Source organism: Paenarthrobacter sp. NPDC056912 (genome assembly GCF_042786555.1).
Taxonomy (GTDB): domain Bacteria; phylum Actinomycetota; class Actinomycetes; order Actinomycetales; family Micrococcaceae; genus Arthrobacter.
Map to the genome: position 1 here is coordinate 57,672 of NZ_JBHUCD010000015.1, position 49,452 is coordinate 107,123.

The following is a 49,452-nucleotide window of genomic DNA, read 5'->3' on the forward strand; positions in this document are numbered from 1 at the left end:
CGATCTGTGCGCCCGGGATCTTCTTGAGGGCACGCAACGAGTTCCTGACCTTCATGGTGTTTCTCCTTCTCTGGTGGGTTACTGGTGGCCTGAGGTTCATAGTGCGTCGCTGAGTTCCAGCGGGTCATGCCAGGTGGCGAAGTCCACGTCCATTTCGGCGTCACTGAGTTGGCAGCCTTCCAGCAATTCCTGGATCTCCCGGGGATCGATGTCCTCGGAACGCCCGGTGATGGCCAGGACCGTCCCGCGGTCGCCGTGGTCGGGATGCCAATCCAGGACGGAGTCGACGTCGGCGGCCCCTCCCCGGAGGTGGGTTCCGGTTGCGGAGTCGGCCAGCCAGGATCCGGTGCTTTCCAGCCAGACCCTGGGTCCGATTCCCTGGACGGCGATCCGCGTCTTCGCCGCAGATGCGATCCACAGGCGCCCCCGCAGCCAGTGCGTGCCGGACGCCAATCTGGGCAAAGCTTCACGGAAACGGCCTGGATGCAGGGGCCGCCCCGCCTTGTGCAGCACGGTCCGGAAGGACCCCGGGGCCTCGTTCAAAGGCAAACGCACGACGCCGGGCCGGCTGCGGGCCGCTGCCTCGGCGTCGTCGAAGCAGCCCGGCCTGAAGTCGTCAGCCGCACCAACAGCGGCCGCATGGGGTGCCAGCTGGCCAAGCAGTTCGGCGCCAATCAACCACTCCGCAGACCCCTCGCGGTGATCTCCGGTCAGCTCGGCGCCCAATCCGGGATGCAGCATGACGGTATCCACCTGGCCGAATTCGCCAATCAGGAACTCGCCGCTGGTGCGGTCATCCTGGGGCATGGAGGTAAAGCCTGATTCGAACAGGGTGTGGCGATCCCACATGTGGTCATCCAGGTCAGCGGGATCCAGGGCCAGCACAGCGTTGTCGATGACCACCGGGCGGCTCAGTCCACGCCGAAGCTCCGCGACTGCCATCCCCGCAGCCACGCCGGGCGGCAGGCCCAGGACAGCGTGGTCGAAACCGCAGGCAGCGAGGCGCTCCACGGTGGGAACCACATCCAGGCGAACGGTGCAGCTGAGGCAGCCGTGTTCCAGGACTGTTGTTTCGCGTTCGAACAACCGCCCTCCCCGGTAGACGCGGCGCAGCACCAAGGACCCGTCCAGAAGGCCATGCAGGACCACCACAGAGTTCGGGTGGGTGCTGCCCAGCCTTGCGGCTGCCGCTTCACGGCATTGACTGTCCAGGGAACTGACGACTGTAAGATGCATGGGATGATTCTAAATGCAAACCATTCTCATTAGCAAATGAAGGGTGGCTTCATCGTTGGTCACTCGCAATCAGAGGCGGCCCGGCTGCACTAGACTTATGCCGACCGCTGGCGGCCCCGCAGCGGGGCCGTGCCCGGCAGAAACACAACGAGGGGACTACGTGCAGATTGAGTTTGCGCCATCCAGGCAATCGACACTGGGTGTGGAGTGGGAGTTGGCGCTGGTCAATGCACGGACCGGCGAGCTGGTCTCGGTAGCGAACGATGTCCTCAAAGGCGTCGCCGCGAACCACCCCGACCTCAACGAAGACGATGAACATCCCCACATCAAACGCGAACTCCTCCTCAACACCGTTGAACTCGTCACTGGAATCTGCGAGACCGTCAAGGACGCCAAAGAGGACCTGAGCCGTTCCCTCGCTGCTGTCCGTGAAGTCACCGACCCCATGGGGGTGGAAGTATTCTGCGCGGGCAGCCACCCGTTCAGCCCTCCCCTGCTCCAGCCCGTGACGGACAAGGAACGCTACGCCAAGCTGATTGAGCGCACCCAATGGTGGGGACGCCAAATGGTGATCTACGGCGTCCACGTCCATGTGGGCATCGACCGCCGGGACAAAGTCCTTCCGATCCTTGACGGCCTGGTCAACTACTTCCCGCACTTTCAGGCGCTGTCCGCCTCCAGCCCGTTCTGGGCAGGGGAGGAAACCGGCTACGCGTCCCAGCGCGCCCTCATGTTCCAGCAGCTGCCCACCGCAGGGCTTCCCTTCCAGTTCGAAACATGGGAAGCGTACGAGTCCTACGTCCAGGACATGTTCACCACCGGCGTCATCGACTCCACGTCCGAAATCCGCTGGGATATCCGGCCGGTGTCCAACCTGGGCACCATCGAGATGCGCATCTGCGACGGCTTGGCCACGTTGGAAGAAGTCGGAGCCATTGCTGCCCTGACCCAGTGCCTGGTGGATGAGTTCTCCTCCATCCTCGATGCCGGCGGCACCATCCCCACCATGCCGCCCTGGCATGTGCAGGAGAACAAATGGCGCGCCGCCCGCTACGGCATGGAAGCCATCATCATCCTCGACGCCGATGGCAACGAGCAGCTGGTCACCGAGCACCTCGCGGAGACTGTGGCGCGTCTGGAGCCGGTGGCAGCCAGGCTCGGCTGCACCGAAGAATTGGCGGACGTCCTGAAGATCATCGAACGCGGGGCCAGCTACCAGCGTCAACGCCGCGTGGCCGCTGAGCACGACGGCGACCTGCAGGCCGTGGTGATGGACCTCGTGCAGCAGATGCGCAAAGGTCCCGACGCCTAAGTCGGCACGGAAACCCGCCTAGGCGGGCACCGACACCGTGGTGACCGGCATGGACGAATCCGGCGCGAACCCGATTCCGCTGGGACTGATCCCGGCCATGATGAGTTGGGCTCCCAAGGCAGCAACCATGGCACCGTTGTCCGTGCAGAGGTCCAGTGGCGGAACGTGAAGCTTGATACCGGCCGATGCACACCGCTGGCCCGTCAATTCGCGCAGCCGTGAGTTGGCGGCGACGCCACCGCCCAGAAGCACCTCTGTGATCCCGTTTTCCTTGCAGGCCAGCACGGCCTTGGAACTGATGACATCCACCACGGCCTCCTGGAACGCTGCGGCAATGTCGGCCACGGGTACCTCTTCGCCGCGCGCCTCGAACTGCTCCACGCATCTGGCTACGGCTGTCTTCAACCCGCTGAAGGACCAGTCATAGCGGTGCGGGCCCTTCTCCTCGGCAGTTCCCATGTACTTGGGCTGGGTGAGTCCGCGCGGGAAACGAATGGACTTCGGATTACCCTGCCGCGCAAGTTTGTCGATGGCCGGGCCACCGGGGTAGCCAAGGCCCAGGATGCGGGCAACTTTGTCGTACGCCTCGCCTGCGGCGTCGTCGATGGTTGAGCCAAGGAGTTCGACGTCGTCCGTGATGCTCCGGATTCGCAGGATTTCCGTGTGGCCGCCCGATACCAACAAAGCTCCGAGATTCTCCGGCAACTTCCCGGCACCCAAGCCGGCGGCAGCAACGGCGTCGGGCCTTCCATCCAGCAGCCCCACACCAACATGCGCCACCAAGTGGTTGATCGCATAAAGCGGCTTGCCCGTGGCAACCGCCAGTGCCTTCGCGGCACAGACGCCCACCATAAGCGCACCGGCAAGGCCCGGGCCCGAAGTCACTGCGATGGCGTCAATGTCCTCCAGGGTCACGCCGGCCTCATGGAGCGACTCCTGGAGTGTTGGCACAAAAGCGTCCAAGTGGGCCCGCGAGGCGATCTCGGGAATCACGCCGCCAAAGCGGACATGCTCATCCATGGAGGAGGACACCGTGTTGGTGAGCAACGTGGTTCCCCGAACGATTCCCACACCTGTCTCGTCGCAGGACGACTCGATGCCCAGCACCAGCGGCTGCTTCGGCTGTACTTGGTTCGGTCCGCTCACGCTGTTGTTCCTTCGTGGGAGTGTGGATTGTTCAATGGCAGCCGCATGATCAAGGCGTCGGTGCCGTCACGGTAATAGCGGGGACGGACGTGGATCTGTTCGAATCCGAAGCGTAAGTACAGCTGCTGGGCCCGGGGGTTGTCCGCCCGGACCTCCAACAGGACGTCCGCGGCACGGCGTCGCCGCGCTTCGTCAATCAGTTCGGTCAGGACGGCGGAACCGATTCCCTTGCCCTCGAATTCAGGCACGACGGCGATCGTCTGTACGTCCGCGATCGGCTCGATACACATCAGGCCCGCATAAGCGACGATTTCGCCGGCAACTTCAGCCACGACGTAGCGCCGGGTTTCAGGCTGTGCGAGCTCATCGAAGAACATCTGCAGGGGCCAGGCGTCCACGGGGAACAACCGACGCTCCAATGCTTCCACCACCGGGACGTCAGCCTCGGTCATGTCGCGCAGGGAAACCCCCGCAAGTTCCAGCTTCGGGGAGAGCTTCACGGTTTCGTTCCCATCAGAGTGCACGCTTCCTGGGCCCGGGCACTTGAGCGTCCGATTCCCGCAAGTACAGGGGTGTGGAGTCCAGCAGTTCCCGCCCTGCAGTGAGGCGGGCAAGGGCAAACTGGCCCAGGGACGCGGCGTCGGGTTGAGTCCGGGCAAAGTCCTCATCGGCGCGAAGAACGTCCGCATAGAGGCCCGCACCCGCACCGAAAACCGGAAGGTCCGGCAGGCCCGAGGCGAAACCAACGTGGGGGCCGTCCGCGAGTTCCGGAAGTTGTCCGTCCGCCAACGTATACCGAGCCCAGTAAACCTCCTTGCGGCGGGCGTCCGTGGCCACGAGGAACTCAGGAACCGCCGCCGTGGATTCTGCTACCTCAAGGGCAATGGCGTCCAGGCTCATCAGCCCGTACAGGGGCTTGTTCCAGACGAAAGCCAAGGTCCGCGCCGTAGCGATCCCGGAGCGGAGGCCAGTGAAGGGACCCGGCCCCACGCCGGTCACGATCGCATCGACGTCGGCTCCGGTGACGCCCGCCCCGGCCAGGAGCTTCTCAATTCCCGGGGCAAGGACCTCAGCATGGCTGCGGGTGTCCTCGGTGGCAAATGAGTCCAGCACACCCTCTATCGCGACATCGGAAATCAGTGCCGCGCTGGCAACGGCGGAGGTATCTATGGCCAGGATCAGCATCAGTTGCCTCCCTCTGAGGACGTAGTGGTTTCCAAGAGCCGCGGAGCCTCGGCCCAGCGAGGACCGAAGCCACGGAAGACAATGGTGCGCGGCTCGTCGTCGTCATCGGTATCGAAGTCGAGGACACCCGTCCCGGTTGCGGGCAGTGCGCCTCCGCCACCAACGGACCTGTGCAGTTCGACTTCCAGACGACTGTCCGAAAGATGCTCCACGCGGTCCCGTCCCCACTCCACCACTGTGACCGCGGTGTCCATGGTGTTCTCAAGGTCGATGTCGTCGATCTCGGCGGCCGATTCCAACCGGTAGGCGTCCACATGGACCAGGTCAGGACCACCCGGCCTGGGACCGTCCTGCAGGTTGGGGTGGATCCGCACCAGGACAAACGTGGGTGAGATGATGCCGGTGCGCACGCCCAGGCCCTCCCCGAGCCCCTGGGTGAATGTCGTCTTGCCCGCACCCAATTCGCCGGTCAGGACCAGGAGGTCCCCTGCCTCAAGCACCCCGCCGACTGCTGCTGCGAGCGCGTGCGTCTGCTCCGCCGTCGTGACCGTCAGAGTGCGCTCCCACTGTGGTTCGCTCACAGCGCTGCCGTGTGGGCCACCGTGTGGACCTCGCCCTGAACGGGCCGTTCGTTGACATAGCTCCGGGGCACGCGGGGGCTGATGCGGGTGACGATTTCGTAGTTGTTGGTGCCCGCTGCGGCAGCCCAGTCATCGGCCGTGGGTCCGTTGTCCGCTCCGTTGCCGAACAAGACGGCTTCGGCCCCCTTGAACGCGCTTGCCTCGTCCGGTGTCAATGGTCCGAGGTCGATGACCATCTGGTCCATCGCGATCCTGCCCACCACCGGGTAAGTGACGCCGTTGACCCGGACCGGGCCTCCTGTTCCGATCCGTGGGACGCCGTCCGCGTAGCCCAAAGGCACCAGGCCCAGCGTACTTTCCCCGCTGGTCACATAGTTGAGTCCGTAAGAGACGCCTTGGCCTTCCGGTACCTTTTTGCAGTTGGACAGGAGCGTGCGGACTGTCATGGCCGGATGGAGGCCGAGTTCCGCGGACGTGGCGCCTTCAAAGGGCGACAAACCGTAGACCCCCAGGCCCACGCGGACCAGGTCGAAGTGCGAATCAGGCCGGGACAATGTGGCCGGGGTGTTGGCAATGTGCCGCACCTCGGTGTCCACGCCTGCGTCTTCAGCCATGGCGATTGCCTCACGGAAAACGGCGAGTTGTTGGTCCGTTTCCGGACGGTGCGGCTCATCGGCCACCGCGAGGTGGGAAAAAATGCCCACGACTCGCAGAAGGCCCTGGTCCTGGTATTCCATGGCTTGGCCCACCAGCTGATCCCAGTCCGCGATGGTGCAGCCGTTACGGCCAAGGCCTGTGTCCACCTTCAGGTGCACCCGGGCGGGGCGCTCCTGTTCGCGGGCGGCAGCGACCACGGCGTCCAGTTCCCAGCCCGAAATTCCGACGTCGATGCCGGCGGCGACTGCCGCCTGGAAGTTGCTCTCACGGGTGTGCAGCCATGCCAGCAGCGGGGCGTCGACACCCGCGGCGCGCAAGGCGAGTGCCTCGGAAATGTGCGCCACACCGAGCCAGGCGGCTCCGGCGTCGAGGGCTGCACGGGCCACCTGCACGGCGCCGTGGCCGTAGGCGTCGGCCTTCACGACCGCCATGACGGCAGCCGGGGACGCGATCGCGACGAACTGACGAACGTTGTGCCGAACGGCTTCGAGGTCAACCACGGCGGAACGTTCAAGAACCGCCGACCTTGCTATGGAGTCCTTGGACCCGATCCCGATATCTGCAGCTGCTTCGTAAGTCACCCTAGAGATTCTAGTGCCGTCGGTGAAGTCGGGTTAATTGCGGACGGACCGGGGCCGCCCATGGATATTGTGCGCACGGCTATTGCGCGTCCGACAAATGCGCGATGGTTGCCCGGGCCCGGCGTTGTGCTTCGGCAGGGATGTCCTTCACGATTGGTTCAAGGAAGGCGAAGCGCCGCAACCACTGGCTTGATTGGCGCTCCTTCCGCGCATTCGCCCGCTGCCACCAGTCGGCGATGTCACCCCAGCCCGGGGCGGCCAGTGAGCCACCGACTTCCTGGACGGCCAGCGAGGCGCACAGGTTCGCAAACCGAAGCCGGTCCCCCAACCTCCACCCCGCCAGGCTGCCCACGATGAAGGCTGCACCAAAGCAGTCACCGGCGCCGGTGGGATCGTAGGCGGACACTGGCAGGGAGGGCACCCACTCTTCCTCTCCCGTTTCCGAATCCACGGCTACGGCGCCCTGGGCACCAAGTGTCACCACGGCCACGGGAACACGGTCTGCCAGCGCATACAGGGCAGCCCACGGATCAGCCTTGCCGGTGAACGCCATGGCTTCGGGGGCGTTGGGCAGGAAAGCATGGAAATTCTCCAACTGGTTCAGCCGGCGTTCGGACCACTCACCGCTGGGATCCCAACCAACCACGCCGAAAAGTTTGGTGCCCGCCGCCTTGGCCGCGAGCATCCAGGGCTCCAGTTCCTCGCCCAGGTCCGCGACGGCGGCGAGGGCCCGGGGTGGCTGCCCGATCAGCTCGGAGGAACTGATCGGGGCGGGGTGCCCGTGGGTCACCATGGAACGGTCCTGATTGACGCACATGGACACCGTGACCGGTGAGTGCCAGCCCGGCACCCTTCGGGACAGGGAGAGGTCCACGTGCTCCTGGCTCTCCAGGATCTGCCAGTTGTAGTCGCCGTAGCCATCGTCCCCGAAGGTTGCGGCGAGGTTGGTCCGCAAGCCGAGCCGGGCTGCAGCGATCGCCTGGTTGGCCACTCCCCCCGGGCAGCTGCCCATTCCCTCGCTCCAGACTTCAGTACCGGGTTCGGGCGAGTGCGGCAGGCCTGTGAAGATAATGTCCTGGAAAACCGTTCCAGTTAGAAGCAAGTCGCAGTGGTTGTTCCCGTCCGTCCGGAGGGCAGCAAGGGGATCAAATCGTCGCTGGGGCATAGCGTCCATGCACGGCACACTACGCTGCACCCTCGGGGCTGCATAGACTCACACCATGCGGCTCATGATCGCCGGAGGCGGCGGATTCCGGGTTCCCCTTGTGTACCGGGCTTTATGCTCGGGCCCCTTCGCCGGGCTGGTGGGCGAAGTCGTCCTCTACGACGTCGATGCCTTTCGCCTGGCCGCCATTGAGGCTGTGCTTCGGGACATGCCCGGAACGCACAGCCCACGTCCCGTCGTGGTGGTTTCCACCGACCTGGGCCAAGCACTCAGAGGAACCGACATGGTCTTCGCTGCAATCCGTCCGGGCGGGACAGCCGGACGGGTAGCGGACGAGCGCGTCGCCCTTGAGCTTGGACTGCTGGGCCAGGAAACCACTGGCGCCGGCGGGATCTCCTACGCGTTGCGTTCCATCCCCCGCATGCTGGAGCTTGCCGAGGCCATGCGGATCCATTGCCCGGATGCCTGGCTCATCAATTTCACGAACCCTGCAGGTATGGTCACCGAGGCCCTGGCGCCTCTCCTGGGCCGCCGGGTGATCGGCATCTGCGATTCCGCAGGCGGCCTGGTGCACCGGGCGGCCCGCGCTGCCGGGGCGCCACTGGAGGAAGGAAAGCTCGACGGCGTGGGCTACTTCGGGTTGAACCACCTCGGCTGGCTCTACCGGCTGGCTCCCGAAGGCCCCGATCTGTTGCCCAAGCTCCTCTCCGATCACGCAGCACTGGAAACCATCGAAGAGGGACGGCTGTTCGGCCAGCACACCCTGCAGTTGCTGGGCTGCCTGCCCAACGAATACTTGTATTACTACTACCAAACCGACCACGCCACGGCAGCCATCCGGAGCCAGCGGGAAACCCGTGGCGCCACCATCCACGGCCAGCAAAGCTCGCTCTACCCGTCACTGGCCAAAGCCCATGATGCCTACAGGCTTTGGGACTCAGCCCGCCGTTCACGGGAAGAAGGCTATCTGGCCGAGGCACGCAAACACGGTGAACAGCGGGATGAAGACGACCTCGCCGGCGGCGGATATGAGCGGGTGGCTCTCTCCGTCATGCGGGCCCTGTCAGGCGGCGGGACAGCCCGGTTGATCCTGAACGTGCCCAACGCACCCGTGGCGGGATCCACTTCCGACGCAGTCACCGACGCGGAAGTGGCGGTTCCCGGGCTGCCGGCGGACGCCGTCGTCGAAGTTCCTTGCGAGGTAACGCCCGACGGCGCGCTGCCGCTTGCCCAGGAACGGCCCGGCGGGCAGTTTCTCACTTTGATGCAGCACATCAAGGAAGTGGAGCGGCTGACGATACGAGCTGTCCGCGACGGCGAGCGCGGGGCGGCCCTCCAAGCGTTCGCGGCGCATCCCCTGGTGGGTTCGGCGCCATTGGCAGCTCAACTGCTTGAGGGGTACGAGAAAGCCTTCCCGGACTTGGCGCAGCTCTGGACCTGATAGCCGGTCCAAACGTCCGGTCCACCACATGCGGGCCGACGTACCAGCGCCCACGCCAGCGGCCATGGAGTCCGGGCATGCAGGAGTAGTGTTTTCCGCAGGGCAAAGATGGTTTTGCTGTGGGAGTACAGGAGGAAATGCGGTGCCGTTGATTCGTCGGGTGGCGTTCCTGTCCCTGCACACCTCCCCCATGGAACAGCCCGGCGCCGGGGACGCTGGCGGAATGAACGTCTATGTTCGGGCGCTGGCCATGGCCCTGGCGGATTCCGGCGTCGAGGTGGAGATCTTCACGCGTTCCACCAAAGCCGGCCAGCCCGCCGTCGAGCACCCTGGTCCCGGCGTCTGCGTTCACAACGTCATGGCGGGACCGCGCCGCAAGCTGCCCAAGGAAGAACTACCGGCACTCCTGCACCAGATGGTGGAGGAAATCGACAGGATCCGCCAACGCCAACTCCACGGCCGCTACGACGCCATCCATTCGCACTACTGGGTATCCGGGGTGGCCGGGCTGGAACTGTCCGGGCTTTGGGGCGTTCCGCTGATACACACCATGCACACCATGGCCAAGGTCAAGAACCTCGTGCTCCAGTCCGGCGAACGGCCCGAACCCCGTCGCCGCGAAGACGGCGAGCAACGGATCGTCGATGGTGCCGAGCGCTTGGTGGCCAATACCCCTGCCGAGGCAGAGGAACTCGTTTCCCACTATGGAGCCGATATCGACCGCATCGATGTCGCGCCGCCCGGAGTGGACTTGAAAGTCTTCACACCCTCGTTCAGGAGGAAGTCGCGTGCCCAGCGCGATGTGCGGCCGGACAGCTTCCATATTCTGTTCGCCGGCAGGATCCAGCGGCTCAAAGGCCCGCAGGTCTTCGTCCAAGCCGCCGGGATCCTGCGGAAGCGCCGGCCGGACATCGATCTGGAGATGACCATCCTGGGATCACTCAGCGGGGCCAAGGACTTCAACCTGCAGCACATCATCGAAGACGCAGGACTGGACGACGTCGTCACCCACCGGCCGCCAGTGGTTGCACCTGAGCTGGCTGGTTGGTTCCGCTCCGCCGACGTCGTCGTGATGCCATCCTTCAGCGAGTCGTTCGGCTTGGTGGCTTTGGAAGCACAGGCGTGCGGTACTCCCGTAGTGGCAACGAATGTGGGTGGTCTTTCCCGCGCCATTTCCGATGGACGGACGGGCATCCTGGTGGACGGCCATAACCCCTCGGACTGGGCGGATGCCCTTGAAGATCTGTACGACGACGTCCAGACGCGCGAAGACATGGGCCGACTTGCGGCAACCCACGCCGAGTCCTTCGGATGGCAGCGTACGGCTGCGATCACCTTGGAAAGCTACCGTGAAGCCGTCGGTGGCCTGTTGGTCCCCCGGCGCTGAGCCCTTCCACGCTTCCCGTCGCGTGCCTGATAGATTGTCGCGCACAGCGTAAGCACGCCAGAAGCGCAAACACTGAGCCGAAGGACAACGATGTCTGAAAACAAGGTCCAGACCGATCTTGAAATCGCCCACAACGCCACCATCCTGCCCATCGAGGAGATCGCCCGGCGGGCCGGCATCACAGCTGATGCGCTGGAGCTGTACGGGCCGTACAAAGCCAAGATCAACCCGGCCAAGCTCGTGCTCCCCGACGCCAAGCCCGCAGGCAAGGTGGTCCTCGTCTCCGCCATGTCCCCCACACCCGCCGGGGAGGGCAAGTCCACCACCACAGTGGGACTTGCAGACTCCCTCGCCCGCGCCGGACACAAAGTGATGATCGCCCTCCGCGAGCCCTCCTTGGGGCCCATCCTCGGCATGAAGGGCGGTGCAACGGGAGGCGGCTACTCCCAGGTGCTGCCCATGGACGACATCAACCTGCACTTCACGGGGGACTTCCATGCCGTGACGTCGGCCAACAACGCCCTCATGGCCTTGGTCGACAACCATATTTTTCAAGGCAACCAGCTGGGTATTGATCCGCGCCGGATGACCTTCAAGCGCGTACTGGACATGAATGACCGTTCACTGCGGGAAGTGGTCATCGGACTCGGCGGCCCCGCGCAAGGCGTGCCCCGGCAGGACGGATTCGACATCACCGTTGCCTCCGAAATCATGGCGGTCTTCTGTCTCGCCAGCGATCTTACGGACCTCCGCTCCCGGTTGGGCAGGATCACCTTCGGGTACACCTACGATCGCGTGCCAGTCACTGTTGCTGACCTCGGCGTTGAGGGTGCACTCACCCTGCTGCTCAAGGACGCCATCAAGCCGAACCTTGTCCAGACCATCGCAGGTACTCCCGCGCTGGTCCACGGCGGTCCGTTCGCGAACATTGCCCACGGATGCAATTCGCTGATCGCCACCAGGACAGCCATGCAGCTGGCAGACATCGTGGTCACCGAGGCGGGTTTCGGAGCGGACCTGGGTGCCGAAAAGTACATGGACATCAAGGCGCGGGTCGCTGACGTGGCGCCATCGGCCGTCGTCGTTGTCGCGACCATCCGCGCGCTCAAGATGCAGGGCGGCGTGCCCAAGGACCAGCTCCGCGAGCCCAATGTCGAGGCGCTGGCGGCCGGCGTCGAGAACCTGAAGCGACACCTCGGGAACGTGGCCAAGTTCGGCATCTCCCCCGTTGTCGCCATCAACAAGTTCGCTACGGACACGGCGGAGGAACTTGAGTGGCTGCTCGCCTGGTGTGCCGCAGAAGGTGTCCAGGCCGCCGTCGCTGATGTCTGGGGCCGGGGAGGCGGCGGCGATGGAGGGGACGAGCTCGCGGCCAAAGTGGCTGCTGCACTGGAGGCGCCGCCGAATTTCCATCACCTGTACCCCCTTGAACTCAGTGTGGAGGACAAGATTCAAACGATTGTCCAGGAGATCTACGGTGCCGACGGCGTCGAGTTTTCGGTTCCCGCCCTCAAACGGCTCGCAGAGATCGAAAAGAACGGATGGAGCGGGCTCCCCGTCTGCATGGCCAAGACGCAGTACTCGTTCACCGATGATGCCTCCAAGCTGGGCGCGCCCAAGGGATTCAGGGTGCACGTCCGCGAGCTCATCCCCAAGACCGGGGCAGGTTTCATTGTGGCGCTGACCGGGGCGGTCATGACCATGCCGGGCCTGCCCAAGGAGCCTGCGGCGATGCGCATGGACGTCGACGACGACGGCCGCCCGACCGGTCTCTTCTAACGCTCACTCACATCCCACCGCCAAAAACCCGCCCCTCTCTCACTCTCTTGAACGAAGTGAGAGAGGGAAGCGACTAAAGCGACGGGAAGTGATAGAGCGTCGGGGAACGACGGACGCCCTCCCACCGGGGTGGAAGGGCGTCCGTAGACAGTGTCCGGCTTTAGCGCTCGATGTCGCCGCGGATGAAGGCCTCGACCTTGTCGCGGGCGAGGTCGTCGTTGAACTGCTCCGGCGGGGACTTCATGAAGTAGCTGGAAGCGGAGAGCAGCGGGCCACCGATGCCCCGGTCCAGGCCGATCTTGGCGGCACGGATAGCGTCAATGATGACACCGGCGGAGTTCGGGGAGTCCCACACTTCGAGCTTGTACTCGAGGGACACGGGAGCGTCACCGAAGTTGCGGCCCTCGAGGCGGACGAAAGCCCACTTGCGGTCGTCGAGCCAGGCAACGTAGTCGGACGGACCAATGTGGACGTCATCGGCGTGCAGCTCAGCCTCGACGTTGGAGGTCACGGCCTGGGTCTTGGAGATCTTCTTGGACTCGAGGCGGTCGCGCTCAAGCATGTTCTTGAAGTCCATGTTGCCGCCCACGTTCAACTGGTACGTACGGTCCAGCGTAACGCCGCGGTCTTCGAAGAGCTTGGCCATGACACGGTGCGTGATGGTGGCACCGATCTGGCTCTTGATGTCATCGCCCACGATCGGGATGCCGGCTTCGGTGAACTTGTCAGCCCACTCCTTGGTTCCGGCGATGAAGACAGGCAGAGCGTTGACGAAAGCAACACCGGCGTCAATGGCGCATTGGGCGTAGAACTTGGCAGCCTTGTCCGAACCGACGGGCAGGTAGCAGACCATGACGTCCGCTTTGGCCTCGCGCAGGGCCGCGACGATGTCCACGGCTTCCTCGGGAGCTTCCACGATGGTCTCGCGGTAGTACTTCCCCAGGCCATCAAGGGTGTGGCCGCGCTGGACAGTCACGCCGGTGGCGGGGACGTCGGCGATCTTGATGGTGTTGTTTTCGCTGGCGCCGATGGCGTCGGCCAGGTCCAGTCCAACCTTCTTGCCATCGACATCGAAAGCAGCAACGAACTGGACGTCGTTGACGTGGTACTGGCCGAACTCGACGTGCATCAGACCCGGGATCGTGGCCTTGGGGTCAGCGTCGCGATAGTACTGAACTCCCTGGACCAGCGATGCGGCGCAGTTACCTACGCCGACAATGGCAACACGAATCGGATGTGAAGACACGGAACTCCTTTTGAGAACTAAACCTCAGGTGCCAGGCGCACCGCTGACTGAGTCCAGGGCACGACTGATTGGCACGGCGCCAGTTGGCGCACACTTGCATTGTAGCCAACACAAGTGGGGCCGGCTTTGTTCCCGCCCGGCCCCACTTGTTTTATGTCAGACCCGATTGGCTACTTTTGCGCCCACCGGTTGATGTCGGACTCCACCGCGAATTCATCAATCGCCGTCAGTTCTTCCGTGGTGAACGTCAGGTTGTTGATGGCGCTGAGGGTGTCCTCGAGCTGGGCCACGCTGGACGCTCCAACCAGGGCCGAGGTTACCGGTGACCCCTTCGGCTGGTCTCGCAGGATCCAGGCAATGGCCATTTGTGCCAGCGTCTGCCCGCGCCCTTCGGCGATGGCGTTGAGGCCGCGCACCCGATCCAGTTTGTCCTCGGTCAACGAGGATTCGGAGAGGAACCGCTCTTTGGCGGCGCGGGAATCTGCCGGGACTCCGTTGAGGTAGCGGTTGGTGAGCATTCCTTGGGCCAGCGGCGAGAAGGCGATGGATCCCGCCCCCACCTGGTCCAGGGCTTCGTAGAGGTTGGGCGAACCATCCTCGGTCCAACGGTTCAGCATGGAGTAGCTGGGCTGGTGGATGAGCAGGGGCGTGCCGAGTTCCTTGAGGATCCGCGCAGCTTCGATGGTCTGTTCCGGGGTGTACGAGGAAATACCGGCGTACAGTGCTTTGCCGGAACGCACGGCGTAGTCCAGTGCCCCCATCGTCTCTTCCAGCGGAGTTTCAGGGTCCGGGCGGTGGCTGTAGAAGATGTCCACGTAGTCCAGGCCCATGCGCTCCAGCGACTGGTCCAGGCTGGAGATCAGGTATTTGCGGGATCCCCATTCACCGTAGGGACCGGGCCACATGTAGTAGCCAGCCTTGGTGGAGATGACGAGTTCATCGCGGTAAGGCTTGAAGTCATCCTTCAGGTGGCGCCCGAAGTTGGTTTCGGCCGATCCGTCCGGCGGACCGTAGTTGTTGGCGAGGTCAAAGTGGTTGACGCCCAAATCGAAGGCACGGCGCAGGATGGCGCGCTGTTCGTCGAAACGCTTGTCATCGCCAAAGTTGTGCCAAAGGCCCAGGGAGATGGCGGGGAGTTTGAGTCCGCTGCGTCCAACACGGCGGTAGGGCATGGTTTCGTAGCGGTTTTCCGCGGCCGAATAAGTCATACGTTCCATCCTGCCACTGCACCAACCGGGGCGACGGCGCTGTCCGCTATGTGGGCGCCGTCACCCCGGTCTTGGCTCGCCTTAGGGCACGCGTACGACGGCGGCGCTTCCGCCGGGAAGCGTCAGCGTCCCGGCGTCGAGCGCTGCTTCGGGGTCGGTTGCCAGCAGGATGGAGCCTGCCAGCGGCGTGCCGAGTGCTTCGTCGCCGAAGTTGCAGACGACGCGTACACCGCCGCGACTCATCTGAAGCCAGTGTTCGTCGTCGTCGAACTCCACCGATGTCTCGCCAAAGCCGCCCCCGGCCAATTCCGGAGTGATTCGGCGCAGCTGTGCTAAATCCTTGTACAGCTCAAGCAATCGGGCGTGATGGCCGGACTCCGGCTCACTCCAGTCCAGCTTGGAGCGCTTGAACGTTTCGGGGTCCTGGGGATCCGGTACCACCGCAGGGTCCCAGCCCATGCGTTCGAACTCCTTGATCCGCCCCTCGGCTGTGGCTTTGCCCAACTCGGGCTCGGGGTGTGAAGTGAAGAACTGCCATGGCGTGGAGGCTCCGAACTCCTCCCCCATGAACAGCATCGGCGTGAAGGGGGACGTCATGGTCAGTACAGCGCCGATGGCCAGCTTCCCGTAGGACAGCGAGGCCGTGAGCCTGTCGCCGGTGGCACGGTTGCCGATTTGATCGTGGTTCTGGAGGCACACCACCAGCGCCGATGGATGGGCCAAGTCACGCCTGATGGGCCTGCCGTGATGCCGTCCGCGGAAACTGGAGTAGCTGCCGTCGTGGAGGAATCCATGTTCCAGGACCTTGGCCAGGACGGCGAGGGATTCGAAGTCGGAGTAGTAGCCTGTTGTCTCCCCGCTGAGGTTGACGTGCACCGCATGGTGGAAGTCGTCGCTCCATTGCCCTTCCAGCCCGTAGCCGTTGTCCTTGCGCGGATAGATGAGCCGTGGGTTGTTCAGGTCCGATTCAGCAATGAGGGTCCTGGTGATCCCGGTCTGGGCCTCAACGGCATCGGCCAAGGCGCCGAATTCCTCCAGGATGTGCACGGCCCTTTCGTCCCGGAGGGCGTGCACGGCATCAAGGCGAAGTCCGTCCACGTGGTAGTCGCGGAGCCACATCGCAGCGTTTTCCAGAATGTACCGGCGGACGTCGTCGGATCCGGGGCCATCCAGGTTCACGGAGTCGCCCCAGGTGTTGCCCTCCCCCGATTTCAGGTAGGGGCCGTACTTGGGCAGATAGTTGCCGCTGGGCCCGAGGTGGTTGTAAACGACATCCTGAATGACGCCGAGGCCCGCAGCGTGCGCTGCATCAACGAACCTCTGGTACGCCGCCGGACCCCCGTAGGGCTCGTGGACCGCGTACCAAAGAACGCCGTCGTAGCCCCAGTTGTGCACGCCGTTGAACCCGTTGACCGGCAGCAACTCAACGAAATCGATACCAAGGTCCACAAGATAGCCAAGCTTCCCGGCCGCAGCATCCAGGGTGCCTTCCGGGGTGAACGTGCCCAAGTGCAACTCGTAGATGACGGAACCCTTGAGGTTCCGCCCCCTCCACTCGGCGTCCTGCCACACATGAGCCGCAGGATCGAAGGTGGCGGACAGTTCATGCACACCGTCCGGTTGCCTTCGAGAGCGCGGATCAGGGAACGGGCCTTCCCCGTCCACGATGTAGCCGTAACGAACGCCGTCGGCTCCCTGTGCCACGACGTCAGCCGGCGCGCGCCACCAACCTGTGGCGGCGCCGTCGTGGTGTTGCTCCATGGCATACTCGTTGCCTCCGGCGAGCAGCCGCACCGAATCAGCGTTCGGCGCCCAGACGTCGAAGAGGTCTTTTCCAGCAGCGTGCTCCAGCATCATGCTCCCTGTACGTATTCAAGCGTGCGTTGCAGTGACGGTGTTGCGGATCAGGCCATCAGTCGACTGGTACCAGCAGTGCCACCGGGTACCGCTCCAGCAAGGTGGCTACCGGGACGGAACCGGCGCTGAACGTGGTCCCGGTGAGTTCGTCCCGGGACTTCACCGGCAGGTCGATTGAAGTGTCGCGCCAGCCGCCTTCCCTGGCGAGCCGCTTGGGGAGGCGCGTTCCCACAGCCACGACGCCTGCGCGGTCCGCACCGCGGTCAAAAGCGACCACGTGCCCTGCAGCTTCGCCGCGAACATCCACCGCGCGGTAGCCTCCGAACAGTTCGGGCCGGTCACGACGAAGCCTTAGCGCCCTGGACACGACCAGGAGCTTGGCGGCGTCGTCGGTGTACTCGGGCCGCTCGCCCCGATCCAACCCGGCCAGCGCCGCAATGCGGGCCTGGAAGTCCACGGGCCTGCGGTTGTCCGGATCAGTGAGCGAACCGTCCCGGAATTCGGTGCCTTGGTAGACGTCGGGCACTCCGGGCATGGCCAGTTGAATGAGCTTGGCGGACAGGGAATTGGACGTGCCGTAGGGTTCGAGTTCCGCCACGAAGTTCTCCAGTGCGGCCGCTACCTCCGGGACGTCGAAAGCGGCGTCGACGGCGGCAGCCAGCTGACGCTCGAACTCCTGGTTGGGGTCCGTCCAGTTGGTTGAGTTTCCGGCCTCGCGGGCGGCTTTGAGCGCGAACGACTGGAGCCGTCCACGTTCGGCCGGCCAGGCTCCGGCGATGGCCTGCCACACCAGGGCAGCCAGCGGACCGTCCGGGATTGGCGCCAGCTCCTGGACGGTGCCGAGGAACAGTTCCCACTCCGGTACAGCCTCTGAGATGACGGAGATACGGGCCCGGGTGTCCTCGCTGCGCTTGGTGTCGTGGGTGCTGAGCGTGGTCATGGACAGAGGCAGCTCGGCTTGACGCCTGACCATGCGCTGGTGGAACCCCTGCGGGTCCAGCGCGAACTCGGTGGGATCTGCTCCCACCTCGGTGAGGGTCCCCAAACGGCTGTAGCGGAAGAACGCAGTGTCCTCTACTCCCTTGGCCATGACCATGCCGGAGGTCTGCTGGAAACGCCGGGCCAGTTCGCCCTGGGTGTCCAGCAGATATGGCTTCAATCCGTCCAGCACCGCGTTGAGGTCCGGACGGTGATTCCCGGCCTGCCCGATGGCTTCGAGCAAGGTCTCCTGCCCATAGGGCAGATACGTCCGGTAGATCGGGAACCAGCAAATGACCTCCGCGATGGCATCAGCCGCTTTGGCCAAAGGCAACTGGGCCGCCTCGGGCACAAGGCGTGCCAGCCGCAAGATCTCCGAGCGGAGGATCCCGTCCGCAATGCGCCGCTTGGTTGCGTGGATCATGACGTGATAATCCGCCGGCTCTTCTGTTCCACGAAGACGGGCATCGAGGGAATTCAGGTAATCCTCGGCCGCCGGGTCAACGAAAAGACGGTCGACCTCGGCAAGGGCGTCGTACCCCGTGGTGCCTTCACAGTCGAAGGTTTCCGGAAGTTTCTCCCCTGGCTCCAGGATTTTCTCGACCAGGAGGTAGGCGCCGCCAGTGGCCTCCCGCAGCCTGGCAAGGTAACCCTCCGGGTCCGCCAGCCCGTCGGGGTGGTCGATCCTCAGTCCATCCACCAGTTCTTCACGGAACCAGCGCACGATTTCCTGGTGCGACTCATCAAAGACCCAAGGGATTTCGACGCGTACCCCGGCCAGCGTGTTGACTGCGAAGAAGCGGCGGTAGTTCAGCTCTGCATCTGCCCGGCGCCACCCAACCAGCTGGTAGTGCTGGCGGGCGTGGACATCCTGAGGGCTGTCTCCGGTCTTGACGGTTCCTTCGGCCACCGGAAAGCGGTGGTCGTAGTAACGCAATTCGTCGTCCACGAGTTTGAGCTGGTGGAGGTCGTCGTCACTGCCCAGTACGGGGATCCGGATCTTGCCTGCGCCGAAGTCCCAGTCGACGTCGAAGGCTTCAGCGTACTTGGACGAGCGCCCTTCCTTCAGAAGCTGCCACCACCACGCATTCTGCCCGGGCGAGGCAACACCCATGTGGTTGGGCACGATGTCCGCCAGGATGCCGAGTCCCTGCTCCCTGGCTGCGTTGGAGAGGACAGCAAGCCCTTCCGGGCCACCACGCGACGGATCCACCGTTGAGAGATCGGTGACGTCGTAGCCATGATCCGAGCCTTCCTCCGCGGAGAGGATCGGTGAGACGTAGACCCAGTCGGCTCCAAGGGCGCTCAGGTACCCGGTGAGGGCGGCGGCATCCTGGAGCGTAAAGCCCGGCCGGATCTGGAGCCGGTACGTGGAGATGGGCGTCCTCATGATTGCTCCTTCTTCGATTCCTTGGCCCCTCCGGCTGGTCCGTCCTCCTTGTAGTCGAAGGGCAGCGACGTCACTGCGGGTGCGGTGATGGACGCCGTTTCCGGGGTACTGGTTTGGGTCAATGCGGCCAGGGAAGCCGCCACGGAGTGATCCGGCTCGATCTCCGGGGTGCTGTGTGCACGCAGGACAACAAGCGACTTGCCGCCCACCATAAGGATCTGGTCAGGCTTGATGACGCCTGCCTCTGCGCCCTCGCCTCCGGTGTCTATCATGACGTCCCAGGCCGGTGCGTACTCGTCGGATGGAATCCGGAACCCTACCTCGGCCTGGTCGGCGTTGAAGTAGAGCAGGAAATTGACATCGGTAATGCGCCGGCCCTGGTTGTCACGGCCGTGGATGCCGTCGCCGTTCAGGAACACGCCCACGGAGCGGCCCAGGGCTTCATCCCAATCCGAGGGGCTCATGGTACTTGCGTCGGCGTCCAGCCATACGATGTCCGGCAGTCGTTCGCCTTCACCGCGGAGCACCGGGCGTCCGTCAAAGAATCGGCTGCGACGCAGGCTGGGGTGCTTTGCGCGGAGGGCGCTCACCGCAGCCGTGAACTCCACCAGCGGTTGATCTACGTTCTCCCAGTTGATCCACGTCAGCTCGGAGTCCTGGCAGTATCCGTTGTTGTTGCCGTTCTGCGTCCTGCCGAGCTCGTCGCCATGGAGGAGCATGGGAACGCCTTGCGACAGGAACAGGGAAGCAATGAAGTTCCGCTGCTGCCGCGCCCGCAGACCGAGGATTGTGGGATCGTCCGTGGGTCCTTCCGCGCCGCAGTTCCATGAACGGTTGTGGGATTCACCGTCATTGTTGTCTTCACCGTTGGCGTCGTTGTGTTTCTCGTTGTACGAGACGAGGTCCGCCAGGGTGAAGCCATCGTGGGCGGTGACGAAGTTGATCGATGCCACTGGCCTGCGGCCGGAGTGCTCGTAGAGGTCGGCCGAGCCGGTCAACCGCGACGCAAATTCGCCCAAAGTGGATGGTTCGCCGCGCCAGAAGTCGCGGACAGTATCCCGGTACTGGCCATTCCATTCTGTCCACTGCGGAGGGAAGTTGCCCACCTGGTAACCGCCGGGACCAACGTCCCACGGCTCGGCAATGAGCTTCACTTGGGATACCACGGGGTCCTGCTGGATGAGTTCGAAGAAGGTGGACAGCTTGTCGACGTCGTAGAACTCGCGGGCCAGCGTGGAGGCGAGGTCGAACCGGAACCCGTCAACGTGCATTTCGGTCACCCAGTACCGCAAGGAATCCATGAGCAGCTGGAGCGAGTGCGGGCTGCGGACGTTCAGCGAGTTGCCCGTGCCGGTGTAGTCCATGTAGTACTTCTGGTCGTCTTCCACCAGCCGGTAGTAGGCGGAGTTGTCGATTCCCTTGAAGGACAGCGTGGGGCCAAGGTGGTTGCCTTCGGCCGTGTGGTTGTAGACGACGTCCAGGATGACTTCGATCCCCGCGGTGTGCAGTGCACGCACCATGGCCTTGAAGTCCTGGACCTGCTGGCCGGTATCACCCTTGGAGCTGTAGCTGTTGTGGGGCGCGAAGAAGCCGATGGTGTTGTAGCCCCAGTAATTGTTGAGGCCCTTGTCCTGCAGGATGCCATCGTTGATGAACTGATGCACCGGCATGAGTTCAATGGCCGTAATGCCGAGCTTTTGCAGATGCGAGATCACTGCGGGGTGGGCGACACCGGCATAGGTGCCACGCTGTTCCTCGGGAATCTCCGGGTGCATCTGGGTCAGGCCCTTGACGTGGGCCTCGTAGATCACCGACTTGTGATATGGAATCCGCAGGAGTTTGTCGCCATCCCAGTCGAAGAAGGGATTGATGACGACGCCCAACATCATGTGGGGAGCCGAGTCCTCATCATTGCGGGAATCCGGGTCGCCCAGGTTGTACGAGAACAGGGCGGGATCCCAGTCGATCTGCCGGTGGATGGCCTTGACGTAAGGGTCCAGCAACAGTTTGTTGGCGTTGAACCGTTGACCCGAGTCGGGATCGTAGGGCCCGTGCACCCGGTAACCGTACTTCTGCCCAGGCTGGACCTGGGGCAGGTAACAGTGCCACACATAGCCGTCAACCTCGGTGACATCAACGCGGACTTCCCCGCCGTCGTCATCGAAGAGGCACAATTCCACTTTCTCGGCTTTCTCGCTGAACAGCGCGAAGTTGGTGCCGGTGCCGTCAAAGGTGGCTCCGAGCGGATAAGCCGATCCAGGCCAGACTTCCATGCGTTCTCCTCTTGTGATGCGGATAACCTGCTGCAAGCCTACTCATGACCCCCGACACCGACAGCAACCTTATGGTCTTGTTGGGTCGCATTCCGCGTACAGCGAACCAAGGACGCGGGGTACCGCCGCCATGATCACGGACGCTGTAAGGGGCCCTCCTCCACATTCTGCCGAAGCCAAGGCCCCCGCCCGGCCATGAACACTCGCCGCCACGGCAGCAACAGCAGCCCAGTGGTCGGCCGCCTCCAAGCCCAAGGCAGCGTAGGCGCCGTCGTCGTTCCCCAGCGATTCGGCCGATTGTGCAATCAACGCACCCAACACACCGGCCAGAACGTCGCCGCTGCCAGCGGTGGCCATCCAGGCAGTGCCTTCCGCTTGGCTGAAGACAGCGCCCGACGGCGAAGCCACCAGTGTGGTAGCACCCTTCAGGAGGACGGTGGCACCGGTTTGTTCGGCGGCCTGCCGTACGAAGTGCAGGGGCCGGGATTCGATGTCCTCGCGGGTCACCGCTACCTCGCCAGTGGAGGGCAGGGAATCCAACAACGTGGCCAGCTCTCCGGCATGTGGTGTCAGGATCCAATGCGGCGGGCAGCGCTCCGGCAGGAGGCTCAGGGCTCCGGCATCGACGACTACAGGCAGCTCCGCTGCAACAGCGGCGTGGATGGCGTTCCGGGCACGTCCGCGCTGTTCTTCTCCGTCAACGCCCGGTCCAAGCAACCATGTCTGAACGCGGCCGGGCTTGTCCGTTTCCCAGAGAGCCTCGGGAGTTCGGGCGAGGACCTGCCGGGCAACAGCTTCCGGCCCCAGGTACCGCACCAAACCCGTGCCGGCCACAGCTGCTGCGTGGACGCTCAGTACGGCTGCTCCGGCGAATCGCGGGGAGCCGGCGACAACGCCGAGTACGCCCCGGGAGTATTTGTGTGCACGTCGTCCGGGCTGGGGCAAGACACTCCGGAGGTCTGAAGCGGTCAGGCGCCTCAACTCCGGGCCCTCATCGGCCAGGAACCCTTCAATCCCGATGGGAACAAGTTCGACGCGTCCGGAACAGCCCTCGCCCGGATCAGTCATCAACCCGGCCTTCATGCCCCCGAACGTCACCGTGACGTCCGCGTCCAGCACAGGCCAGTGAACCTCGCCAGTAGTGGCGTCCAAGCCGCTCGGGACGTCGCAGGCGATCACGCAGCGTGGACGCAACTCCTGAAGGGCTGCGATCAACTCCGCCGAAGAGTCCCGCAAACCCCCGCGGGCGCCGGTACCCAGCAGTGCGTCAACAATGACGTCGTCACCGGCACACATGACAGCAAGTTCTTCGGCATTCCCCTGCTCCAAGCGCAGGATACGGCCGCCGGCAGCGGCAAAAGCAGCCAATGCCTCATGATGCACTTCAGCAGCGGCGAGCACCGCCGTCGTGCGCATTCCGCGGCGGGCAAGCAATGCCGCAGCAAAGAGCCCATCCCCGCCGTTGTTGCCCTTGCCGGCCAGGACCGTGACGCTGGCACCGGCTAGCCGCCGCCTGGGTTTGAGGACACGGACCACGGCTTGGGCCAAACCGTAAGCTGCCCGCTGCATCAGAACAGCGCCCTCACCGGAGTCCAGGAGCGGTTGTTCCGCAGTCCTGATCTGTTGTCCGGTGAAGGCGCTGATCATTGCTTATTGAGTCCGTTTATCCCTCGGCGATGACAGTCGCCGTGGCGATGCCGCCGTCGTGGCTAATGGACAAGTGCCACCGCTTGACGCCTTTGGACTCCGCCACGCCAAGAACTGTTCCCTTGACCTGGACCGTGGGACCATTCGCGTCCAAGCCGATCCAGCAATCCTGCCAGTTCATGCCTGCAGGAGCTCCGAGGACCTTGGCCACGGCTTCCTTGGCGGCGAAACGGGCAGCGAGCGACCGCGTGTTGAGTTCCCGTTCCGCAGGAACAAATAAACGATCCTTGAGGCCGGGCGTGCGCTCCAACTGCCGCCCGAACCGCTCGATGTCTACGACGTCTACGCCAATGCCAACAATCATGCGGCTATTCTACGGTCACGCTCTTGGCGAGGTTACGCGGCTGATCGACGTCGTAACCCTTCGCGCCAGCCAGTTCGGCAGCAAAAATCTGCAGCGGAACCGTGGTGAGCAGCGGCATCAGGAGCGTGGGCGTCTCCGGTACGTAGAACACGTGTTCTGCGTAATCCTTGACCGACTCATCGCCCTCTTCAGCGATCACCAGGGTACGGGCACCACGTGCGCGCACTTCCTGGATGTTGCTGACAACCTTGGCGTGCAGGGAATCGCGGCCGCGCGGAGACGGCACCACAACGAAGACCGGCTGGCCGTCGTCGATCAGGGCGATCGGACCGTGCTTGAGCTCGCCTGCAGCGAAGCCTTCAGCGTGGATGTAGGCGATCTCCTTGAGCTTCAAGGCGCCTTCGAGGGCCACCGGGTAGCCGACGTGGCGGCCAAGGAACAGCACGGACTTTTCGTCCTTCATGCTGCGGGCCAGCTCACGCAAGGGTCCTGCGTTGTCCAGGATGTGCTGGATCTTGGCCGGAATCTTGGAGAGGTCCGCGAGGACGTCCTTGATCTGGCCGGAGAAGATGTTGCCACGCAACTGGGCCAGGTAAAGGCCAAGCAGGTAGGCGGCGGTGATCTGTGCCAGGAACGCCTTGGTGGAGGCAACCGCGATTTCCGGACCGGCGTGGGTGTAGAGCACAGCATCGGATTCACGCGGGATGGTGGAACCGTTGGTGTTGCAGATGGAGATCGTCTTGGCGCCCTGCTCGCGGGCGTAGCGGACGGCCATCAAGGTGTCCATGGTCTCGCCCGACTGGCTGATGGAAACCACCAGGGTGTTGGCGTCAACGATGGGATCGCGGTAGCGGAACTCGTGGGCGAGCTCCACCTCCGTGGGGATGCGGCACCAGTTCTCGATTGCGTACTTGGCCACCAGGCCGGCGTAGGCCGCGGTGCCGCAAGCGAGGACGATGATCTTGTTGACCTGCTTGAGGAGCTCGGGGTCGATGCGGAGCTCGTCCAGGGTCAGCTTGCCGTCAAGGTCCGAGCGGCCCAGGAGGGTCTGCGCAACGGCGTCGGGCTGATCGTGGATTTCTTTCTCCATGAAGGAGTTGAAGCCACCCTTTTCGGCAGACGCGGGGTCCCAGTCGACGTGGTATTCCTTGCCCTCGGCGGGTGCACCGAAGAAGTCGGTGATCTCCACGGAGTCCGCGGTGATGGTCACGATCTGGTCCTGGCCCAGTTCCACAGCGCGGCGCGTGTAGTCAATGAAGCCGGAGACGTCGGAGCCGAGGAAGTTTTCGCCATCGCCCAGGCCCACAACGAGCGGGGAGTTGCGGCGGGCGGCCACGACGACGTCGGGCTGGTCCGCGTGGACAGCGAGGAGGGTGAAGGCACCCTCGAGGCGCTGGCAGGCCAGGCGCATCGCTTCGGTGAGGTTGCCGCCGTCGCCATTGAGCTGGGTACGGAAGATGTCACCCACCAGGGCGGCAGCAACTTCGGTGTCGGTTTCCGACTCGAACGTAACGCCCTTGGCCAGCAGTTCCTGCTTCAGCTCGGCGAAGTTCTCGATGATGCCGTTGTGAATGAGCGCCAGACGTCCGCCGTCGGAGAGGTGCGGGTGCGCGTTGCGATCCGTGGGGCCGCCATGCGTGGCCCAGCGGGTGTGGCCGATGCCGGTCAGGGATTCAGGAACTGGATTTGCTTCCAGTTCGCTGATCAGGTTGCTCAGTTTGCCGGACTTTTTGCGGGACGAGATCGTCCCGTCAGCCACCACTGCGACGCCAGCGGAGTCATAGCCGCGGTACTCAAGACGGCGCAGCCCTTCCACGACGACGTCAAGGGCGCTGTGACCAGCTGCCTTGCGAGACGAATTGCCAACATACCCTACGATTCCACACATGGGTACAAGCCTAACGGCTAACGCAAACAACTGATGTGGGACATCCCATCTACCCCAACCGCCGGTGAGTCCCCCGTCACTCACAATTCACCTGACGGTCGTCGCGCATTTCCTGATCCGCTCCGCGAAGGGCAGAATCATGAGCGTGACTTTGCAACGCACCGAAGCAAACGGCGACGGCGCTTCCCCCTTTGTTGAGCTGGACCGCCAAACCTGGTCCCGGCTGGCCGCACAGATGGAACAGCCCCTCAACGAAGAGGACATCTTCCGCCTCCGCGGCCTCGGCGATCCGCTGGACATGAAGGAAGTCCGGGAAGTTTACCTCCCCCTCTCAAGGCTTCTTCACCTGTATGTCCAGGCGTCCCACCAGCTCCATGCAGCTACCACCACCTTCCTGGGCGAGCAGACCCAGCGCACGCCATTCGTGATCGGCGTTGCAGGGTCGGTGGCCGTAGGGAAATCCACCATTGCCCGTGTGCTCAGGGAAATGCTGAGGCGCTGGCCCGGCACCCCCAACGTGGAACTCATCACCACGGACGGCTTCCTCTATCCCCTGGCCGAGCTGAAACGCCGGCACCTGCTGGAGCGTAAAGGATTCCCGGAGTCCTATGACCGCCGCGGGCTCCTGCGCTTCGTCTCCGAAGTCAAAGGTGGCGCCGAAGAAGTCAGGGCGCCTTGGTATTCCCACGTCACGTACGACATCGTGCCAGGCAAGGAAGTGGTTGTACGGCGCCCCGACGTCCTCATCGTGGAAGGACTCAACGTCCTCGCTCCCGCCCGGCCCCGCATGGACGGCAAACAAGGACTAGCCGTCAGCGACTTCTTCGACTTCTCCATCTATGTGGATGCCAAGACCTCGTATATCGAGGAATGGTATGTGGACCGTTTCCGGAAGCTGCGCAGCACCGCCTTCGCCCAGCCGGAGTCCTACTTCCACCGTTACGCCACACTGTCGGATGACGACGCCGAATCGACAGCCCGGGGAATCTGGAAGCGCATCAACGAGCCAAACCTCGAGGAGAACGTCCTGCCGACCCGCGGCCGCGCACAGCTTGTCCTCACCAAGGATGCCGACCACTCCATCCGGCGCATGCTCCTGCGGAAGGTTTGACGTGGCCCACAATCCGAAACCAGTGCCGAGCCGACGTGCTTTCGCTGGCCTGTTGACGGCCGGCCTGGGGATGACCGCCCTCGCAGCCTGCACCCCTGAGAACTCTGTCCCCTCCCCCGCCGCCGCCGATGCGCCCAGCACAACGCCCTCGGCGACGCCCTCTGCCGCGAGCTCCAGCGCTACTGCCAGTGCCATCGCCAGCGAGCCCGCCCCCGTGACCCCGGCAACCGTCACGCCGGCAGCCAACACTGCCCCCTCCAGCGCCGCTGCCACCCAACACTCACTGACGGATCCCACCAGCCCGTGGGTAGTGGTCAACAAGCACCGGCCGCTGAACCCGCAGGACTTCGTCCCGGCAGATTTGGTGCAGCCGAACATCCGCCTGGCAGTCAGCGGCGAGGCGGCCCTGCTCAACAGCACGACGGCGGATGCTGCAGCAAAGATGTTTGCGGCCGCAGCAGCGGAGGGCGTCATCATGGCGTTGGCCTCGGGCTACCGCTCATACGCCACCCAGGTAGTCACTTACAACGGCTATGTCGCCAGCACCGGACAAGCAGCCGCAGACCGGGCATCCGCACGCCCCGGTCATTCCGAGCACCAGACCGGTTGGTCCTTCGACATTGCCGACGGCGGAGGTGCCTGCAGCTTCCAGCCGTGCTTTGCCGATCAACCGGCCGCAGTGTGGGCCAAGGCCAACGCTTCCAGGTTCGGGTTCGTGGTGCGCTACCCCTTGATGTTCCACGACATCACGGGCTATTTCTACGAATCCTGGCACCTCCGCTATATCGGGTTGGAGGCCGCCACGGAAATGGCGGCAAGGGGAATCGCAACCCTAGAGGAGTACTTCGGGCTGGAAGCCGCGCCCGACTACCTCTAGGCGCAAAAAAGGCTTCGGCCCGCCTCCTTGGTCATCCAAGGGGCGGGCCGAAGCCTTTTTCAGGGTACTCAGACAGCCAGTTCGCTGGTGGCGCCCAGTCGCTCCTTGACGACGGCGGCCAGACCGGTGCAGATGCGTTCCGCCGTTTCCATGTCAGCAGCTTCCACCATGACACGTACCAGCGCTTCCGTACCGGAGGGGCGGAGCAGCACACGGCCGGTCTCGCCCAGCTCAAGCTCTGCTGCGGCAACGGCGGCGGCCACGCCTTCGTCAGTGCCTGCGCGTGCCTTGTCCACGCCCTTGACGTTGATCATCAGCTGCGGGAGCTTGGTCATCGCGGTGGCCAGGTCCTTGAGGCTGCGCCCCGTCAGCGCCACCTGGGCTGCGAGCTGGAGACCCGTAAGGACGCCGTCTCCGGTGGTTGCGTAGTCGGAGAAGATCACATGGCCGGACTGTTCGCCGCCCAGGTTGTAGCCGCCGTCGCGCATTCCTTCGAGCACGTAACGGTCACCGACCGCGGTTTCGAGGATGGTGATTCCGGCGTCGCGGAGGGCCAGCTTAAGCCCAAGGTTGCTCATGACCGTTGCAACCAGGACGCTGTCCTTGAGCTTTCCGGCGTCGTTGAGTGCCAGCGCCAGGATCGCCATGATCTGGTCGCCGTCTACCTCGTTGCCTTCATGGTCAACGGCCAGGCAGCGGTCAGCGTCGCCGTCGTGGGCTACGCCAAGGTGGGCACCATGCTTGACTACGGCTTCCTTCAATGGACCCAAGTGGGTGGAACCGACGCCTTCGTTGATATTCAGGCCGTCCGGTTCGGCGCCGATAACCACAACATCGGCGCCGGCATCCTTGAACACCTGGGGTGAGCAACCGCTTGCTGCGCCGTGGGCGCAGTCCAGGACAACCTTCAAGCCTTCAAGGCGCTTGGGCAGGGTGCCGAGCAGGTGCACGATGTAACGGTCCTCGGCGTCGGAGAAACGCTGGATCCGTCCCACGTCACCGCCCACGGGGCGCTGCGGCTCTTTGCCCAGCTGCGCCTCGATGGCGTCCTCGACATGGTCGGGAAGTTTCTGGCCGCCGCGCGCGAAGAATTTGATTCCGTTGTCCGGCGCGGGGTTATGGGAAGCGGACAACATGACCCCGAAGTCGGCGTCGAGATCCGCTACCAAGTAGGCAGCAGCCGGGGTGGGAAGAACGCCGGCGTCGTAGACGTCGATGCCTGAGCTGGACAGCCCGGCTTCGACGGCCGCGGCGAGAAATTCTCCACTTGCCCGAGGGTCTCTCGCGACGACTGCGCGGGGGCGCTTGCCGTTCGTTGTGCGGTCATGGCCGAGTACGACGGCGGCGGCCTGGGCGAGCTGCATAGCCAGCTCGGCTGTGAGCAATCCGTTCGCGAGACCGCGCACGCCATCTGTTCCAAATAATCTAGACATCGGCTCAAGTTTAGACGACGACGGGAGGCCGCCAGTTCAAGGGGCGTGTCGGAGCGTCACATGGGCGCCCTGATTCCGTGACCGGCAGCACCGTTTAACGGCGAAGGCCCGCCCCGCCGAAATGGCGGAACGGGCCTTCGAACAAGCGAACTGGCGCTTGTTGAAGCGTGTTTAGCGCTTGGAGTACTGCTGAGCCTTACGAGCCTTCTTGAGACCGGCCTTCTTGCGCTCGATGACGCGGGCGTCACGGCTCAAGTAACCGGCCTTCTTCAGGGTGGCGCGGTTGTTGTCGACGTCGATCTCGTTCAACGAGCGAGCAACACCGAGGCGCAATGCACCGGCCTGGCCGGAGATGCCACCGCCGTGGATACGGGCGATGACGTCGTAGGCGCCTTCAAGATCAAGGATCTTGAAGGGCTCGTTGACGTCCTGCTGGTGCAGCTTGTTCGGGAAGTAGTTGTCCAGCGTGCGGCCGTTGATGGTCCACTTGCCGGAACCCGGGATGACGCGAACGCGTGCAACGGCTTCCTTGCGGCGGCCAACAGCTGCACCGGCAACGGTCAGTGCCGGGCGCTCCTTCTTGGGCGCATCTTCTGCAGCTGCGCTTTCAGAGGTGTAGCTGGTGAGGGTTTCCTCAGCCTCGACGGCTTCGGCGGTCAGTTCTTCGTTCTGAGCCACGGTTCTCCTTGTAATAAAAAGTTTAGTTGGTGGCCAGGACTACTGGGCGACCTGGGTGATTTCGAAAGTCGCCGGCTGCTGTGCAGCGTGCGGGTGCTCAGGGCCTGCGTAGACCTTGAGCTTGCCCAGCTGCTGTGCAGCAAGGGAGTTCTTGGGGAGCATGCCCTTGATGGCCTTCTCAACAGCGCGAACCGGGTTGGATTCCAGCAGTTCCGCGTAGTTGACGGAGGTCAGGCCGCCCGGGTAACCGGAGTGGCGGTATGCGCGCTTCTGCTCCAGCTTGGCGCCGGTGAGGGCAACCTTTTCAGCGTTGATGATGATGACGAAGTCGCCCATGTCCATGTGGGACGCAAAGGTCGGCTTGTGCTTTCCGCGCAGCAGTGTTGCGGTCTGGCTGGCAAGACGACCAAGGACAACGTCGGTGGCGTCAATGACGTGCCACTGGCGGTTGATATCGCCGGGCTTCGGGGTGTACGTACGCACGGTTTTGCCTCGTTCTTGTTCTGGCGTTCATGTTTTAGGCGGCACGCAATAAGGCGTGTACCTACTATGTATGCGCTACCGGAGCAGAGGTGAGGGCTCTATGTACCAGTCATCCCAGGATCTCGAAATGCCTCTAGGGTTAGCGATCCTGCAACTGGATCCCCTGGAAGGCATGTGTCATCGAGATAGGACACGCACAACGACTCTAAACAATACCTTCAACGGTGCGCCCGGGTCAAAATGGGGTATCCGCCCCTCGGGGTCGCGCGCCGCTTAGAGGGAGAGCACATGACCAACGGCCCCGCCTTCCCGCTCCTTATGGCCCTGGCCGGCCTGTTGTTGAGCCCGGTCACAGAACTCATTATCGCCCGAACGCTGCCGCGCCTCGGCAGCGCCCCTTCCCTGGGGGTGAGGATCACGACGGCGGCAGTCACCGCACTGCTTTTCGGCTTGCTTGCGTGGCGGTTTGGCATTTCACCAGAGCTTCCGGCATTTCTCCTGCTGGGCCTCCTGGGGGTACAGCTGTCCCGCATTGATTTCACCCTCCACCTGCTGCCCAATCCCCTGATCCTGACCCTTCTTGGCGGCGGCATCGCGTTGCTGGCGGCTTCCTCGGCACTGGCTCCCGGCTGGTCGGAGCTTCTTCGAGCACTGGCCGGAGGGGCAGTACTGTTCGCCGGCTACTTCATCCTGGGACTTATTTCGCCGAGGAGCCTCGGCATGGGGGACGTAAAGCTCGCTGCGCCCCTCGGCGTGTACTTGGGCTACTTGGGTTGGCAGCAACTTTTCTACGGATCGCTACTGGGGTTCGTGGTGGGCGGGGTGCTTACGGTACTGATGTTACGGCTGGGAAAAGGCGCAAAACCGGCGGAAACGGCCCACGGACCGGCCATGGTGAGCGCGGCGCTGGGCGTCGTACTCGTCATGGGCTAGCTGTACGAGTACTGACTATTTTCCTTGCTCAACACCACGCCCGGCCACCCTTGGAATGCTAGACAGCCTTCGTTTTCCAAGTAGTCCGCCGACCTCTCCAGACAGGAAACTGAGTACTCGATTCCTAGGCATCGAGTACTCAGTTGGCGAGCCCAAAAGAAATTAGAGTACGGATACTCATTGTCCGAGGCATGTCCTGGAAGCAATTCTTGTTATATCGAATTCCGCACCGCTAAAAGCCATATGGGGGCAGTTCGGAAATCGGAGATATTTCCAACAAATTGCAAAAACAGTAAATTCTGGGAAGGAATTACAATGTCTACTCTTATGGTCTCCATGATTGCTTTTGTCGCCGGCGTCAAGGAACGCTTCAACTCCGAAAAGGGTGCAACCGCCGTTGAATACGGCATCATGGTCGCGCTGATCGCGGTTGTAGTCATCGGCGCTGTGGCAACTCTGGGCGGATACATCAACACCGCCTTCGGTGCCATCAACACGGAGCTGAAGCCTTAGTCAGCCACTGCTACTCAAGGCTTCTGCCAATACTCTGCCGGCTGTCCGCCCCAAACCGGACAGCCGGCAGTGGCGTTACGGCCGCCGGTCTCGAGTTTTAGACCCGGTTCCGTGCGCTCCGCATTTGAGGTGTACCCAAGGTGAGGAATCAATCATGAAATCACGACTAATCGGGGGCATTGCGGCGCTTGTCCTGGCGGTCATCGGCACCGTGATGCTGGTGAACTATGTATCCAATGCGGACCGCAGGGCCCAAGCGTCCCTTGAGCCCGTGGATGTGGTTGTCGTTGAAAAGCCGGTTCCCGCCGGCACCGCCGTCCAGGAACTCAGTTCCTATGTTCGCCTTCGTCCGATGCCGAGTGCTGCCAAGGCAGACGGCGCTCTGACTTCGCTGGACCTGAGCAGCGGCAAGGTAACCGCCGTGTCCCTGGAACCAGGTGAGCAACTTCTAGGCAGCCGGCTCGTTGACCCGTCCGAGCGCGTCACGCCCGGAGCCGTTCGCGTCCCGGACGGCATGCAGGAAGTCACTATTCTCCTACCACCGGAAAGCGTCGTCGGAGGCACTTTGCGTGCCGGTGACCTCGTGGGACTTTTTGTCACGCAGACCGACCCTGCCAATCAGCAAATTGCCAGTACGCAATTGGTATTCGACAAAGTCCTGGTAACAGCCGTCCAGCAAGCACCGACCGCTGCAGAAACAACAGCGGAGGGTACCTCAGCAGTTCCGGGCGGATCGTCTTTTGTCACCCTGGCCCGGAATTCCACCGACGCAGCCAAGGTGATCCTGAGTACCAGAACAGGCAACATCTGGCTTAGCAAGCAGTCGGCAACCACGCCCGAAAGCCCAAAGACCCCCGTCAGCACAGCCGGGATCTTCCAATGAGCCACTTCCTAGTCCTCACTGGATCGGCAGAATTCGAACATCGCCTGACGCTGTCGCTGGATACGGCCCACGAGCTTCAGGTCCTGGGGGCGGCCTCCGCCAGCGGGACCGCCGCCGATGTCTTGAGTCGGAACGTCAGCGGGCCGATCGATGTTCTGGTCATAGGGCCCGACGTCGTCACCGAGCACTGGTTCCGCTTGGCCAGTGCACTGGACGTGGACTACCCCGACATTGTGATGGTCCTGGCCGCACCGTCCAACAGCGAACTCACTCTGGCGGCTTTGCGCTCGGGAATTCGGGACATCATAGATCCCGACTCAAACGCCACGCAGTTGAGCCTGGCACTTGAACGGGCTTCCATCACTGCCAAGAGCCGCAAGCACTCCGATGATTCGCAGCATACGCAACCTCGTGGGCGGGTCATCTCAGTAATGTCGCCCAAAGGCGGAGTCGGAAAGACCACCGTGTCCACCAACTTGGCCGTGGGCCTTGCAAAAACCGCGCCCATGGGCGCGGTTATTGTGGATCTCGACCTTCAATTCGGGGATGTTGCCTCCGGCCTGGGCCTGGAGCCTAACTACACCATCAACGACGCCGTCTCCAGCGCCGCTTCTGCGGACAGCATGGTACTGAAGGCGTTCCTAAGCCCCCACCCAAGCGGCGCGTACGCCATGTGTGCTCCGCTGCGGCCAGCCGAGGCAGATCTCATCAAGCCTGCCCAGGTGGCCAACCTCGTCACCCAACTGTCCTTGGAATTTCCCTACGTCATCTTGGACACTTCGCCCGGTCTGGGGGACGTCGTCTTGGCCGTTCTCGAGCTGGCCACCGACGGAGTCTGGGTATGCGGCATGGATATCCCGAGCATCCGTGGCCTTAACCACGGGCTCGAAGTCCTCCGGCAACTGGACCTGATGCCGCCTTCCAACACGCTTGTCCTCAACTTTGCGGACAAGCGGAGCGGCCTCACGGTCAAGGATGTGGAAGCCACGGTCGGATTGCCGGTTGGCATGGTTTTGCCAATGTCCCGGTCCGTCCCGTTCTCCACCAACGCAGGCATCCCCTTGCTTCAGTCCGGCCGGCGGGATCCTGTCGGCAAGGGCCTGAGGACTCTGGTGGAGAAGCTCGCCGCAGGTTCCGTAACACCGAGCAGCAAGAGTTCGCGCAGAAGGGTGGCAGTGTCATGAGCCTCATCAACCGACTCGAAGCAGCCCGCATCTCACCCGATGGAAGCACCACGTCGGCTCTCTCCCTCGGCAGGACGCCATCGGAAGACAACGGCAGCATGACGGCCATTCAATCCGCCGCTGCGACGCAGAACACTTCATCTGATGCGTTGGCCGGCATCAAGAAGCGTGCCGCGGAAGAATTAACAAGCCGGCTGGGTGCTCGGATTACGGACTCGGCCCTCGACGAGGGCGATGTACGCAGAATGGTCCGGGAGGCTCTGAGCGAGTTCATCGACGACGAGCAAGTTCCGCTGACCCCGGAGGAACGGCGCCGTCTCATCCGCGAAATCGTGGATGAGGTTCTTGGCTTGGGTCCTCTCCAGAAGTTGCTGGACGACCCCCTTGTCACGGAGATCATGGTCAACGGTGCACGCAGTATCTACGTCGAACGCGCCGGACGCCTCCATCAGACGGGCACCACGTTCAGCTCGGACTCGCACTTGCGCCGGGTCATAGAGCGCATCGTGTCCCGCATCGGCCGCCGCATCGATGAGTCTTCACCATTGGTCGACGCCCGTTTGCAGGATGGATCCCGAGTCAACGCGGTGATCCCGCCGCTCGCCGTGGACGGGCCTTCCTTGACTATCCGAAAGTTCTCGGCCGTACCTCTGACTGTGGAGGATCTCATCCGGTTCGACTCCGTCTCGCCCGCAATGGCCCAGGTTCTAGACGCCTGCGTCAAAGCACGCCTGAACATCATCGTGTCCGGCGGCACCGGCACCGGTAAAACGACTCTTCTTAACGTGTTGTCCTCCTTCATTCCTGAAGAAGAACGAATTGTCACCATCGAGGACGCAGTGGAACTGCAGCTCCAGCAAAGCCACGTAGTCCGCTTGGAAAGCCGGCCTGCCAACACTGAGGGCCGCGGGGCCGTCTCCATTCGGGATCTGGTCCGAAACTCCCTCCGCATGCGTCCGGACCGAATCGTGGTCGGGGAAGTGCGCGGCGGCGAGGCCCTGGACATGCTTCAAGCCATGAACACCGGTCATGACGGATCCATCTCCACGGTCCACTCCAACTCCCCACGGGATGCGATCGCCCGTATGGAGACGCTGGTATTGATGGCGGGCATGGAGCTGCCTTTGAGGGCAATCCGCGAACAGATCGCCAGCGCTGTGCATGTGATCGTGCAACTCAGCCGGTTGAAGGACGGCACGCGACGCGTCACCCACATCACGGAGGTCCTGGGCATGGAGGGGGAGGTGGTCACGCTTCAGGACGCCTTCACGTTCGACTTTGCGGCCGGTGTCGACGCGGAGGGCCGGTTCGTCGGACGCACGGTACCAACCGGCATCCGCCCCCGATTCGTGGAGAAGCTCGCGGATATGGGCATCTACCTTCCTGCAGAGGTCTTCGTGCCCGCAGCCCAACAGAGGGGAAGGTGAGCAACGTGATGCCGGACTATGCACTCCTGGTAGGGGCGGCCGCTATTGTCGCCGCCGTCTTGTTGACTCTGTTCGTGCTCCTGCGGCCTCGCTACAAGGACATCGATGTCAGCAGGCGGCGTCCTGCCGCCACTGAAGACGGAAGCTCGGTGATCTCCAAACTGGGCGAAGCGACTGTCTCCTTTGTGGAACGAGGGTCAGGCCAGGGGCGGGGCGGGATCTTTGGACGCGACGCCCTGAACGACGCTGGCATCACGAGCAAGCCCTCGGAATTTTCAGTCCTCGTTTTGATCGGGAGCTTCGTTTTGTTTCTTGTTGGACTCCTCTTCCAAGGTCCGTTCCTTGGCATCGTCCTCGCTCTTTTATCACCGCTTTTGGCCCTGCTCATTGTCAAGGTGCGTACCGGACGCCGCAGGATCGCCTTTGCCGGCCAGCTCAGCGACATGCTCATGGCGCTCTCGGGCAGTTTGAGAGCAGGTCACAGCATGGCACAGAGCATGCAAAGCGCCAGTCTGGAGATGCCGGCCCCAGTCTCCGAGGAACTAGCCCGGATCGTCAACGAGAATCGGGTGGGCCGGCCGGTGTCGGAATCCATGGCCGACGTTGGTCGACGGATGCATTGCGAGGACTTCGAGTGGCTCAGCCAGGCCATCGACATCAATCGCGAGGTGGGCGGTGACTTGGCTGGCGTCCTTGACCACATTGCGGAGACGGTGCGAGAACGAGCGCAGATCAAGGGACAGGTACGAGCCCTTGCCGCTGAAGGGAAATTCTCGGCCTACATCCTCATTGCCCTGCCGTTCTTCGTTGGGGCTTTCATAAACCTGGTCAACCCCGGGTATATGGCTGTGCTCACCCAGTCGCTGCTCGGCTGGGTGCTTATCGCCATCGGCGCCGTCATGATGGCCATCGGGTCCTTTTGGATCAGCCGCATGGTCAAGATCGAGTTCTAGGAGATTGCCGCCATGAATCCAACAGTTTGGCTGATGATCGCAGCGGTTATCCTCCCTGCGTCCTACTTTGCTTGGTCGCTTATCGGCGTCGACCGGAGCGGTGGGAGGCTAATCCGGACTCGGCTCGACACTTTGGCACGTCGCCAGGCAACGGCTGCGCCGTCACAGCCCAGTTGGCTGCTTCGGATGGCTAGGAAGTTAACACCAACCAGCTACGTCACTCGTCTGGACCAAACGCTGGCGAATGCAGGGCGTCCCTCCTCCATGCCTTTGGAGCGCCTCCTGACGCTAAAACCACTGTCAGCTCTCGGTGGTGGCCTGCTCGCCTTGGTGCTGGGCGGCTTGAAGTCTCCCCTAGGTATTTTCCTGACCTTGGTGTTGGCTGTCGGTTGCTACTTCCTCCCAGACCTTCTGGTGTACAACAACGGAACCAAACGCCAGACCCGCATGGAAAGGGATTTGCCCAACGTATTGGATCAACTGCTGATCTCTGTTGAAGCGGGCTTGGGTTTTGATGTAGCGATGTCCCGGGTAGGGGCTAGCGGAACAGGTCCCTTGGCCGACGAAATAGTCCGAACCCTTCAAGACATTCAAGCAGGGCGATCAAGACGCGAAGCGTATAAGGCCCTGGCGGACAGGTCCACGGTTCCGGACCTCCGGAGCTTTGTGGGGGCTATTGTCCAAGCGGACATCCAAGGATTGTCCGTCGCGAGGGTCTTGAAACCGCAAGCGGAGCAAATGCGCATCAAGCGGCGGCTCCGAGCGGAAGAGAAGGCGATGAAACTCCCTGTGGCCGTCGTCTTCCCGCTGCTCCTTTTCATATTCCCACCGTTGTTCATCATCATTCTTGGCCCTGCCGTCATCAATGCCGTCAGCACATTCGCCAAGCTCTAAAGACGGCAAGGAGAAGAACATGTTCAGGTTATTCAGCTGGAAGACATCCCATGACGATGACCCTCAACGCGGCGCGTCCATGGTCGAATTCGCGATCATCGTACCCCTGCTCCTGAGCATGCTGCTGGGAGTGATCGATTTCGGCGTTGCCTATAGCGAGAGCATCGGGCTGCAAGCCGCGGCCCGGGAGGGTGCGCGGCAAGGCGTAACCCAAGGCGACGTCATCGCATCAGTAACAGGCGCCAAGGGCAACCTTGATGCCAGCAAGCTTCAGGCCAAGTTCGTCGTGGATACCACGGGAGGCGCGCCAGGGAAGCTGGTGGTCTGCTTGCGCTATCCGCAACGTTCAGTCAGCGGCTTCTTCTCTTGGATCCTGGATGGACACTTCGATGCCAAGTACGTCATGAAGATGGAGGGCACCGCGACAGTGACCTCGGGAACCAAGAACTGGACCGGTGGAACATGCGCGGCATAATCGGGCGCGGTACGGCGTCAAAACATCTACGAACCCGGGAAGCAGCGCCCAACGAACGTGGTGCTTCCATCATCATCTTTGCCCTCATGGTTCCCCTTCTGTTCGGGGCATTGGCACTGGCGCTGGACTTCGGCAAGCTGGCCTACGAGCGCCAGGACCTGAGCAATGCCCTGGATGCAGCAGCCCTGGCGGGCGCAGGGTCCCTGCCGAACAATCCGACGGCGGCCCAGACCGCGGCCGTTGCCTACGCCAAGAGCAACGACCCCCAAGCCAACCCCACCATCACGTTCCGCTGCCTCGTGGCATCCACCGGTGCGGCTAAGACCGTTGCCAGCGGCCAAGTCCCGAACGTCTGCGATCCCGGAACCACTGCAGGAGCCAAATGCAACGAAAAGGTATGCTCCATTCCCTGCGTACCGGGCGGCACACATACGTGCAATACCATCATCGTGACCGCAGCCAAGGACGTTCCTTTTGCCTTTGCGCCAGTGATCGGCGTCAACACTGGCAGCACCGGGTCACTATCAGCAACAGCGTGCAAGGGCTCATGCGGGGCCCAAATACCGAACCCCATGGACATCGTGATGGTTGCGGATAGGACGGGCAGCATGAGCGACGCTGACCGCAACGCCATGGTGGCCGGAATCAAAGGCACGCTGCAAACCATGACCAGGGAACAGCAATACGTGGCGTTGGGCACCATCGGGCGCAGCAAGACCAGCCCGGGCACCTGTGTCACGACTCCATCGACTTCACGGACCGACGGGCCTTGGGTCCCCGTCCCGTTTTCCAACAATTACACAAATAGCCCAGCTACTCCCGGCGGGGTGCCTCCCCTGAATGGCAGCAGCACGTTGGTGAATGGGTTGACGTGTCTATCCTCGTCGAGCACGGGAACCTATCTGGCAGCACCTCTAAAGGCGGCGGCACGCTATGTACTCGGCTACACGCCGAACAATTTAGGCACTCTGCCCGCGCGCTCCACGCCAGCACGGAAGGCAATCATTTTGGAAACCGATGGCGAACCGAACGAAGAAACCATCACAACAGGAACGGCAGCCCTCAGTAGCAGCGGCGATATTGGTAATTCCAACGGCCCGGCCGCGTGCAAAAACCTTACGGACGTTGCCACGAATGCCAAGAACGAAGGACTACTCATCATCACGGTGGCATTCGGTGATGCCAACTCAGCTCGATGCAACGGCAGCAGCGGAGATTACGTCCGTACCGTCCTGGCCGCAGCCGCTTCTCCAAAAGCACCAGGCGTTCCGACCACGGCGTCGAATGACTGCTCCACAACAGCACTAAGGGCAACGGAAAACGCAGACGGAGACTTCTTCTTCTGTGCAGCAACTGGCTCGGAAATGGGTCCGATCTTCGCCTCGGCCGTCAACGCCATCAGCACCAGCTCCCGCTTGATCAGGCTGCCCGAGTGAGTCCGGGCTGACTGGTAACGCGGCCTATAGACCGGTCGTTCATGGATCCCAGACCATGGGCGGCCGATAGGGCCCCCTTCCGGTACCCAGAGCCGGGAGGGGGTCTGCCCCAACAGAACCCAAAAAAAGGCGGGAGTCTTGAGGTTTTCCTGAGGCACTGTTGCGGGTTTGCATGATTTGTTCTTGATTCTGGCCCGGCAGAGTAGTCCTCATCAGCCAGACAGGCTGAAAGAGCAACGGCCGGCCCGGACGGGTGGCCCACTGAAAGGACACTGATTCCCATGGCCATCAGCCTCAAGACCACCTCCGGCAAGATCCTCGCTTCCGTCGCACTGGTCGGCACCGCAGCCGCCGTCGCCGGGATGGGCACCTACGGCGCGTTCACGTCCTCGACCTCCGCCTCCCAAGCCGTCACCGCAGGCACCGTCACCATCGCCCTGGGCACCGGAGCGAACAACACCCTCAACGTCCCGGTCGCTGGCCTGCTGCCCGGAGACAAAGTCGAAAAGCTCGTCACCCTGGCCAACAGCGGCAACTCGGACCTGAACAACGTCACCCTGACCACCTCCGCCGGCGCCACCGGATCCCTGCTCACCACCGACACCACCAACGGCCTGCAACTGACCATCGAAAACTGCAGTGTTGCCTGGACCGGAGCCGCAGCCCCCTACACCTGCGCCGGAACCAAAACCACCGTCATGGCCGCAGCCCCGGTCATCACCGCGAACAAAGTCCTGAACAACCTGACCTCCCTGACCTCGGCCAAAACCGACAACCTCAAAGTCACCACCGCGTTCCCCACCACCGCAGGCGACACCTTCCAAGGCGCCACCTCCACCATCGCCTTCTCCTTCACCGGCACCCAACGCACCGCAACCACCAGCTAGCACCACGCAATGAGGCTCCCCTTGCAAGGAGCCTCTCCCACCAGGCCCCGGGGGCCGGCCGGTTTGCCCTTCCGGCCGGTTCCCGGTCCATTTCCTGAGCAAGACTTGAGGCTTTCACGCAGCAAGATTGAGCCAGTCACCACAGACTGTTAATCAGAAAACAACGAACATTCCGGAAGGAACGCCAGGACAATGAGCGCACTGACCAGCATCAACGGACCCGCCCTCCACGGCCGGCGTTCCGCAACCAAGACCGCCAGCGAACCCCGGCCCGCCGCCGTCGGGACTCCCGCCGTCGAAACCACTGCAGCGCCGGGTGCCTTCCGCCGCGTCGCCGGCACCATCATGAAATTCATCGGCCTGGGCACCCTGGTCCTCGCCGCCCTGGCCTTCCTGCTCCTGGCCATCGGCCCGCGCGTGCTCGGCTACCAAACCTCCACCATGCTCACCGGATCCATGGCCCCGCTGATCAACCCCGGCGACGTCGTCGTCACCGTCCCCACCCCCATCACGGACATCAAAGTAGGCGACATCATCACCTACCACATCCCCGTCGAAGACCACCGGGTGGAAACCCACCGCATCACCGAAATCACCGCCACCGCCGACGGCGGCGTCGCAGTCCAAACCAAAGGCGACGCCAACAACGGCATCGACCCCTGGATCGCCACCCTCCAAGGCAAAACCGTGGACAAGCAAATCGCCACCATCCCCCACATCGGCAACGCCATCCGCGCCCTCCGCGAACCCATCGTGATGAACACTCTGATGTACGGCGCACCCGCCATCCTGGTCATCGGAATGCTCGCCTCCATCTGGACCAAAAACCCCGACAAGTCCGAAGAGGCCAAGTAGGGCGTCTACTCCCGGCGTGCGCGAGTCAGTTCGGCACGGGCGAGAACCTCGCTGTCGGACGGATAAGCAACTTGCTCCAGCACCAGCGGGTGCGGGGCGGCCAGGACAGATTTAGCATCCCGTTTCCGTTCCACGAGCCGCTGGTGGAGCCATCCCACGGGTTCCAGGCCCTCCCCCACACGGAGGGCAGAACCCACGAGGGAACGCACCATGTTGTGGCAAAAAGCATCGGCCTGCACCGTGACGACGATGACGCCGTCTGGTCCCCGATCAAACTGAAACTTCTGCAGTTCGCGGACAGTGGTGGCCCCTTCCCGGGGCTTGCAATAGGAACGGAAATCCTGCAGTCCCAGCAGCGCCGAGGCACCCTCGTTCATCAACGGGACATCCACCGGCGATTTGTGCCACAACGTGATCCCGCGCAGGACAGGGTCCCAACGCGCAGGACCGTCGGCAATCCGGTAGCTGTACCGACGCCATAATGCCGAAAAGCGGGCGTCGAAGCCTTCGGGCGCCAGAACGGCGTCGTGTACTTCTACGGCACCTGTGTGGTCACCGAGTATCCGGCTCAAGGCGCCACGGAGCCGGCGCAAAAGCGCGACGGCGGGATCGAGTTCGTGCCCGCGCGGCAGTGACAGCCATTCGGCTTCCGTCAGGTCCAGGTGCACTACCTGGCCACGGGCGTGGACTCCGGCGTCGGTCCTACCGGCAACCGTCACCCGGACAGCTCGCTGCAGGAGGAGCGCCAAAGCTTCTTCAAGTGCGCCTTGCACGGTCCGAAGACCAGGCTGCAGCGCCCACCCGCTGAAGGGGCCGCCGTCGTACGAAAGATCAAGTCGGACACGCAAAAACCCGCCGCCCCCCAAAACGGGGGCAGCGGGTTTTCGTTCGTTCATAGACTTAAGTCTACTGTGAAGAATTCAGTGAATTACTTCTTGTCCTCAGCGGCCGGAGCCTCTTCGGTCTCAGCAGCTTCAGCTTCAGCAACCTCAGCCTCAGCGGCGGGAGCCTCTTCGGCTTCAGCAACTTCGGTTTCTACGGCTTCGGTCTCAACGACCTCTTCCTCGGCAGCCGGAGCAGCCTTGGCAGCAGCTGCGGTTGCTTCAGCAACAACGGCCTGCTTCGGGGAAACCGGCTCGAGGACGAGCTCGATGACAGCCATAGGAGCGTTGTCGCCCTTGCGGTTGCCGATCTTGGTGATACGGGTGTAGCCACCATCGCGGTTGGCAACGGCGCCGGCGATGTCGGTGAACAGCTCGTGGACAACGCCCTTGTCGCTGATCAGGCCGAGAACGCGGCGGCGGGAAGCGAGGTCGCCACGCTTGGCGAAGGTGACCAGACGCTCTGCGTACGGCTTCAGGCGCTTGGCCTTGGTGACCGTGGTGGTGATGCGCTTGTGCTCAAACAGAGCAGCTGCCAGGTTCGCGAGCATCAGGCGCTCGTGAGCCGGGCCGCCTCCGAGGCGCGGACCCTTAGTGGGGGTAGGCATAGTAATTTCTCCTGTTATGTAAGCCGGTCAGGTCCATCGCTGGACCGTGCGGCCAAGATCTGCTGTTTAGAGCTCGTCGTCGCTGAACGCGGCGTCGTCCTCTTCGATGGCTGCGGCGCGGGCTGCGAGATCGAAACCGGGAGGGGAGTCCTTGAGGGACAGACCCAGTTCAACGAGCTTTGCCTTGACCTCGTCGATGGACTTCGCACCGAAGTTACGGATGTCCATGAGGTCGGCCTCGGAGCGGGCAACGAGTTCACCCACGGTGTGGATGCCCTCACGCTTGAGGCAGTTGTAGGAACGGACCGTGAGGTCCAGATCCTCGATCGGCAGAGCCATGTCGGCTGCCAGGGCAGCGTCCGTCGGCGACGGGCCAATCTCGATACCTTCAGCTGCGGTGTTCAGCTCACGGGCAAGACCGAACAGTTCCACCAGGGTGGTGCCTGCGGAAGCAACGGCGTCACGCGGTGCGATAGCCTGCTTGGTCTCGACGTCGACAATGAGCTTGTCGAAGTCGGTGCGCTGCTCGACACGGGTAGCTTCCACGCGGAAAGTTACCTTCAAGACCGGCGAGTAGATCGAGTCGACCGGAATACGGCCGATCTCGGAGTCGCCGGACTTGTTCTGAGCTGCCGAAACGTAGCCACGGCCGCGCTCGATGGTCAGTTCGAGTTCGAACTTGCCCTTCGAGTTCAGAGTGGCAATGTGCAGATCCGGGTTGTGGAATTCGACGCCGGCCGGCGGAGCGATGTCCGCGGCGGTGACGACTCCGGGGCCCTGCTTGCGCAGGTAAGCAACAACCGGCTCATCGTGCTCGGAGGAAACCGAAAGGTTCTTGATGTTCAGGATGATCTCGGTGACATCTTCCTTGACACCCGGAACCGTGGTGAACTCGTGCAGCACGCCATCGATCCGGATGCTGGTTACAGCGGCACCGGGGATGGAGGAGAGCAGGGTACGGCGGAGGGAGTTTCCGAGGGTGTAACCAAAGCCCGGCTCCAGCGGTTCAATGATGAAACGGGAGCGGTTCTCGGATACAACTTCTTCAGACAGGGTGGGGCGCTGTGCAATGAGCACTTAGGTTTCCTTTCGGCGAGCATCCGCTATATGACGCAACACAGGTGGTGGAAATCGGCTTCGGTTTCCAGCCTGACCAGCCGGGCCATGCTGACGGAAGGTAGAAACCATCCATAGCAGGCCCGGCCGGTCAGGCAGGGAAGACCTAATTAGACGCGGCGGCGCTTCGGCGGGCGGCAACCGTTGTGGGCGCTGGGGGTGACGTCCTGGATGGAGCCAACCTCGAGGCCAGCGGCCTGAAGTGAACGGATTGCGGTTTCGCGTCCGGATCCCGGGCCCTTGACGAATACGTCAACCTTGCGCAGACCGTGCTCCTGAGCGCGCTTTGCAGCAGCTTCAGCAGCCATCTGGGCAGCGAACGGAGTGGACTTACGGGAGCCCTTGAAGCCAACCTCACCGGCGGAAGCCCATGAGATTACAGCACCGTTCGGGTCCGTGATGGACACGATGGTGTTGTTAAAGGTGCTCTTGATGTGCGCCTGGCCAAGCGCAATATTCTTCTTATCCTTGCGACGCGGCTTACGGACCGCTCCACGAGTCTTCGGGGGCATTGTTTCTCCTACAGAAAGTTATCGGGGGAAAACCAGGTCAATCCCGAGGGATTAACGTCCGGCCTTCTTCTTGCCGGCGACGGTGCGCTTCGGGCCCTTGCGGGTACGAGCGTTGGTCTTCGTACGCTGTCCGCGTACGGGCAGGCCCTTGCGGTGGCGCAGGCCTTCGTAGCTGCCGATCTCTACCTTGCGGCGGATGTCAGCGGCTACCTCGCGGCGAAGGTCACCCTCAACCTTGTAGTTGCCTTCAATGTAGTCACGCAGCTGGACCAGCTCGGCGTCAGTCAGGTCCTTGACGCGAACGTCAGCGCTGATGCCGGTGGCAGCCAGGGTTTCGTGTGCACGGGTCTTGCCCACGCCGTAGATGTAAGTAAGCGCAATTTCCAACCGCTTTTCGCGGGGAATGTCTACGCCAGCGAGACGAGCCATAGTGGCGGTACTCCTTGAATAAACCGGAGGTCGTAGGCAGTACACCCACACGTTCCGTGTGGCCCCAGCCTCCGACCGGGGGTACGCTGACCGGGCTCTGAATGCAGTCCTGGCACAGCTTGTGCTGCCTTAATTTACTTGCGTGGGTTAGCAACCCAGGTTTGCCCTTGCGGACGCTGATTCCCGGAAGGGGAATTAGCCCTGGCGCTGCTTGTGGCGCGGGTTCTCGCAGATCACCATGACCCGGCCGTTACGGCGGATCACTTTGCACTTGTCGCAGATCTGCTTGACGCTCGGCTTGACCTTCATGGCGTTCCTTTGCGTGTTTTGCAGTTGATCTGCTGGAGCGGCTTAGGCACTGTTGCCTGGCCGCCCAGCAATTTACTTGTAGCGGTAGACGATACGACCACGAGTGAGGTCGTATGGGCTCAGCTCCACCACTACGCGGTCCTCTGGGAGAATCCTGATGTAGTGCTGACGCATCTTCCCAGAGATGTGTGCGAGAACGACGTGCTTATTGGTGAGCTCAACACGAAACATCGCATTGGGCAGCGCCTCAGTCACAACGCCCTCGATCTCAATGACCCCGTCCTTCTTGGCCATATCCTCCGCTAACTGTTGTTTGCCACCGTCCTCCGGTTAGGCACCGAAGATCCAGCGGACGTTTTTTGTTTGCTTGGCCCTCTTGGAACCACGACACTAAAAAGGGCGTGGCTGCAGAGACAACCAACAAATAACTCTACGCCAATGAGGCCGGAAAGTTAAATCCGTCAATGGTAGCGCAAGGGTCCGCCGCCGTCACTCCCCCGACGACCGGAACGCCGGGAATTCACCTGCGGCCGTCGTCACGCCATCCGCAGCAAGGACACCGTCCAGGATCGCCAACCGGACTGCCTCCGCAGCGGCACTTTGGAGCGTAATCAGCGACACCTGCCGCGCCTGCTCGGTGCTGCGGTCAAGCTCGACGGCGCCCGTCGCCAAAGCGAACACAGTGTCACCATCGGCCAGCGTATGGGAAGGATCCAACGCCCGGGCCAACCCCGCGTGCCCGGCGCCGGCGGTCCGCTTGCACTCAGCGACATCAAGCACAGCATTGGTCGCGATCACCACCAGCGTCGTGTTCAGGCCATGCGGGCCGGCCGCCCTCGGCACGGGCTGCCCAAGCCCCAGTGGAGCGCCGAGCGCGTTCACCACAGCGATTGCACCAACGATCACACCGTGGTCGAGAGTGATCGAGGACGTGCCAATCCCGCCTTTGTACTGCCCGCGCGCAATGACAGCACCGGTACCGGCGCCAACGCTTCCACGTCCGACGGCGGCATGGTCACCGGACGCGAAGGCGGCGGCTGCTGCCTGGTAGCCCATGTCGGCGTCGGGCCGTGCGTGCACGTCGCCACCGCGCCCGAGGTCGAAGATGGCCGCAGCGGGAACAATCGGCACCACGGTCCCCGGAACAGCAAAGCCCCTCCCCTGCTCCTCACACCACCGCTGAGCACCGTGAGCGGACACCAGCCCAAACGCACTCCCACCGGTCAACACCACGGCATCCACGGTGGACACAAGAGTGGTCGGGTCCAAGGCATCAGTCTCATGAGTACCGGGACCTCCCCCGCGAACATCAACAGACCCCACGGTCCCCGGCGGAGGAAGCACCACAGTCACCCCGGACAACCACCCCTCTCCCCTCTTCTGCACATGCCCAACCCGTATGCCAGGAACATCGGTGATCGAATTCATGGCTCCATTCTCCACCTGCAGCGACGGCTCACTCAGCAATATGGCTGGCACCCGGCAGCGCGCGTCTAAGGTGGGCCCACGACGGCAGGGTTCCCTGGCCGAGCTTGCGAGGCGAGGGTGCCGTTGGGGAGGCACGACCGAGCGCGCAGAGGGTGGCAGCCAGTTGGCTGCGACCACCGGCGGCAACAAGTGGTAGCCGAGCCTCAAATACGAACACGCGAGTAACGCTGAGTAAACGGGCTTGGAAGTGTAAGACAACTATCGCGAGCGTGCCAGCTTTTGGCCGTTCGGGCCCATTTCCATGTGGTGAGCTAGGCCTGTCCCGCCGCCCCGATCCGGGAGCTGGCGCCCACATTCGCCCGACACCGTTAGTGACCCATGACTTCCCGACTGATTCACAGCAGCACGCCTGCGCCGGCAGAACCACCAGGTGCCCAGCCGCCGGCCCAGCCAGAAATTGCCGCACCGACCCGTCCGAAAAGGCGACGGTGGTCCGGCCGGAGCCGCAAGGACTTCCTGGTGTTTCTTGCCCTGGCATTGCCGAACCTGGTGCTGATCGGCACGTTCACCTATTGGCCCCTGATCAACAACATCTATTACTCCACTCTGGACTGGACACTGGGCTCGGCTTCGGCCACTGTGGTGGGGCTCCAGAACTACGTCACCTTCTTCACCAGCGATGACGCGCCCAAGGTCCTCGGGACTACGGCAGTTTTCACCGTGGTGACCGTGGGCGGATCCATGGTGCTCGGCATCTTGGTCGCCCTTGCCCTCAACTCCAAGGTCCGGGGCACCACGTTCGCCCGCTCAGCGGTGTTCGCGCCCTACGTGCTCTCCGGCGTCGGGGTGGGCTTGGTGTGGCTGTTCATCTTTGACCCCGGCTACGGTGTGCTCGCCTGGATCCTTCGGGGCTTCGGCCAGCAAAGCCCACAGTGGATCAACGATCCCCAACTTTCCTTGGCGATGGTCATCATCGTGTACGTCTGGAAGAACCTGGGTTACTGCGCCGTGGTGTACCTCGCCGGCCTGCAGTCTTTGCCGCGCGACGTCATGGAAGCCGCAGCCCTGGACGGAGCCAACAGTGTTCGCCGGTTCTTCAACATTTCCGTCCCGCTGCTTTCCCCCACCACGTTCTTCCTGTTGATCACCACCATGCTCAGCTCGTTGCAGGCGTTCGACCTCATCCGCATCATGACTCCGCTCGGCAACGGCACCAGCACATTGATCTACGAGGCGTACCTGCAGGCTTTCGGCGCCTACAACAGGGCCGGCTACTCGGCCGCGATCTCAGTGGTCCTGTTCGTCATCCTGCTGATCATCACCGTCCTCCAACTGCGGTTCGTTGAGCGAAAGGTCCACTACTCATGAGCGCGCTGCCATCCGCCGTCGTTGTTTCGCCGGAGGAGACCTCTCCGCCCGAGCCGCCGCGGCCGCTTTCCAGGGCTAGTCTGCTCCAGACTGTCGCAACCGGCTATGTCCCTTTGATCATTGCCACCTTGGTGGTTTTCCTGCCGCTGCTGTGGATGCTGCTGAGTTCCTTCAAGCAGCCGGGCGAAATCGTGACCATGGATCTCAGAATCCTGCCGGAATCCCTCAACCTGGAAAACTATGCGACTGCGATGACCACCGTCCCGTTCGCGCAGTTCTTCGCCAACAGCCTGATCGTCACCGTGGTGGGTTCGTCCATCAAAGTCATCCTTGCCATCCTGACGGCCTATGCGCTGGTGTTCGTCCGCTTCCCTTTCAAGAACGTCATCTTCGTACTGATCCTTGTAGCCCTCATGGTTCCGGCGCAGGTTTCCATCCTGCCCAACTACATCCTCATCGCGGGCATGGGCGGCAAGAACACGCTATGGGGCATCATCCTCCCGGGCCTCGGGACGGCGTTCGGCACGTTCCTGCTACGGCAGCACTTCCTGTCCCTGCCGCCGTCCATCCTCGAAGCAGCCGAGATCGACGGCGCCGGCCATTGGCGGCGCCTCTGGCAGATCATCGTGCCTGTGTCGGTTCCGTCCATCGCCACCGTAGCCCTGGTGACTGTGGTCAGTGAGTGGAACGACTACATCTGGCCCCTGATCATCACGGACAGGCCCGAAACAATGACACTCCCGGTGGGCCTGACCTTGCTGCAGAACTCAGAAGGCAACGGGGCAGGCTGGGGCATCCTCATGGCCGGCGCTGTGCTGGTGATCGTCCCCATCCTGCTGGTCTTCGCCGCGCTCCAGCGCTACATCGTTGCCGGATTGACCCAAGGCAGTGTCACCGGCTGATTTTTCCAACCGCACCATCGCATCGAAATACCCCTATTGAGAGTTATTGAGAGGAAGCACCATGCGTACCAACCTTGACCGCCGACATTTCCTGGGGCTGGCAGGCCTTGGAGCCGGAGCAGCGGCCCTCGCCGCATGCGGCGGGCCATCGACGGCGGGCACGGCAGACGCCGTCGACACCTCCACGATCGACTTCACGGGCGTGAGGCCCGCAGCGTCCATCGATTTTTGGACCAACCACCCGGGCAAGTCGCAGGACGTGGAGAAGGCGATTATTGAGAAGTTCCACGCCAAGTTCCCGGATATCAAGGTCAACCTGGTGACGGCCGGCGCCAACTACGAGGAAATCGCCCAGAAGTTCCAGACGTCACAGGCGGCCAAGACCGGCCTGCCGGGACTGGTGGTCCTCTCTGACGTGTGGTGGTTCCGCTACTACTCCAACGGCAGCATCATCCCCATTGATGGCCTGGTGAAGCAGTTGGACATCAAGGTCGATGACTTCCAGAAGTCGCTGGTGGACGACTACAAGTACGACGACAAGCAGTGGGCGCTCCCCTACGGCCGCTCCACGCCCCTGTTCTACTACAACAAGGACCATTTCAAGGCAGCAGGACTTCCGGACCGGGCCCCGGCAACGTGGCAGGAATTCGCCCAGTGGGCTCCGAAGCTCAAGGCCACGTCAGGCGCCCAGTATGCCTACATCTACCCCGCCCTGGCCGGCTACGCCGGCTGGACCCTGCAGAACAACCTGTGGGGCTGGGGTGGCAGCTGGTCCAAGGACTGGGACATCACCTGTGACTCCAAGGAATCAGTGGCTGCCCTCCAGTGGGCACAGGATTCCATCTACAGGGACGCTTGGGCAGGTGTGTCGTCCAAGGAAGCAGCTGACGACTTTGCCGCCGGCATCACCTCGTCCACCATCTCGTCCACCGGTTCCCTGCTGGGTGTCCTGAAGGCGGCCAAGTTCAACGTGGGCGTCGGCTTCCTTCCCGGCGGCCCCGAGGTACCCAGCGGAGTCTGCCCCACCGGTGGCGCCGGCCTCGGCATTCCGAGCGGCATCACCAAGGAAGAGCAGCTGGCTGCAGCGACCTTCCTGAAGTTCATGACCGAACCTGAGAACACCGCTGCCTTCTCGGCTGCGACGGGCTACATGCCTACCCGGCTCTCAGCCGATATGTCGGCAGTCCTCGCCGCCACTCCGCAGATCAAAACCGCCATGGACCAGCTCGCCGTCACCAAGGTCCAGGACAATGCACGTGTGTTCCTGCCTGGCGCTGACCAGGAGATGGCCAAGGCCGCGGCCAAGATCCTGACCCAACAAGGCGACGTGCAGGCAACCATGACCGAGCTGAAGAAAACGCTCGACGGTATCTACACCAAGGACGTCAAGCCCAAGCTGAAGGCATAACCCCTTTCGTACACAAGAAGCGGGGGGGGGCTGGCCTATGCGCCCCCGGCGGAGACCGTTTGTAGGGGGAGGGGGAGGGGCGCACCCCCCCCCGCCCCACCCACCCCCGGCGGCCGCAGTAAAACAAAAAACAACCCCACACCAAAAC

General features: G+C 62.9%; 47 protein-coding genes (1 of these 47 cut by a window edge). 20 read left to right on the forward strand and 27 right to left on the reverse strand.

All coding sequences use genetic code 11. From position 1 onward, the window contains the following. Both ykgO and ACFRJ9_RS16445 read right to left on the reverse strand, forming a co-directional pair. On the reverse strand, window positions 1–55 hold the 5' end (the start) of the coding sequence (gene ykgO, locus ACFRJ9_RS16440; protein ID WP_011775528.1) for a type B 50S ribosomal protein L36. 68 nt of this gene lie to the left of the window's left edge; only the first 55 of its 123 coding nucleotides appear in the window; the start codon lies at window positions 53–55; its stop codon lies beyond the left edge, outside the window. A gap of 41 nt (window positions 56–96) precedes the next feature. Next, complete coding sequence (locus ACFRJ9_RS16445) at window positions 97–1,236, reverse strand: GTP-binding protein (RefSeq protein ID WP_377670024.1); 1,140 nt, start codon at window positions 1,234–1,236, stop codon at window positions 97–99. A gap of 160 nt (window positions 1,237–1,396) precedes the next feature. On the opposite strand from ACFRJ9_RS16445, the gene ACFRJ9_RS16450 reads away from it, so the two are divergent. Beyond that, complete coding sequence (locus ACFRJ9_RS16450) at window positions 1,397–2,548, forward strand: glutamate--cysteine ligase (RefSeq protein WP_377670026.1); 1,152 nt, start codon at window positions 1,397–1,399, stop codon at window positions 2,546–2,548. Between the two features lie 18 nt (window positions 2,549–2,566). Here ACFRJ9_RS16450 and tsaD read toward each other — a convergent pair whose 3' ends face one another. The 6 genes from tsaD to ACFRJ9_RS16480 form a co-directional block, all read right to left on the reverse strand. Next, on the reverse strand, window positions 2,567–3,694 hold the full coding sequence (gene tsaD, locus ACFRJ9_RS16455; protein ID WP_377670028.1) for a tRNA (adenosine(37)-N6)-threonylcarbamoyltransferase complex transferase subunit TsaD: 1,128 nt from the start codon (window positions 3,692–3,694) through the stop codon (window positions 2,567–2,569). Then, entirely contained in the window at window positions 3,691–4,194 is a 504-nt protein-coding gene (gene rimI, locus ACFRJ9_RS16460) for a ribosomal protein S18-alanine N-acetyltransferase (RefSeq protein ID WP_377670030.1), read from the reverse strand. The genes tsaD and rimI overlap by 4 nt, the downstream gene beginning before the upstream one ends. A 13-nt stretch (window positions 4,195–4,207) precedes the next feature. Continuing rightward, on the reverse strand, window positions 4,208–4,879 hold the full coding sequence (gene tsaB / locus ACFRJ9_RS16465) for a tRNA (adenosine(37)-N6)-threonylcarbamoyltransferase complex dimerization subunit type 1 TsaB (protein ID WP_377670033.1): 672 nt from the start codon (window positions 4,877–4,879) through the stop codon (window positions 4,208–4,210). Continuing rightward, window positions 4,879–5,460: a tRNA (adenosine(37)-N6)-threonylcarbamoyltransferase complex ATPase subunit type 1 TsaE gene (tsaE, locus tag ACFRJ9_RS16470; RefSeq protein ID WP_377670036.1), complete on the reverse strand. Its 582-nt coding sequence runs from the start codon at window positions 5,458–5,460 to the stop codon at window positions 4,879–4,881. The genes tsaB and tsaE overlap by 1 nt, the downstream gene beginning before the upstream one ends. Beyond that, entirely contained in the window at window positions 5,457–6,698 is a 1,242-nt protein-coding gene (alr, locus tag ACFRJ9_RS16475) for an alanine racemase (RefSeq protein ID WP_377670038.1), read from the reverse strand. The genes tsaE and alr overlap by 4 nt, the downstream gene beginning before the upstream one ends. A gap of 79 nt (window positions 6,699–6,777) precedes the next feature. Then, a complete protein-coding gene (locus ACFRJ9_RS16480; RefSeq protein WP_377670040.1) occupies window positions 6,778–7,872 on the reverse strand; it encodes a carbohydrate kinase family protein in 1,095 nt (364 codons plus the stop codon). A gap of 46 nt (window positions 7,873–7,918) precedes the next feature. Here ACFRJ9_RS16480 and ACFRJ9_RS16485 point away from each other — a divergent pair, with 46 nt between their 5' ends. The 3 genes from ACFRJ9_RS16485 (at window position 7,919) to ACFRJ9_RS16495 (ending at window position 12,470) form a co-directional block, all read left to right on the forward strand. Beyond that, window positions 7,919–9,304: a 6-phospho-beta-glucosidase gene (locus ACFRJ9_RS16485; protein ID WP_377670042.1), complete on the forward strand. Its 1,386-nt coding sequence runs from the start codon at window positions 7,919–7,921 to the stop codon at window positions 9,302–9,304. 142 nt (window positions 9,305–9,446) lie between these two features. Beyond that, entirely contained in the window at window positions 9,447–10,691 is a 1,245-nt protein-coding gene (gene mshA / locus ACFRJ9_RS16490; RefSeq protein ID WP_377670045.1) for a D-inositol-3-phosphate glycosyltransferase, read from the forward strand. A 90-nt stretch (window positions 10,692–10,781) separates the two neighbouring features. Then, on the forward strand, window positions 10,782–12,470 hold the full coding sequence (locus ACFRJ9_RS16495; RefSeq protein ID WP_377670047.1) for a formate--tetrahydrofolate ligase: 1,689 nt from the start codon (window positions 10,782–10,784) through the stop codon (window positions 12,468–12,470). A gap of 160 nt (window positions 12,471–12,630) precedes the next feature. Here the strand turns inward: ACFRJ9_RS16495 and ACFRJ9_RS16500 are convergent, their stop codons facing one another. The 8 genes from ACFRJ9_RS16500 to glmS form a co-directional block, all read right to left on the reverse strand. After that, complete coding sequence (locus ACFRJ9_RS16500; RefSeq protein ID WP_377670049.1) at window positions 12,631–13,716, reverse strand: inositol-3-phosphate synthase; 1,086 nt, start codon at window positions 13,714–13,716, stop codon at window positions 12,631–12,633. Between the two features lie 170 nt (window positions 13,717–13,886). Next, on the reverse strand, window positions 13,887–14,924 hold the full coding sequence (mgrA, locus tag ACFRJ9_RS16505) for an L-glyceraldehyde 3-phosphate reductase (RefSeq protein WP_377670051.1): 1,038 nt from the start codon (window positions 14,922–14,924) through the stop codon (window positions 13,887–13,889). 81 nt (window positions 14,925–15,005) lie between these two features. Continuing rightward, window positions 15,006–16,778: a malto-oligosyltrehalose trehalohydrolase gene (gene treZ, locus ACFRJ9_RS16510; protein ID WP_377670158.1), complete on the reverse strand. Its 1,773-nt coding sequence runs from the start codon at window positions 16,776–16,778 to the stop codon at window positions 15,006–15,008. A gap of 58 nt (window positions 16,779–16,836) precedes the next feature. Next, complete coding sequence (gene treY / locus ACFRJ9_RS16515; protein ID WP_377670052.1) at window positions 16,837–19,149, reverse strand: malto-oligosyltrehalose synthase; 2,313 nt, start codon at window positions 19,147–19,149, stop codon at window positions 16,837–16,839. Continuing rightward, window positions 19,146–21,422 carry a glycogen debranching protein GlgX gene (glgX, locus tag ACFRJ9_RS16520; RefSeq protein ID WP_377670055.1) on the reverse strand — a complete coding sequence of 759 codons (2,277 nt, stop codon included), beginning with the start codon at window positions 21,420–21,422 and terminating at the stop codon, window positions 19,146–19,148. The genes treY and glgX overlap by 4 nt, the downstream gene beginning before the upstream one ends. Before the next feature lie 69 nt (window positions 21,423–21,491). After that, window positions 21,492–23,069: an NAD(P)H-hydrate dehydratase gene (locus ACFRJ9_RS16525; RefSeq protein WP_377670057.1), complete on the reverse strand. Its 1,578-nt coding sequence runs from the start codon at window positions 23,067–23,069 to the stop codon at window positions 21,492–21,494. 16 nt (window positions 23,070–23,085) lie between these two features. Beyond that, entirely contained in the window at window positions 23,086–23,433 is a 348-nt protein-coding gene (locus ACFRJ9_RS16530) for a holo-ACP synthase (RefSeq protein WP_377670059.1), read from the reverse strand. Window positions 23,434–23,437: 4 nt separating this feature from the next. Continuing rightward, entirely contained in the window at window positions 23,438–25,321 is a 1,884-nt protein-coding gene (gene glmS / locus ACFRJ9_RS16535; RefSeq protein ID WP_377670062.1) for a glutamine--fructose-6-phosphate transaminase (isomerizing), read from the reverse strand. A gap of 139 nt (window positions 25,322–25,460) precedes the next feature. Here glmS and coaA point away from each other — a divergent pair, with 139 nt between their 5' ends. Together coaA and ACFRJ9_RS16545 are read left to right on the forward strand one after the other, a co-directional pair. Then, window positions 25,461–26,432, forward strand: coding sequence for a type I pantothenate kinase (gene coaA, locus ACFRJ9_RS16540; RefSeq protein WP_211711187.1), 972 nt, complete (start codon window positions 25,461–25,463; stop codon window positions 26,430–26,432). Window position 26,433: 1 nt separating this feature from the next. After that, a complete protein-coding gene (locus tag ACFRJ9_RS16545) occupies window positions 26,434–27,309 on the forward strand; it encodes a D-alanyl-D-alanine carboxypeptidase family protein (RefSeq protein ID WP_377670065.1) in 876 nt (291 codons plus the stop codon). A 68-nt stretch (window positions 27,310–27,377) separates the two neighbouring features. Here ACFRJ9_RS16545 and glmM read toward each other — a convergent pair whose 3' ends face one another. The 3 genes from glmM to rplM form a co-directional block, all read right to left on the reverse strand. Continuing rightward, the gene (gene glmM / locus ACFRJ9_RS16550; protein WP_377670067.1) at window positions 27,378–28,742 is read right to left on the reverse strand and encodes a phosphoglucosamine mutase; all 1,365 of its coding nucleotides are present in this window, start codon (window positions 28,740–28,742) and stop codon (window positions 27,378–27,380) included. Window positions 28,743–28,913: 171 nt separating this feature from the next. Next, the gene (gene rpsI, locus ACFRJ9_RS16555) at window positions 28,914–29,420 is read right to left on the reverse strand and encodes a 30S ribosomal protein S9 (RefSeq protein WP_377670069.1); all 507 of its coding nucleotides are present in this window, start codon (window positions 29,418–29,420) and stop codon (window positions 28,914–28,916) included. A gap of 39 nt (window positions 29,421–29,459) precedes the next feature. Further along, window positions 29,460–29,903, reverse strand: coding sequence for a 50S ribosomal protein L13 (gene rplM / locus ACFRJ9_RS16560; protein ID WP_377670071.1), 444 nt, complete (start codon window positions 29,901–29,903; stop codon window positions 29,460–29,462). Window positions 29,904–30,191: 288 nt separating this feature from the next. Here rplM and ACFRJ9_RS16565 point away from each other — a divergent pair, with 288 nt between their 5' ends. The 11 genes from ACFRJ9_RS16565 (at window position 30,192) to ACFRJ9_RS16615 (ending at window position 40,343) form a co-directional block, all read left to right on the forward strand. Then, window positions 30,192–30,836 carry a prepilin peptidase gene (locus tag ACFRJ9_RS16565; protein ID WP_377670074.1) on the forward strand — a complete coding sequence of 215 codons (645 nt, stop codon included), beginning with the start codon at window positions 30,192–30,194 and terminating at the stop codon, window positions 30,834–30,836. A 315-nt stretch (window positions 30,837–31,151) separates the two neighbouring features. Beyond that, a complete protein-coding gene (locus ACFRJ9_RS16570; RefSeq protein WP_377670076.1) occupies window positions 31,152–31,349 on the forward strand; it encodes a Flp family type IVb pilin in 198 nt (65 codons plus the stop codon). Window positions 31,350–31,503: 154 nt separating this feature from the next. Next, window positions 31,504–32,232, forward strand: coding sequence for a Flp pilus assembly protein CpaB (gene cpaB / locus ACFRJ9_RS16575; RefSeq protein ID WP_377670078.1), 729 nt, complete (start codon window positions 31,504–31,506; stop codon window positions 32,230–32,232). Continuing rightward, the gene (locus ACFRJ9_RS16580) at window positions 32,229–33,416 is read left to right on the forward strand and encodes a CpaE family protein (RefSeq protein ID WP_377670081.1); all 1,188 of its coding nucleotides are present in this window, start codon (window positions 32,229–32,231) and stop codon (window positions 33,414–33,416) included. The genes cpaB and ACFRJ9_RS16580 overlap by 4 nt, the downstream gene beginning before the upstream one ends. After that, the gene (locus tag ACFRJ9_RS16585; RefSeq protein WP_377670084.1) at window positions 33,413–34,843 is read left to right on the forward strand and encodes a CpaF family protein; all 1,431 of its coding nucleotides are present in this window, start codon (window positions 33,413–33,415) and stop codon (window positions 34,841–34,843) included. The genes ACFRJ9_RS16580 and ACFRJ9_RS16585 overlap by 4 nt, the downstream gene beginning before the upstream one ends. After that, the gene (locus tag ACFRJ9_RS16590; RefSeq protein ID WP_377670086.1) at window positions 34,840–35,796 is read left to right on the forward strand and encodes a type II secretion system F family protein; all 957 of its coding nucleotides are present in this window, start codon (window positions 34,840–34,842) and stop codon (window positions 35,794–35,796) included. Before ACFRJ9_RS16585 ends, ACFRJ9_RS16590 begins: the two co-directional genes overlap by 4 nt. A gap of 264 nt (window positions 35,797–36,060) precedes the next feature. Beyond that, the gene (locus ACFRJ9_RS16595) at window positions 36,061–36,690 is read left to right on the forward strand and encodes a type II secretion system F family protein (RefSeq protein ID WP_377670088.1); all 630 of its coding nucleotides are present in this window, start codon (window positions 36,061–36,063) and stop codon (window positions 36,688–36,690) included. 19 nt (window positions 36,691–36,709) lie between these two features. Further along, a complete protein-coding gene (locus ACFRJ9_RS16600) occupies window positions 36,710–37,165 on the forward strand; it encodes a TadE/TadG family type IV pilus assembly protein (RefSeq protein ID WP_377670090.1) in 456 nt (151 codons plus the stop codon). Further along, window positions 37,153–38,601, forward strand: coding sequence for a pilus assembly protein TadG-related protein (locus ACFRJ9_RS16605; protein WP_377670093.1), 1,449 nt, complete (start codon window positions 37,153–37,155; stop codon window positions 38,599–38,601). The genes ACFRJ9_RS16600 and ACFRJ9_RS16605 overlap by 13 nt, the downstream gene beginning before the upstream one ends. Before the next feature lie 281 nt (window positions 38,602–38,882). Further along, window positions 38,883–39,488: a TasA family protein gene (locus ACFRJ9_RS16610; RefSeq protein WP_377670095.1), complete on the forward strand. Its 606-nt coding sequence runs from the start codon at window positions 38,883–38,885 to the stop codon at window positions 39,486–39,488. A 192-nt stretch (window positions 39,489–39,680) separates the two neighbouring features. After that, the gene (locus tag ACFRJ9_RS16615; protein WP_377670098.1) at window positions 39,681–40,343 is read left to right on the forward strand and encodes a signal peptidase I; all 663 of its coding nucleotides are present in this window, start codon (window positions 39,681–39,683) and stop codon (window positions 40,341–40,343) included. A 5-nt stretch (window positions 40,344–40,348) separates the two neighbouring features. On the opposite strand, the gene truA is transcribed toward ACFRJ9_RS16615, so the two are convergent. The 8 genes from truA to ACFRJ9_RS16655 all read right to left on the reverse strand — a co-directional run bounded on the left by truA (window position 40,349) and on the right by ACFRJ9_RS16655 (window position 45,626). Then, a complete protein-coding gene (gene truA / locus ACFRJ9_RS16620) occupies window positions 40,349–41,239 on the reverse strand; it encodes a tRNA pseudouridine(38-40) synthase TruA (protein ID WP_377670101.1) in 891 nt (296 codons plus the stop codon). A 32-nt stretch (window positions 41,240–41,271) separates the two neighbouring features. Beyond that, complete coding sequence (gene rplQ / locus ACFRJ9_RS16625; protein ID WP_377670103.1) at window positions 41,272–41,832, reverse strand: 50S ribosomal protein L17; 561 nt, start codon at window positions 41,830–41,832, stop codon at window positions 41,272–41,274. Between the two features lie 66 nt (window positions 41,833–41,898). Continuing rightward, entirely contained in the window at window positions 41,899–42,909 is a 1,011-nt protein-coding gene (locus ACFRJ9_RS16630; RefSeq protein WP_011692778.1) for a DNA-directed RNA polymerase subunit alpha, read from the reverse strand. 149 nt (window positions 42,910–43,058) lie between these two features. Further along, a complete protein-coding gene (gene rpsK, locus ACFRJ9_RS16635) occupies window positions 43,059–43,460 on the reverse strand; it encodes a 30S ribosomal protein S11 (RefSeq protein ID WP_014922380.1) in 402 nt (133 codons plus the stop codon). Window positions 43,461–43,511: 51 nt separating this feature from the next. Continuing rightward, complete coding sequence (rpsM, locus tag ACFRJ9_RS16640; RefSeq protein WP_011775569.1) at window positions 43,512–43,889, reverse strand: 30S ribosomal protein S13; 378 nt, start codon at window positions 43,887–43,889, stop codon at window positions 43,512–43,514. Between the two features lie 195 nt (window positions 43,890–44,084). Then, the gene (gene rpmJ / locus ACFRJ9_RS16645) at window positions 44,085–44,198 is read right to left on the reverse strand and encodes a 50S ribosomal protein L36 (protein WP_011775570.1); all 114 of its coding nucleotides are present in this window, start codon (window positions 44,196–44,198) and stop codon (window positions 44,085–44,087) included. A 72-nt stretch (window positions 44,199–44,270) separates the two neighbouring features. Further along, window positions 44,271–44,492 carry a translation initiation factor IF-1 gene (gene infA / locus ACFRJ9_RS16650; RefSeq protein ID WP_011775571.1) on the reverse strand — a complete coding sequence of 74 codons (222 nt, stop codon included), beginning with the start codon at window positions 44,490–44,492 and terminating at the stop codon, window positions 44,271–44,273. Window positions 44,493–44,687: 195 nt separating this feature from the next. After that, entirely contained in the window at window positions 44,688–45,626 is a 939-nt protein-coding gene (locus tag ACFRJ9_RS16655) for a P1 family peptidase (protein ID WP_377670106.1), read from the reverse strand. Window positions 45,627–46,004: 378 nt separating this feature from the next. Here ACFRJ9_RS16655 and ACFRJ9_RS16660 point away from each other — a divergent pair, with 378 nt between their 5' ends. The 3 genes from ACFRJ9_RS16660 (at window position 46,005) to ACFRJ9_RS16670 (ending at window position 49,304) form a co-directional block, all read left to right on the forward strand. Continuing rightward, complete coding sequence (locus ACFRJ9_RS16660; RefSeq protein WP_377670108.1) at window positions 46,005–46,994, forward strand: carbohydrate ABC transporter permease; 990 nt, start codon at window positions 46,005–46,007, stop codon at window positions 46,992–46,994. Further along, the gene (locus ACFRJ9_RS16665; RefSeq protein WP_377670110.1) at window positions 46,991–47,896 is read left to right on the forward strand and encodes a carbohydrate ABC transporter permease; all 906 of its coding nucleotides are present in this window, start codon (window positions 46,991–46,993) and stop codon (window positions 47,894–47,896) included. The genes ACFRJ9_RS16660 and ACFRJ9_RS16665 overlap by 4 nt, the downstream gene beginning before the upstream one ends. Before the next feature lie 61 nt (window positions 47,897–47,957). After that, complete coding sequence (locus ACFRJ9_RS16670; RefSeq protein ID WP_377670112.1) at window positions 47,958–49,304, forward strand: ABC transporter substrate-binding protein; 1,347 nt, start codon at window positions 47,958–47,960, stop codon at window positions 49,302–49,304. The last annotated feature ends 148 nt before the right edge of the window (window positions 49,305–49,452 follow it).

Bases quoted from the DNA above. Each gene is read 5' to 3' on its own strand.
- ACFRJ9_RS16665 (WP_377670110.1), top strand. From the start codon at position 46,991: ATGAGCGCGCTGCCATCCGCCGTCGTTGTTTCGCCGGAGGAGACCTCT.
- coaA (WP_211711187.1), top strand. From the start codon at position 25,461: ATGAGCGTGACTTTGCAACGCACCGAAGCAAACGGCGACGGCGCTTCC.
- ACFRJ9_RS16610 (WP_377670095.1), top strand. From the start codon at position 38,883: ATGGCCATCAGCCTCAAGACCACCTCCGGCAAGATCCTCGCTTCCGTC.
- ACFRJ9_RS16605 (WP_377670093.1), top strand. From the start codon at position 37,153: ATGCGCGGCATAATCGGGCGCGGTACGGCGTCAAAACATCTACGAACC.
- ACFRJ9_RS16485 (WP_377670042.1), top strand. From the start codon at position 7,919: ATGCGGCTCATGATCGCCGGAGGCGGCGGATTCCGGGTTCCCCTTGTG.
- ACFRJ9_RS16445 (WP_377670024.1), bottom strand. From the start codon at position 1,236: ATGCATCTTACAGTCGTCAGTTCCCTGGACAGTCAATGCCGTGAAGCG.
- ACFRJ9_RS16525 (WP_377670057.1), bottom strand. From the start codon at position 23,069: ATGATCAGCGCCTTCACCGGACAACAGATCAGGACTGCGGAACAACCG.
- infA (WP_011775571.1), bottom strand. From the start codon at position 44,492: ATGGCCAAGAAGGACGGGGTCATTGAGATCGAGGGCGTTGTGACTGAG.
- ACFRJ9_RS16670 (WP_377670112.1), top strand. From the start codon at position 47,958: ATGCGTACCAACCTTGACCGCCGACATTTCCTGGGGCTGGCAGGCCTT.
- ACFRJ9_RS16580 (WP_377670081.1), top strand. From the start codon at position 32,229: ATGAGCCACTTCCTAGTCCTCACTGGATCGGCAGAATTCGAACATCGC.
- ACFRJ9_RS16495 (WP_377670047.1), top strand. From the start codon at position 10,782: ATGTCTGAAAACAAGGTCCAGACCGATCTTGAAATCGCCCACAACGCC.
- ACFRJ9_RS16655 (WP_377670106.1), bottom strand. From the start codon at position 45,626: ATGAATTCGATCACCGATGTTCCTGGCATACGGGTTGGGCATGTGCAG.
- glmM (WP_377670067.1), bottom strand. From the start codon at position 28,742: ATGTCTAGATTATTTGGAACAGATGGCGTGCGCGGTCTCGCGAACGGA.
- ACFRJ9_RS16600 (WP_377670090.1), top strand. From the start codon at position 36,710: ATGTTCAGGTTATTCAGCTGGAAGACATCCCATGACGATGACCCTCAA.
- glmS (WP_377670062.1), bottom strand. From the start codon at position 25,321: ATGTGTGGAATCGTAGGGTATGTTGGCAATTCGTCTCGCAAGGCAGCT.
- ACFRJ9_RS16530 (WP_377670059.1), bottom strand. From the start codon at position 23,433: ATGATTGTTGGCATTGGCGTAGACGTCGTAGACATCGAGCGGTTCGGG.
- ACFRJ9_RS16585 (WP_377670084.1), top strand. From the start codon at position 33,413: ATGAGCCTCATCAACCGACTCGAAGCAGCCCGCATCTCACCCGATGGA.
- ACFRJ9_RS16565 (WP_377670074.1), top strand. From the start codon at position 30,192: ATGACCAACGGCCCCGCCTTCCCGCTCCTTATGGCCCTGGCCGGCCTG.
- rpsM (WP_011775569.1), bottom strand. From the start codon at position 43,889: ATGGCTCGTCTCGCTGGCGTAGACATTCCCCGCGAAAAGCGGTTGGAA.
- rpsK (WP_014922380.1), bottom strand. From the start codon at position 43,460: ATGCCCCCGAAGACTCGTGGAGCGGTCCGTAAGCCGCGTCGCAAGGAT.
- rplQ (WP_377670103.1), bottom strand. From the start codon at position 41,832: ATGCCTACCCCCACTAAGGGTCCGCGCCTCGGAGGCGGCCCGGCTCAC.
- treY (WP_377670052.1), bottom strand. From the start codon at position 19,149: ATGAGGACGCCCATCTCCACGTACCGGCTCCAGATCCGGCCGGGCTTT.
- tsaB (WP_377670033.1), bottom strand. From the start codon at position 4,879: ATGCTGATCCTGGCCATAGATACCTCCGCCGTTGCCAGCGCGGCACTG.
- ACFRJ9_RS16615 (WP_377670098.1), top strand. From the start codon at position 39,681: ATGAGCGCACTGACCAGCATCAACGGACCCGCCCTCCACGGCCGGCGT.
- rpmJ (WP_011775570.1), bottom strand. From the start codon at position 44,198: ATGAAGGTCAAGCCGAGCGTCAAGCAGATCTGCGACAAGTGCAAAGTG.
- ACFRJ9_RS16660 (WP_377670108.1), top strand. From the start codon at position 46,005: ATGACTTCCCGACTGATTCACAGCAGCACGCCTGCGCCGGCAGAACCA.
- ACFRJ9_RS16480 (WP_377670040.1), bottom strand. From the start codon at position 7,872: ATGGACGCTATGCCCCAGCGACGATTTGATCCCCTTGCTGCCCTCCGG.
- ACFRJ9_RS16570 (WP_377670076.1), top strand. From the start codon at position 31,152: ATGTCTACTCTTATGGTCTCCATGATTGCTTTTGTCGCCGGCGTCAAG.
- cpaB (WP_377670078.1), top strand. From the start codon at position 31,504: ATGAAATCACGACTAATCGGGGGCATTGCGGCGCTTGTCCTGGCGGTC.
- ACFRJ9_RS16595 (WP_377670088.1), top strand. From the start codon at position 36,061: ATGCCTTTGGAGCGCCTCCTGACGCTAAAACCACTGTCAGCTCTCGGT.
- treZ (WP_377670158.1), bottom strand. From the start codon at position 16,778: ATGCTGGAGCACGCTGCTGGAAAAGACCTCTTCGACGTCTGGGCGCCG.
- glgX (WP_377670055.1), bottom strand. From the start codon at position 21,422: ATGGAAGTCTGGCCTGGATCGGCTTATCCGCTCGGAGCCACCTTTGAC.
- truA (WP_377670101.1), bottom strand. From the start codon at position 41,239: ATGAACGAACGAAAACCCGCTGCCCCCGTTTTGGGGGGCGGCGGGTTT.
- mgrA (WP_377670051.1), bottom strand. From the start codon at position 14,924: ATGACTTATTCGGCCGCGGAAAACCGCTACGAAACCATGCCCTACCGC.